The 57,671-nt window shown below is 50.8% G+C and carries 54 protein-coding genes and 4 tRNA genes (2 of these 58 cut by a window edge); 34 read left to right on the top strand and 24 right to left on the bottom strand.

Going from position 1 to position 57,671, the window contains the following annotated elements; all coding sequences use genetic code 11:
- From lptB to yjgA, 8 genes are all read left to right on the top strand, one after another.
- Window positions 1–32: the end of an LPS export ABC transporter ATP-binding protein gene (lptB, locus tag ACJJIN_RS22935; protein ID WP_444896346.1), read on the top strand. Its footprint begins 694 nt before the window's first position; the window shows 32 of its 726 coding nt (coding positions 695–726); its start codon lies off the left edge, out of view; its stop codon occupies window positions 30–32.
- A gap of 194 nt (window positions 33–226) precedes the next feature.
- Window positions 227–1,693, top strand: coding sequence for an RNA polymerase factor sigma-54 (locus ACJJIN_RS22930; RefSeq protein ID WP_444896345.1), 1,467 nt, complete (start codon window positions 227–229; stop codon window positions 1,691–1,693).
- 196 nt (window positions 1,694–1,889) lie between these two features.
- Window positions 1,890–2,180, top strand: coding sequence for a ribosome hibernation-promoting factor, HPF/YfiA family (gene hpf, locus ACJJIN_RS22925; protein WP_108734230.1), 291 nt, complete (start codon window positions 1,890–1,892; stop codon window positions 2,178–2,180).
- Between the two features lie 3 nt (window positions 2,181–2,183).
- A complete protein-coding gene (gene ptsN / locus ACJJIN_RS22920; protein ID WP_444896344.1) occupies window positions 2,184–2,645 on the top strand; it encodes a PTS IIA-like nitrogen regulatory protein PtsN in 462 nt (153 codons plus the stop codon).
- Window positions 2,646–2,750: 105 nt separating this feature from the next.
- Window positions 2,751–3,611 carry an RNase adapter RapZ gene (gene rapZ, locus ACJJIN_RS22915; protein ID WP_444896343.1) on the top strand — a complete coding sequence of 287 codons (861 nt, stop codon included), beginning with the start codon at window positions 2,751–2,753 and terminating at the stop codon, window positions 3,609–3,611.
- Window positions 3,612–3,630: 19 nt separating this feature from the next.
- A complete protein-coding gene (locus ACJJIN_RS22910; protein ID WP_444896342.1) occupies window positions 3,631–3,900 on the top strand; it encodes an HPr family phosphocarrier protein in 270 nt (89 codons plus the stop codon).
- Window positions 3,901–3,999: 99 nt separating this feature from the next.
- Complete coding sequence (gene mgtE, locus ACJJIN_RS22905) at window positions 4,000–5,367, top strand: magnesium transporter (RefSeq protein ID WP_413663049.1); 1,368 nt, start codon at window positions 4,000–4,002, stop codon at window positions 5,365–5,367.
- Window positions 5,368–5,413: 46 nt separating this feature from the next.
- Window positions 5,414–5,929 (top strand): ribosome biogenesis factor YjgA, encoded by a 516-nt coding sequence (yjgA, locus tag ACJJIN_RS22900; protein WP_444896341.1) that lies wholly within the window; start codon window positions 5,414–5,416, stop codon window positions 5,927–5,929.
- Between the two features lie 59 nt (window positions 5,930–5,988).
- Here yjgA and msrB read toward each other — a convergent pair whose 3' ends face one another.
- The 7 genes from msrB to ACJJIN_RS22865 all read right to left on the bottom strand — a co-directional run bounded on the left by msrB (window position 5,989) and on the right by ACJJIN_RS22865 (window position 15,520).
- Window positions 5,989–6,531, bottom strand: coding sequence for a peptide-methionine (R)-S-oxide reductase MsrB (msrB, locus tag ACJJIN_RS22895; RefSeq protein WP_444896340.1), 543 nt, complete (start codon window positions 6,529–6,531; stop codon window positions 5,989–5,991).
- 74 nt (window positions 6,532–6,605) lie between these two features.
- Entirely contained in the window at window positions 6,606–10,763 is a 4,158-nt protein-coding gene (locus ACJJIN_RS22890) for a YhdP family protein (RefSeq protein WP_444896339.1), read from the bottom strand.
- Window positions 10,764–10,844: 81 nt separating this feature from the next.
- Window positions 10,845–12,332: a ribonuclease G gene (gene rng / locus ACJJIN_RS22885; protein WP_413663053.1), complete on the bottom strand. Its 1,488-nt coding sequence runs from the start codon at window positions 12,330–12,332 to the stop codon at window positions 10,845–10,847.
- Window positions 12,329–12,940, bottom strand: a complete 612-nt coding sequence (locus ACJJIN_RS22880) for a Maf family protein (protein ID WP_444896338.1) — start codon at window positions 12,938–12,940, stop codon at window positions 12,329–12,331. The genes rng and ACJJIN_RS22880 overlap by 4 nt, the downstream gene beginning before the upstream one ends.
- A gap of 97 nt (window positions 12,941–13,037) precedes the next feature.
- Window positions 13,038–13,517, bottom strand: a complete 480-nt coding sequence (gene mreD / locus ACJJIN_RS22875; RefSeq protein WP_444896337.1) for a rod shape-determining protein MreD — start codon at window positions 13,515–13,517, stop codon at window positions 13,038–13,040.
- A complete protein-coding gene (mreC, locus tag ACJJIN_RS22870; RefSeq protein ID WP_413663056.1) occupies window positions 13,504–14,346 on the bottom strand; it encodes a rod shape-determining protein MreC in 843 nt (280 codons plus the stop codon). The genes mreD and mreC overlap by 14 nt, the downstream gene beginning before the upstream one ends.
- Window positions 14,347–14,485: 139 nt before the next feature.
- Window positions 14,486–15,520: a rod shape-determining protein gene (locus ACJJIN_RS22865; RefSeq protein ID WP_020412569.1), complete on the bottom strand. Its 1,035-nt coding sequence runs from the start codon at window positions 15,518–15,520 to the stop codon at window positions 14,486–14,488.
- A 357-nt stretch (window positions 15,521–15,877) separates the two neighbouring features.
- Here ACJJIN_RS22865 and gatC point away from each other — a divergent pair, with 357 nt between their 5' ends.
- The 5 genes from gatC (at window position 15,878) to cysZ (ending at window position 20,382) form a co-directional block, all read left to right on the top strand.
- Window positions 15,878–16,165, top strand: a complete 288-nt coding sequence (gene gatC, locus ACJJIN_RS22860; protein WP_444896336.1) for an Asp-tRNA(Asn)/Glu-tRNA(Gln) amidotransferase subunit GatC — start codon at window positions 15,878–15,880, stop codon at window positions 16,163–16,165.
- Window positions 16,166–16,236: 71 nt separating this feature from the next.
- A complete protein-coding gene (gene gatA, locus ACJJIN_RS22855; protein ID WP_444896335.1) occupies window positions 16,237–17,682 on the top strand; it encodes an Asp-tRNA(Asn)/Glu-tRNA(Gln) amidotransferase subunit GatA in 1,446 nt (481 codons plus the stop codon).
- 11 nt (window positions 17,683–17,693) lie between these two features.
- A complete protein-coding gene (gene gatB / locus ACJJIN_RS22850) occupies window positions 17,694–19,145 on the top strand; it encodes an Asp-tRNA(Asn)/Glu-tRNA(Gln) amidotransferase subunit GatB (RefSeq protein WP_413663059.1) in 1,452 nt (483 codons plus the stop codon).
- Between the two features lie 66 nt (window positions 19,146–19,211).
- Window positions 19,212–19,508, top strand: coding sequence for a PA4642 family protein (locus ACJJIN_RS22845; RefSeq protein ID WP_444896334.1), 297 nt, complete (start codon window positions 19,212–19,214; stop codon window positions 19,506–19,508).
- Window positions 19,509–19,551: 43 nt separating this feature from the next.
- Window positions 19,552–20,382, top strand: a complete 831-nt coding sequence (gene cysZ / locus ACJJIN_RS22840) for a sulfate transporter CysZ (protein ID WP_413663061.1) — start codon at window positions 19,552–19,554, stop codon at window positions 20,380–20,382.
- A 53-nt stretch (window positions 20,383–20,435) separates the two neighbouring features.
- Here cysZ and ACJJIN_RS22835 read toward each other — a convergent pair whose 3' ends face one another.
- The 3 genes from ACJJIN_RS22835 to ACJJIN_RS22825 all read right to left on the bottom strand — a co-directional run bounded on the left by ACJJIN_RS22835 (window position 20,436) and on the right by ACJJIN_RS22825 (window position 24,023).
- Window positions 20,436–21,584, bottom strand: a complete 1,149-nt coding sequence (locus ACJJIN_RS22835; RefSeq protein WP_444896333.1) for a hypothetical protein — start codon at window positions 21,582–21,584, stop codon at window positions 20,436–20,438.
- Between the two features lie 253 nt (window positions 21,585–21,837).
- Window positions 21,838–23,346 (bottom strand): ATP-dependent RNA helicase RhlB, encoded by a 1,509-nt coding sequence (rhlB, locus tag ACJJIN_RS22830; protein ID WP_444896332.1) that lies wholly within the window; start codon window positions 23,344–23,346, stop codon window positions 21,838–21,840.
- 47 nt (window positions 23,347–23,393) lie between these two features.
- Window positions 23,394–24,023 carry an HvfX family Cu-binding RiPP maturation protein gene (locus ACJJIN_RS22825; RefSeq protein WP_444896331.1) on the bottom strand — a complete coding sequence of 210 codons (630 nt, stop codon included), beginning with the start codon at window positions 24,021–24,023 and terminating at the stop codon, window positions 23,394–23,396.
- A 132-nt stretch (window positions 24,024–24,155) separates the two neighbouring features.
- On the opposite strand from ACJJIN_RS22825, the gene ACJJIN_RS22820 reads away from it, so the two are divergent.
- The 3 genes from ACJJIN_RS22820 to ACJJIN_RS22810 all read left to right on the top strand — a co-directional run bounded on the left by ACJJIN_RS22820 (window position 24,156) and on the right by ACJJIN_RS22810 (window position 28,060).
- Window positions 24,156–24,869: an alpha/beta hydrolase gene (locus ACJJIN_RS22820; RefSeq protein ID WP_444896330.1), complete on the top strand. Its 714-nt coding sequence runs from the start codon at window positions 24,156–24,158 to the stop codon at window positions 24,867–24,869.
- Window positions 24,870–25,041: 172 nt separating this feature from the next.
- The gene (locus ACJJIN_RS22815) at window positions 25,042–26,472 is read left to right on the top strand and encodes an MATE family efflux transporter (RefSeq protein ID WP_413663066.1); all 1,431 of its coding nucleotides are present in this window, start codon (window positions 25,042–25,044) and stop codon (window positions 26,470–26,472) included.
- A 121-nt stretch (window positions 26,473–26,593) separates the two neighbouring features.
- The gene (locus tag ACJJIN_RS22810; protein ID WP_444896329.1) at window positions 26,594–28,060 is read left to right on the top strand and encodes a succinylglutamate desuccinylase/aspartoacylase family protein; all 1,467 of its coding nucleotides are present in this window, start codon (window positions 26,594–26,596) and stop codon (window positions 28,058–28,060) included.
- Between the two features lie 11 nt (window positions 28,061–28,071).
- Here ACJJIN_RS22810 and ACJJIN_RS22805 read toward each other — a convergent pair whose 3' ends face one another.
- Genes ACJJIN_RS22805 through hemA form a run of 4 tightly spaced genes read right to left on the bottom strand, consistent with a single transcriptional unit; the run spans window position 28,072 to window position 32,247 of the window.
- On the bottom strand, window positions 28,072–28,971 hold the full coding sequence (locus ACJJIN_RS22805; RefSeq protein WP_444892994.1) for a cation diffusion facilitator family transporter: 900 nt from the start codon (window positions 28,969–28,971) through the stop codon (window positions 28,072–28,074).
- A 42-nt stretch (window positions 28,972–29,013) separates the two neighbouring features.
- Window positions 29,014–29,841: a peptide chain release factor N(5)-glutamine methyltransferase gene (gene prmC / locus ACJJIN_RS22800; protein ID WP_444896328.1), complete on the bottom strand. Its 828-nt coding sequence runs from the start codon at window positions 29,839–29,841 to the stop codon at window positions 29,014–29,016.
- A gap of 49 nt (window positions 29,842–29,890) precedes the next feature.
- A complete protein-coding gene (gene prfA, locus ACJJIN_RS22795; protein ID WP_444896327.1) occupies window positions 29,891–30,973 on the bottom strand; it encodes a peptide chain release factor 1 in 1,083 nt (360 codons plus the stop codon).
- A complete protein-coding gene (gene hemA / locus ACJJIN_RS22790) occupies window positions 30,970–32,247 on the bottom strand; it encodes a glutamyl-tRNA reductase (protein ID WP_444896326.1) in 1,278 nt (425 codons plus the stop codon). The genes prfA and hemA overlap by 4 nt, the downstream gene beginning before the upstream one ends.
- Before the next feature lie 237 nt (window positions 32,248–32,484).
- Between hemA and ACJJIN_RS22785 the strand changes: the two genes are divergently transcribed.
- From ACJJIN_RS22785 to ACJJIN_RS22735, 11 genes are all read left to right on the top strand, one after another.
- The gene (locus ACJJIN_RS22785; protein ID WP_444896325.1) at window positions 32,485–34,302 is read left to right on the top strand and encodes a tetratricopeptide repeat protein; all 1,818 of its coding nucleotides are present in this window, start codon (window positions 32,485–32,487) and stop codon (window positions 34,300–34,302) included.
- Window positions 34,286–34,933: a lipoprotein insertase outer membrane protein LolB gene (gene lolB, locus ACJJIN_RS22780; protein ID WP_444896324.1), complete on the top strand. Its 648-nt coding sequence runs from the start codon at window positions 34,286–34,288 to the stop codon at window positions 34,931–34,933. Before ACJJIN_RS22785 ends, lolB begins: the two co-directional genes overlap by 17 nt.
- A 68-nt stretch (window positions 34,934–35,001) precedes the next feature.
- Window positions 35,002–35,925: a 4-(cytidine 5'-diphospho)-2-C-methyl-D-erythritol kinase gene (gene ispE / locus ACJJIN_RS22775; protein ID WP_444896323.1), complete on the top strand. Its 924-nt coding sequence runs from the start codon at window positions 35,002–35,004 to the stop codon at window positions 35,923–35,925.
- 11 nt (window positions 35,926–35,936) lie between these two features.
- Window positions 35,937–36,011: transfer RNA gene (locus ACJJIN_RS22770), tRNA-Gln, on the top strand.
- A gap of 355 nt (window positions 36,012–36,366) precedes the next feature.
- Complete coding sequence (locus ACJJIN_RS22765; RefSeq protein WP_108735320.1) at window positions 36,367–37,296, top strand: ribose-phosphate pyrophosphokinase; 930 nt, start codon at window positions 36,367–36,369, stop codon at window positions 37,294–37,296.
- Window positions 37,297–37,485: 189 nt separating this feature from the next.
- Window positions 37,486–38,106, top strand: coding sequence for a 50S ribosomal protein L25/general stress protein Ctc (locus ACJJIN_RS22760; RefSeq protein WP_413663073.1), 621 nt, complete (start codon window positions 37,486–37,488; stop codon window positions 38,104–38,106).
- Between the two features lie 5 nt (window positions 38,107–38,111).
- Window positions 38,112–38,708: an aminoacyl-tRNA hydrolase gene (pth, locus tag ACJJIN_RS22755; protein WP_444896322.1), complete on the top strand. Its 597-nt coding sequence runs from the start codon at window positions 38,112–38,114 to the stop codon at window positions 38,706–38,708.
- Between the two features lie 205 nt (window positions 38,709–38,913).
- On the top strand, window positions 38,914–40,005 hold the full coding sequence (gene ychF / locus ACJJIN_RS22750) for a redox-regulated ATPase YchF (RefSeq protein ID WP_413663075.1): 1,092 nt from the start codon (window positions 38,914–38,916) through the stop codon (window positions 40,003–40,005).
- Between the two features lie 58 nt (window positions 40,006–40,063).
- Window positions 40,064–41,017, top strand: coding sequence for a DMT family transporter (locus ACJJIN_RS22745; protein WP_444896321.1), 954 nt, complete (start codon window positions 40,064–40,066; stop codon window positions 41,015–41,017).
- Between the two features lie 92 nt (window positions 41,018–41,109).
- Window positions 41,110–41,186 (top strand) — tRNA-Met (locus tag ACJJIN_RS22740).
- 39 nt (window positions 41,187–41,225) lie between these two features.
- Window positions 41,226–41,300 (top strand) — tRNA-Gln (locus tag ACJJIN_RS22735).
- 118 nt (window positions 41,301–41,418) lie between these two features.
- On the opposite strand, the gene ACJJIN_RS22730 is transcribed toward ACJJIN_RS22735, so the two are convergent.
- Both ACJJIN_RS22730 and ACJJIN_RS22725 read right to left on the bottom strand, forming a co-directional pair.
- The gene (locus ACJJIN_RS22730) at window positions 41,419–42,501 is read right to left on the bottom strand and encodes a sulfite exporter TauE/SafE family protein (protein WP_444896320.1); all 1,083 of its coding nucleotides are present in this window, start codon (window positions 42,499–42,501) and stop codon (window positions 41,419–41,421) included.
- 139 nt (window positions 42,502–42,640) lie between these two features.
- On the bottom strand, window positions 42,641–43,348 hold the full coding sequence (locus tag ACJJIN_RS22725; protein WP_444896319.1) for a SapC family protein: 708 nt from the start codon (window positions 43,346–43,348) through the stop codon (window positions 42,641–42,643).
- Between the two features lie 428 nt (window positions 43,349–43,776).
- Here ACJJIN_RS22725 and ACJJIN_RS22720 point away from each other — a divergent pair, with 428 nt between their 5' ends.
- Together ACJJIN_RS22720 and ACJJIN_RS22715 are read left to right on the top strand one after the other, a co-directional pair.
- The gene (locus tag ACJJIN_RS22720; RefSeq protein ID WP_444896318.1) at window positions 43,777–43,932 is read left to right on the top strand and encodes a DUF5993 family protein; all 156 of its coding nucleotides are present in this window, start codon (window positions 43,777–43,779) and stop codon (window positions 43,930–43,932) included.
- Between the two features lie 10 nt (window positions 43,933–43,942).
- Window positions 43,943–44,503: a disulfide bond formation protein B gene (locus tag ACJJIN_RS22715; protein ID WP_444896317.1), complete on the top strand. Its 561-nt coding sequence runs from the start codon at window positions 43,943–43,945 to the stop codon at window positions 44,501–44,503.
- Window positions 44,504–44,584: 81 nt separating this feature from the next.
- Here ACJJIN_RS22715 and ACJJIN_RS22710 read toward each other — a convergent pair.
- Together ACJJIN_RS22710 and ACJJIN_RS22705 are read right to left on the bottom strand one after the other, a co-directional pair.
- A tRNA-Cys gene (locus ACJJIN_RS22710) sits at window positions 44,585–44,659 on the bottom strand.
- Between the two features lie 197 nt (window positions 44,660–44,856).
- Window positions 44,857–46,038: an MFS transporter gene (locus ACJJIN_RS22705; RefSeq protein ID WP_444896316.1), complete on the bottom strand. Its 1,182-nt coding sequence runs from the start codon at window positions 46,036–46,038 to the stop codon at window positions 44,857–44,859.
- A gap of 407 nt (window positions 46,039–46,445) precedes the next feature.
- Between ACJJIN_RS22705 and ACJJIN_RS22700 the strand changes: the two genes are divergently transcribed.
- The 3 genes from ACJJIN_RS22700 (at window position 46,446) to ACJJIN_RS22690 (ending at window position 49,324) form a co-directional block, all read left to right on the top strand.
- Complete coding sequence (locus tag ACJJIN_RS22700) at window positions 46,446–47,459, top strand: Vgb family protein (RefSeq protein WP_444896315.1); 1,014 nt, start codon at window positions 46,446–46,448, stop codon at window positions 47,457–47,459.
- 364 nt (window positions 47,460–47,823) lie between these two features.
- On the top strand, window positions 47,824–48,423 hold the full coding sequence (locus ACJJIN_RS22695; protein ID WP_444896314.1) for a class I SAM-dependent DNA methyltransferase: 600 nt from the start codon (window positions 47,824–47,826) through the stop codon (window positions 48,421–48,423).
- A gap of 37 nt (window positions 48,424–48,460) precedes the next feature.
- Window positions 48,461–49,324 carry a DUF4396 domain-containing protein gene (locus tag ACJJIN_RS22690; RefSeq protein WP_444896313.1) on the top strand — a complete coding sequence of 288 codons (864 nt, stop codon included), beginning with the start codon at window positions 48,461–48,463 and terminating at the stop codon, window positions 49,322–49,324.
- Between the two features lie 78 nt (window positions 49,325–49,402).
- On the opposite strand, the gene ACJJIN_RS22685 is transcribed toward ACJJIN_RS22690, so the two are convergent.
- From ACJJIN_RS22685 to ACJJIN_RS22675, 3 genes are all read right to left on the bottom strand, one after another.
- Complete coding sequence (locus tag ACJJIN_RS22685; protein ID WP_444896312.1) at window positions 49,403–49,804, bottom strand: hypothetical protein; 402 nt, start codon at window positions 49,802–49,804, stop codon at window positions 49,403–49,405.
- Window positions 49,805–49,839: 35 nt separating this feature from the next.
- Complete coding sequence (locus ACJJIN_RS22680; RefSeq protein ID WP_444896311.1) at window positions 49,840–50,754, bottom strand: zinc metalloprotease; 915 nt, start codon at window positions 50,752–50,754, stop codon at window positions 49,840–49,842.
- A gap of 554 nt (window positions 50,755–51,308) precedes the next feature.
- Window positions 51,309–51,860, bottom strand: coding sequence for a putative adhesin (locus ACJJIN_RS22675; RefSeq protein WP_444896310.1), 552 nt, complete (start codon window positions 51,858–51,860; stop codon window positions 51,309–51,311).
- A 1,096-nt stretch (window positions 51,861–52,956) separates the two neighbouring features.
- On the opposite strand from ACJJIN_RS22675, the gene ACJJIN_RS22670 reads away from it, so the two are divergent.
- Together ACJJIN_RS22670 and ACJJIN_RS22665 are read left to right on the top strand one after the other, a co-directional pair.
- Window positions 52,957–53,490, top strand: a complete 534-nt coding sequence (locus tag ACJJIN_RS22670) for a nitrogen fixation protein NifB (protein ID WP_444896309.1) — start codon at window positions 52,957–52,959, stop codon at window positions 53,488–53,490.
- A 76-nt stretch (window positions 53,491–53,566) separates the two neighbouring features.
- Window positions 53,567–53,929 (top strand): hypothetical protein, encoded by a 363-nt coding sequence (locus ACJJIN_RS22665; protein WP_444896308.1) that lies wholly within the window; start codon window positions 53,567–53,569, stop codon window positions 53,927–53,929.
- Window positions 53,930–54,120: 191 nt separating this feature from the next.
- Here ACJJIN_RS22665 and ACJJIN_RS22660 read toward each other — a convergent pair whose 3' ends face one another.
- The 3 genes from ACJJIN_RS22660 to ACJJIN_RS22650 form a co-directional block, all read right to left on the bottom strand.
- Entirely contained in the window at window positions 54,121–54,510 is a 390-nt protein-coding gene (locus ACJJIN_RS22660) for a hypothetical protein (protein WP_444896307.1), read from the bottom strand.
- Between the two features lie 1,214 nt (window positions 54,511–55,724).
- The gene (locus tag ACJJIN_RS22655; RefSeq protein WP_444896306.1) at window positions 55,725–56,000 is read right to left on the bottom strand and encodes a hypothetical protein; all 276 of its coding nucleotides are present in this window, start codon (window positions 55,998–56,000) and stop codon (window positions 55,725–55,727) included.
- 3 nt (window positions 56,001–56,003) lie between these two features.
- A protein-coding gene (locus ACJJIN_RS22650; RefSeq protein WP_444896305.1) for an RHS repeat-associated core domain-containing protein crosses the window boundary here: on the bottom strand, window positions 56,004–57,671 show its end. 3,174 nt of this gene lie beyond the right edge of the window; 1,668 of the gene's 4,842 nt are visible here — the last part of the coding sequence; the start codon falls outside the window, past its right edge — the gene reads right to left on this strand; its stop codon occupies window positions 56,004–56,006.

Raw genomic sequence — 57,671 nt, 5'->3', positions numbered from 1 at the left:
AAGTCTATTTGGGACATGAATTCACGATTTAATGGCAAATGATGACAGGCGTAACTAAATAGGCAAAATCTCGAAAAACATATCATATCCCACATAGGAATTGACCTTCTGGCAGGCAATAGTCGGCACGCTTATTGCTTGTAATAGTTTGAGGGTCAAGGTAGTCTGCGCCATCTCGGGTTAATTTTGACGAACCCTTTGTCGCACTGGCCTGCAACTTTAAATTATGAAGCAGTCTCTCCAGCTCAAGCTCGGCGCACAGCTAACCATGACCCCCCAGTTGCAGCAGGCAATACGCCTCCTGCAGCTCTCCACACTAGATTTACAGCAAGAAGTCCAGGCAGCCCTCGACAGCAACCCAATGCTGGAAGCTGAGGGTGAAGATCTGGCTCAACAAGTAACTGCCGATACTGAGAGCAACGCACAACAAGAGCTGCCAGCCGCTGCAGGGGAGGATTTAACCCACACAGCCGCTGAGGAAAAAGAACTTGGTGATTCTGAATGGAACCAGGATATTCCAACAGAGCTGCCGGTTGATACTCACTGGGACGACATTTACAGCAGCTACAGTGGTCCCGCCGAGGGCGACGACCCCAATTTTGAGCGCAACTCTTCCACCGACACACTTCAAGACCACTTGCGCTGGCAATTAAACCTGACAGCACTTTCCAGTCACGATAAATGGATCGGCGAGCACCTTATTGACGCCATCGACCCAAACGGTCTCCTCAATACCACCGCTGATGACATGGCCACCTCCCTTCAGCTCGAAGAAGATGAGGTAGTTGCAGTCCTTAAAGCTGTACAACAATTCGAACCAGCTGGCTGTGGGGCCAGAAACCTCCAAGAGTGCCTTCTACTCCAGCTCAAGCAGCTACCAGCGGAAACTCCGTGGCTAAACGAAGCGCAGACCATCATTGAGCGCCACTTGGAATTACTTGGAAAAAGGGATTTCAGGCAACTCACCCGACGCACACGTCTCAACGAAGCCCAGCTCGGCGAAGTAATCCGCCTTATCCAGACACTAACCCCCAATCCAGGTGAGGAGTTCAGCGGGGAACAGCCCGCTTATGTCATTCCCGATATTATTGTGTCCCGCAAAGATCACCGCTGGCTGGTCGAACTCAATCCAGAGATCACTCCCAAGATCCGGATTAATGGCCACTACGCCTCCTTGGTAAAACGGGCGGACAACTCCCGGGAAAACAATTTCATGCGGGATCACTTGCAGGAGGCCCGTTGGTTCTTGAAGAGCCTACAGAGCCGCCACGACACCCTGCTAAAGGTCGCTACGTCCATTGTGGATAAGCAGCAAGGCTTTTTTGAGGAAGGCCCAGAGGCAATGCGACCAATGGTTCTGGCAGATATTGCTGAAACCATTGGCATGCATGAATCCACCATATCCCGAGTGACCACCCAAAAATATATGCTGACTCCACGGGGAGTTTTCGAACTCAAATATTTCTTCTCAAGCCACGTCAGTACAGATTCCGGTGAGGATGCGTCATCCACCGCCATTAGAGCCCTGATTCGCAAGCTGATTGACACGGAAGTACCTCGAAAGCCGCTATCAGATAACAAAATCACTCAGGAGCTGGACAAGCAAGGCATCAAGGTTGCGCGCCGAACGGTAGCGAAATACCGTGAATCTATGGGCATCCCCTCCTCAAGTGAGAGAAAGAGGCTCATTTAAGTCACAACCCAAACACAGCCAATTAATCTGACCCCTAACCCACCTCCAGTCATACGCTACTGGCGCCTTCCGCCCCCAACCTGCAACCAAAATCCAAAATTTGAGTGTATCCTTCCATTCTGGCCCACTTCCTAGTAGGGTTGCGACCCGATAGGGGGTGAGCGCCGGCTTGTGATGCACCTTTAAGGAGAAATCCATGCAGATCAATATTAGTGGCCACCACGTCGACGTTACCTCACCTATGCGCAGCTACTGCGAAAGCAAAATGGAGAAGCTGTCCAGACATTACGACAACATCACCAACGCGCAAGTAATTTTATCCGTCGAAAAACTGATCCAAAAAGCTGAGGCGACGGTACATATAAACGGTCACGACCTCTGTGCTGGATCCGAAGACAGAGATATGTACGCGGCAATTGATGCGCTCACCGATAAGCTGGACCGCCAACTGAAAAAACACAAAGAGAAGTTGCAGAACCATCGCTGAACTATGACACTGGAAGCATTACTCTCTCCCCGCCTTAGCCTTTGCCATCTGGCGGGGAGCAGCAAAAAAAAGCTACTGCTCAATATTGCCCAGGCCATTGCCGAACAATATCCCCAACACGACTCCGATACAGTTTTTAACCAACTGATCGCCCGTGAGCGCCTTGGTTCCACCGGTATCGGCGATGGTGTTGCCATTCCCCATTGCAGGCTGCCCGGCTGTGATAGCCCCATTGGGGTTCTCTGTACCACCCAGCCCGCCATTGATTTTGACTCTGTCGACCGCCAGCCTGTCGATTTGCTATTTACTCTTCTGGTCCCCGAAGATGCTGAGCAGGAACATCTGGATACGCTAGCCGAAATCGCCGCTCTGTTTTCCAACAGCCAGGTTAGAGATAAGCTAAGGCAAGCACAAAGTAGTGATGAGCTATATGCCCTCGCTATTGATAGTACTGCAGCCGCCTAGAGGAGGTTTTGTTAGTAACTGAGTCTCAGAGCTGACATTCGCCTCATTGTTCAGGTAGTGCAACAAGCGAAATAATAAAGACTTGATCAAAGAAAAGGGCTCTCCATGCGCTTGGTGATAATTAGTGGACGCTCCGGCTCCGGAAAAAGTTCTGCACTGCAATTACTGGAAGATGTCGGCTTCAATTGTATCGACAACCTTCCCACCAGCCTGCTCCCGGAGCTGGTTAAGAGGGTCAAGTCACAACCGCCAAAAGAAAACACACCTCTGGCCCTGGGTGTCGATGCCCGCAACCTCTGGCAAGACATTAGACAGGCTCCCAGTGTTATTGAGTCCTTGCGCGAGGCAGGGGTTCAATGTGATGTTATCTATCTCGATGCCCGCGAGCCGGTTTTAGTACAGCGATTCAGTGAGACCAGACGGAAGCACCCTCTCAGCAATGATTGCACCCATTTGCTAGAAGCTCTCAATCAGGAAAAAGAGCTTCTCACCCCTATCTCAACCATCGCAGATATGGTTATTGATACCAGCACCCTGAGTTTGCACCAACTGCGTGAACTGATTAAAAATCGTGTTGTTGGAGAACAATCAAACAGCATGGCGATTCTCTTCCAGTCCTTCGGGTTCAAGTATGGGGTGCCTGTGGATTCAGACTTGATTTTTGACTTGCGCTGTCTACCCAATCCCTACTGGGAACCAGCTCTAAGAGAAAAAACCGGTAAGGATATCGAGGTCGCCGAATTCTTGCGCTCTCACCCAGAGACCGCAAAGATGGAGGCTGACATCACCAACTTTTTGGAAAACTGGCTGCCCTCCTACCAGAAAAGTAATCGCAGCTACACCTGTGTCTCTATCGGCTGCACTGGGGGCCGACATCGATCAGTTTATATGGTTGAACAGCTGGTAAAGAAATTTTCCAAAGAGTTTGATAACGTCCAGATACGCCACAGGGAGCAACAAAAATAGATTTTTGTCGAGCAGCGCAATGCAGAAACACCAACTGACCATCATCAATAAACTCGGCTTGCACGCCCGCGCTGCAAGCAAGTTCGCGCAGACTTCCTCCAGGTTCTGCTCCAATATTAAAGTGCATTGCCAGGGTAAAGCCGTAGATGGAAAAAGTGTGATGGCCCTAATGTTGCTAGCTGCGGGCAAAGGCACGGAGCTGGAACTGGAAATAGAGGGGACAGATGAAAATGCCGCCCTGGAAGCTATCAGCACACTGATCTCCAATCGATTCGGCGAAGCTGAATAGAGGCCAGTATACTATTGCCACGAAAAGCTCACTCTAAACATTAAATCGCTAAGCTTTTACATCGCCTCCCAAATCCACCACTAGCAGTAAGGACTTGTTGTGCCCAGCTCTCCCCAAGCCGAAATCAAATTCCGCGCACAGAATCAGCTGGGTGAGCTGTATGCCGCGCTGGATAGCGGTACGGGACAAGAAGTCCGGCGCATGCTCAAGACCCTGACCCCCCAGAGTGTTGCGCAATTGCTGGAGAGCTCTCCACCCCGTATCCGCCAGGTACTTTGGAATTTGGTGGACAGGGAAATAGAGGGTGAGGTCCTGCAGGAACTCACCGACGATGTGCGCAGCCAGATCCTCGCCACTATGGATACCGAGGAGATGGTGGAGGTGATGGAAGGCCTGGATGCCGACGACATCGCCGATATACTTCAGCAGCTGCCGGAGCGAGTTGTTGCCGAAGTGCTCTCATCGATGACGGAAACCGACCGCCTCCGGGTTGAAAGTGTTCTCGCCTATGATGAGAACACTGCTGGCGGTTTAATGGATACGGACACAATCTCTGTCCGCCCCAATCTGACTCTAGATGTGGTACTTCGCTACCTTAGGCGCCATGAGCAACTACCGGAATCTACCGACAGCCTTTTTGTGATTAACCGGAGGGGCCAATATATCGGTCTCTTGCCACTATCCAAACTTCTCACCACAGACCCATCGGTGACAGTTCGCGAAGTGGTCAATACCGATGTGGAACCGATACCCGCAGATATGCCCGACACTGAAGTCGCGCGCTTGTTTGAGAAATATGATTGGATTACCGCACCGGTAGTCGATGAAGATAACCGCCTGCTGGGGCGAATCACCATTGACGATGTAGTAGATGTTATCCGAGAGGATGCAGATCACTCCCTGATGAGCCTTGCCGGCCTCGATGAGGAGGAAGACACCTTTGCCCCAGTAGGGCGCACTGCTCGGCGCCGGGCCGTTTGGCTGGGTATTAATCTGCTCACAGCTCTGCTTGCCTCCTGGGTGATCAGTTTGTTCCAAAATACCCTGGACAAGGTGGTAGCCCTAGCAGTCCTAATGCCCATCGTCGCCAGCATGGGGGGCGTGGCCGGTAGCCAAACGCTGACAGTGGTCATTCGCGGTATGGCCTTAGGCCAGATAGGACGCAGTAATTTAAGCTGGCTACTTTCCCGTGAGCTGGGTTCGGCGGCACTCAATGCTCTTTTGTGGGCGCTTGTGATGGGCTTGATAACCGCCATGTGGTTTGGCGATATATGGATTGCGGTCATTATCCTTGCCGCCATGATAATCAACCTATTAACCGCCGCACTCGCCGGAGCGATATTACCAGTAGCATTGCGTGCCATGAATATAGACCCGGCACTGGCCGGCGGGGTAGCGCTTACTACAGTCACCGATGTAGTAGGCTTTATGTCTTTTCTGGGCTTGGCCACTTGGTACTTTAGCTAAATCACCTCTGGACCAAGCCCCCTTATTTACCGAAAGCGAATCAAAGATGTACGAATACGACGATTACGATGACGACCTGCCGAAAAGTAAAACTCAGGTCAAAAAAGAAATGCACGAGCTGCAGGACCTCGGCAAGCAACTAACCGAGCTCTCCAAGGCCCAACTGGCTGAAGTCCCCATAGATGAGGACTTGCAGGAAGCTATTGCTACGCTACATCGGATCAAATCCAATGAAGCTCGCCGGCGCCAGATGCAGTACATCGGCAAGTTGATGCGCAGTGCCGACCAAGAAGCGATAGAAACAGTGCTGAGCCGCTTTAAAGAGCGAGACCAACAACACCTGCGTTTCGATAAAATGGCTGAAGACTGGCGCAAACGACTACTGGAGGAAGGCAATAGTGCCCAGGGGGAGTTCTTTGACCAGCATCCCGGTGTCGATCACCAACAGCTGCGCCAACTGATTAGGGACTCCCATCGAGAAATCAAAAACAATAAGCCACCAACCAATCAACGAAAATTATTCCGCTATCTTCGCGACTTCTTTATCCAGGAAGCGGAATAAGGGCTCCGGGCGCTCCAGAGTTAACTGGCTGGCAGCGCCCGCAATCTAGTCATCAGAAGTTATTGCGCTTTCTTATCCCCAGGAGCCGGCACAAAGTCCAGGGCGAGAGAATTTAGGCAGTAGCGCAAACCAGTGGGCTCCGGGCCATCTTTGAAAACATGCCCCAAGTGTTCCCCGCACTTTGATAACACCTCAGTCCGCTTCAAGCCCCAGCTGTAATCGTCCTTTAAAACAATATTTTGTGGGTAGGCAACATCCCAAAAGCTGGGCCATCCAGTACCCGATTCAAACTTCTGCTCAGAGCTGAAAACCGGTAAACGGCAACCCGCAGTGACATAAACCCCTTTCTCTTTGTTATTCAGAAGCTTGCCACTAAAAGCGGGCTCGGTACCTTTTTTCCAGAGAACCTTATAGCGATCCTCTGGCAGGATCTGCTTCCAGACAGACTTAGGGATCTGATCGAGATCAGTCCCCTCTGCAATATGCTTTTCAGCTTGAGCGACCGTCATATTCTGGTCGCGCTGGTGGTCATCTGCCTCAGAACACGCCGAAAGGGTGACGGCTGTAAAAAGAAGGAGGGGCAATAATGAATGCAACGCCATCTAGAGTGCTCCTTTTACAGGGGATCATCACTAAGATTAGATGGCTATTGCACGCTGCCTCTGGATATTAAAACTCAAGCTGCAGGTGGGGACTTCTCTTCGGAACCGACCCCAACCTGCGTCTTGTTCCCCTCGTGGTCCAGAACCGCGCCCTCTCGTTTGGCGCCATCTCCATCAAACAATTTCTCAAATCGCATTTGCGGGTCTGACCAGCCACCACTAATTCGGTAACTGACACTGGCGACCTTTTTCACCTGCTTTTTAAATGCCTTACTGATCAGGTAGACACCCGCAGCTGCAGGCAAGCCACCGGCTAGGGCTGCAACCAAAGCCAGGTTATTCCCAACTGGCAAAGTAGCCACCAACGTTAAATCCAGATCTTCGCGGACTAAATTAACCCGCCCCGCCATCTGCAGTTCACTGGTGGGTCCCTCTACCTGGATGGGTACAGCGATTAAAAGCTGACCATCGCCTTCAAAGACTACTTCACCACGCACCCTATCAAAAGCCATACCACTCTTGTAAAGGTCGGTGAAATCAAGACGCAAACGTCGCGCCCAGGTATCAAAATTAAACAGTGACAATAGACGCAACACAGTAGAGCCTGTCGCACCGGTTGATCGCAGGAATCGGCCATCGCGAATATCAACCTTAAGCTCTCCGGAGAGAAGGCTTCCTTTCACCTGAGTCGGGGCCCCCTCCCACTTCAAAGCAGTTTCAAAGATCGCCGATTTACTCTCAATCAACGGCTCATGGCCCATCTTGCGCTGGATATCTGCAAGATCATCCGCCACCAATCGGCCGATAAATTGTGATGACTGCTGCCCCTCGGCATCCCTCATCCACACCAATTCTGCACCTAGCTCACCACTGTGTTTGCCCTGCCCCTCGATGCGGAACCCTCTCACCGTGCCGTGGATATCACTCACCACCAAACGATCTGCAGCTGTCCTCAACTTAAATGACCAAGGCCCCAAGGCCTCTTCACCTATTTGAAGGTTATCAGCACTAAAATCGATTTGAGGCAAACTAGTAAAATCAAACTGCGCCAAAGGATCCGCTACTACCTCCTCCGCAAAGGGGTCTAAGGGAAAAGCTTCATCACTGACTTCAGCCGGTTTCTCTGGCTGAGGCAGACGCAAATGAGCCAGTTTGAGGCGTAACGGTGTACTGCCATCCAGTAAGCCGGTTAGATTTCCTGCAATCATTTCACTGTCAAATTTGAGCTTCCAATCCGTCCCCACTCCCTCACCGGTAACATGGATATGCTCAATTTCTGCAGAGCCCAACCGAAGCTGATCTGTACTGAGATCCAGGCGTATCGGAAGTGGCTCACTGGCACTACCCGCAGCCTCTCCTGGATTTTCTGCATTACTTGCAACAGAACTGGCAGCGCTTGGCTTCGCTGGTTCAGACAACTGGTAAATATCCAGCAGAGACTGCCAGCGAGGCAAGTCAACAGTGGAAATATCTCCAGTGACCGTCAACTCCCGTTTGGAGGGCAAATTTGCCTCAGCATTCAAGGCGATTGCAGCCCGATCTAACTCTCCATCAATCAGCCAGAATTGCCCCTGTAAATGTTCTCCATAGTCCAAGTGGAACAAGCTGCCCTGCTCTCCAATCGGCACTCGCAATACAAAATTGGTTTCTGTTTCCGCCGTCTTGCCAAGTGGGTCAGGTAGGTTTACAGCCACACCGGCCAGGTTGGAAGTGAGCTCAAATACTGCGGCGTAAGGGGTTTCCGCTGATTTTGCAGGAATGGTCACCAGGGCTTGATAATCCATTTCTCCTTCCAGCCACTGCAGTTCTGGCCGCGAACTCCAAGCGTGTACCGACTCAACCAATGCATTGCCGTCGATAACCACCTGGGTATCCCGTGCATCCCCCTCGCCAATATGTTGGATACGAGCAGTCAGCGGGCGGCCCCACAATTTGCCATTCAGCTGGGTCCCTTCAAGGCCTGTCGCACTATCGTATTTCACCAAACCATTCAACGCAGTCGCATCGAGGCGGAGCCCTTTCAGTTGAAGGTCACCGTGCTTCAGGTTGACTTCAACCTGTTGCTCGGGAACTACGGATGACTGTCCCAAGGGTAGAGTTAAGGATACAACGCCATCCAAATTCCCCGTCAGGCTCCAATCATCAAAGGCACTTCCAAGGTGATCTCTGAGTGGTGATTCACGCAATAGTCGCAACCCATCGGCAGCGGGTCCAACCACCTCAGTTTGTACATCAAGGCGTGAGCCTCCACCCTTCTGAGGGGTTACCGCAACCAGAATATTTCCAGCATCCATATTCCAGAGCTTGGCTTTATCGGCATTGACCCGCACAATTTCATCATCGAGCAACAAACGGCCATCCACATCCCTGACCTTAGGCCACTCACTGGCGTAGTCTAGGCTCGCATTTGAAAAGTCGAGCGCCAACTGAATCGTTCTGCGCTTCTGGTGAGTCGCGAATGCTCTAAGGAATTCTTCTTTACCCTCTTTGCTATAACTGCTGCCGCGATAGATAAAGGCCGCACTCTCAACGCGCCCTTGATTGTTCTTACCCAGGCCAGTTTTCAACCAGCTGCGCAAATCATCGCTAACCACAAATGGCACCAGCTCTTCCTGGGTAATAACCCCCGCATCTTTTATCGATAGGGAAAGCACCAGATCCACAGGTCGTGTTTGGGCGTGGAAGGGTAGTGACAGCATAAACTGACCACCGACCTGACCAAGTTCACCGCCAAGCATCAGCGGGCCCGACAATACGTTGACTTCGTTCAACGCCTTATCGACATCCCAGGCTATGGTGCCGCTGGCTTGCTCAAAGCCAAAAGCATTCTTATACAGACTGGGAAAGTGCGCCCCGAGGGAGGTACCGTCGAGTTCAACCCGGCCACTGGCGCCCTGAACTTGAAGATATCCACTCAACTGGGTAATTGCCGGGGCTCCTCGAAACGCCTCGACCGCAATATCTTCCAAGTTTGCGCTGATCTCTAACTGCCGGTCCGCACCAGCTCGCAGACGCAGGCTGCGCAACTGACCTTGGGGTTTTAGTGCACGCAACCAGTCATCTGCAGCTCCCTCTAGTAACGACAAGCGATTTAAGATGCTGCTCCAACCAGCGAGATCAACCAGATCAGCCATCAGGGCTATACCCTCTTGGTCACTGTTAACCTGCAGGTTCAGCGACGGCATTTTCAAGCCCTGCCAATCGATTTCAATATCCTGCAGCGCTAATCGCCAGTGCTCTCCCGGCAACCAGCGGCCCGACAAGTTGCCAGAAAAAGCGCGCAGCGGAGCCAGTGTATGCTCTTCTATATCTTCTCCTGCCCTTTGCATATCGGTCAGGCTTTCTACTTGGGCCAAGTCCACCTGGCCCACTATGCGATACCCACTTACGGCATCACTGTGCAACCACAAGCGGCCGTCTGCCCACTTCTTCCCCTGCCAGTGAAACCGGTCGGGTAACGGGGTGAGTTCGTGAAGCAAGCTGACAATGTCTTCATCCAGTAGCAACTCATTAAGCTGCATATAGCCGCGCAGTGAGAAGTGCTCTTTATCTTTGGGATTGCCCCGCCCCTCTAACACAACCCGTAGGGTCTCTTCATCAACCTGGCTACTCTCCCCTTCACGGGAAATAAAAGCCCGTGCAGTCAGTCGGTGAAAATCTCCGCTATTTTCCAGCTGGATTTCAGGCAAATTGATTTCTGCCAGCTGCTCATCGGGAAGGCGCACAGTGATCGCTGCATCACTGATTTGGATTTTGGGGCTCAACTGGAATAGGCGGGCCGGATCTGCCGCTTCGGAATTGGGTGCAGTGCTGCCTTCAAGCTTAAGCGGGGCATCGGGAAACCCCTGTAGATACCAGAGGCCATTTTCATCTCGATTGAGCCCGGCCGAAAACTGATTCATTTGCAGGTCTTTCCAGACCAATTCCCGGTTCCAGAGACTGGAAAGTAGATCCAGCTGGAATAGGCCGTGCCCCATTCTCAGCTCACCGTGCTCCCCCAGACGCAGCCCATCCAGCTGCAATGCAACTTCAAGGGCCTCCCAACGCAGGGAAATACGATCCATCTGTACAGGAACGCCTAGCTGCTCACTAAGCCAATGACTAATCTGGGGACGATAGTTCTCTACCTGCGGGGACAGCAGTCGGCCTGTTTGCACGATGATTGCCAGAGCAATCACCAAACTTACCGACAGTAACCAGAACTTTCTTGCAATCCAGCGTATTACAACCATCGCTATACCCTCACCACCAAACAGGCATGGACCGAGCGCTGACAATAAGCTCTCTTAGCTTGCTGGCGAGTGAATAATGGATTACACAAGAACAATGTCATATTGCTCCTGGTTGTAAATGGGCTCTACCTGGAACTGAATCGGCCGACCAATAAATTCTTCAAGATCGGCGACATTAGCCGACTCTTCATCCAGTAAAAGATCTATTACCACCTGACTGGCCAGTACCATAATTTTTTCACTATCGTAAGAGCGCGCCTCTCGAATAATCTCGCGGAAAATCTCGAAGCAAACTGTCTCCGCACTCTTTAAGGTGCCCCTCCCACTGCAAACAGAGCAAGGCTCACATAAAATCTGCCCCAGTGACTCACGGGTGCGTTTGCGAGTCATCTCCACCAACCCCAGTTCGGAGACCCCGGTGATACTGGACTTGGCATGATCGCGCTCCAGGGTCTTTTCCAGGGTGCGCAAGACTTGTCGCTGGTGCTCGGGGTCTTTCATATCGATAAAATCAATAATGATAATCCCACCCAGATTCCTCAAACGCAGCTGGCGGGCAATCGCTGTAGCGGCCTCCAGGTTGGTCTTGAAGATAGTCTCTTCAAGGTTTCGATGCCCAACAAAAGCACCCGTATTGACATCAATTGTACTCATCGCCTCTGTCTGCTCTACGATCAAGTAGCCGCCAGACTTCAAGGTGACTTTGTTGTGTAGTGCCCTTCTTATTTCCTCTTCAACACCGTATAAGTCAAACAGTGGGCGCTCACCGGGATAGTGTTCCAGGCGACCGGCAATTTCCGGCGCATATTTACCGGCAAATTCTGCCGCACGGCCGTGGGCCTCTCGGGAGTCTATACGAATCTTTTCGGTATAAGGGCGCGCAAGGTCACGCAATGCGCGCATAAATAGTGGAAGGTCCTCATAGATAACCGAAGGCACTGGACGCTCCTTAATGCGCTCATCCAGCTCCCCCCATAATTTGTACAGAAAGGGGATATCTCTCAGCAGCTCTTCCTCACTCACTCCCTCGGCAACGGTACGCAAAATAAAGCCCCCATCGGCCGACAAACCATCTTCCGCGAGGCGTAGAGAAGCTGCTTCAACCAACTGGCGCAATCGCTCGCGTTCGTTCTCGTCTTCAATTCGATTAGAGATACCGATATGGCGCGTCTGCGGCATATACACCAGGTAACGTGCAGAAACCGACAGATGGGTAGTCAGCCGGGCACCTTTACTGCTGATAGGGTCCTTCACTACTTGCACGATCAGTGACTGCCCCTCTCTGACTAGCGCCCGGATATCCGCCACCTCGGCATCCCGCGCCTCCATACCTTCTTCGTCGAGAGGCGCGATATCCGAGGCATGGATAAAGCCCGCGCGCTCAAGGCCTATATCGACAAAAGCGGCCTGCATTCCGGGCAGTACGCGAATCACCTTTCCCTTATAGATATTTCCTACAATCCCTCTCCGGGCACTCCGCTCCAGGTAGACCTCCTGGAGCACACCATTTTCTACCAGCGCAACCCGGGTTTCAGTCGGCGCAACATTAATTAACAGCTCTTCGCTCAAGATTGGCCCTCCTGCCAATAGGGAATGCCCGCATGATCCAGCATGGGGACTACAGCTTCCAATGGGAGCCCTACAACATTGCTGTAACTGCCACTAAAAGCTTCTACCAAGGCGGCACCAAACCCCTGAATACCGTAACCGCCAGCTTTATCGACAGGCTCTCCAGTACTCCAGTAATCCGCTATTTGAACTTTGGACAAGTGGCGGAACCTGACTCGAGTTTCCACTACTCGGCTAAACTGTCGATCCGGTGAACGCAAGCACACTGCCGTGAAAACAGAGTGCTCTCCTCCCGATAACGCCAGCATCATGGACTCAAAGTCAGCAAAATCTTGGGGTTTTTCCAGCAGCCTCTCACCTGCCATAACCACCGTATCCGCTCCCAAAGACCAGAGTCCCTGCGGACTGTCAGCGGCTTGAAACCCGGCGACAGCCTTGTCGTGGGCCAAGCGTTCTATGTACTCAAGAGGGCTTTCAGCAGGTTGGCGTTGTTCTACAACAGCGGGGGACAATTGGGAGAAAGGCACCCCAATCTGGGCCAACAGTTCGGCGCGGCGCGGCGAACCAGAGGCCAAAAGAAGTCGATTTTCTGAAGCGCTTGTTGTCACTCTATTACATATTCCCTGTGGGTCAGCGGCTGATTATAGCGGCACTGTTCGAAAAATGATCGATTTTTTACACTGATTTACAGTGCCGACGAGACGGTCAACGAACGTGTAAACGCCCGGAAAGCCCCCTGAGCCACGGGGTCACCCAGGGCCAGAGCAGGGCTGTAGTCAGGGCGGGCCACAGGAAGGTCAGCCCGGGTACCGATTTACCTTCAAGGCCGTGCACCCAGTTGCCCACCACTTGATGAATGCCCACCAGAACAAATACCCACAACAATTGCTGGGCCGGATTAAATGCCCGAGTGCGCTGGTAAGTCAGTAAGCTGAAATAGGCGAGTACCGATAGGGCCAGGGCATGGGTTCCCAAGCTCGCCCCCGTAGCCAAATCCTGGACAATACCGATCATCCAGGCGAAACCCACCCCGAAGGTCTGGGGCATTCGGGTAATCCAGAATATCACCAGCAAAGCCGGAAATGCCGGCCGAAACCAAAGCCACTGCTGTGGCAGGGGCATAACCGAGAGAAGCAGTGACAGCAGAATAGTGACCGCGATAAACCAGCGGTTATTCGCTTGCAACAGAATGTCCTCCACTGCCAATGACCGCCAATACAAAGCGGCTGCGATTCATCCGCCCCCTCGGCAACACTTCAGCCTCCGCAAAAGGTTTACCCGGGTCTCTCTGCACCGAGATAACCTCCCCGACCGGATAACCTGCGGGAAAGCGGCTACCCAAGCCGGAGCTGAGCAGCAAATCGCCCTCCCGAATATCACTGGTATTAGCAAGATGACGTAACTTCAGGCGATACAGGTCACCTGTACCCTCGGCGACGGTGCGCATACTGTTGCGCAGAACCTGGACGGGAATGGCATGACTGGAATCAGTTATCAGCAGGATACGACTGTAGGAGTCGCCAGCTTCAATCACCTGCCCCAGCAATCCACTGGCATCCATTACCGGGGTACCGATATCAATACCGTCATCGCGGCCTTTGTCAATCAGCAGCACATGCTCCAAAGGGTCCGGGGTAACGCCAATCACCTGAGCCACCAGTACTCGGTCATCGACCATTTCTGCTGAGTTCATCAGTTCTTTGAGCTGAGTGTTTTCCGCTTTTACGGCCGCCAATAGCTGGCTGCGCTGCTCCAGCAGTAAAACCTGGCGCTTGAGGCGGCTATTCTCCTCTTGCAGTTCTTCGCGTGAGCGAAACTGCTCATCGGCCCAATCGCCCACACGCTCGGGGGCTCCTGTAACCCAGTACAGTGGAGCAATAACTCCTGATAAGCGTTCTCTAACAGGCTGAAACCAATTGGTGTAATGATCGGAAACGATCAGCGAGATCGCGAGTATGATGAGAAAGCCCAGGCGGTATTCGGCAGAGGGACCGCGGGTAAATAGCGGTTTCACAGGCAATCCCCTCTTAACAGGTCAATCAAAGATGGTGAGAACAGCACAAGCCACAAAAGATGACTCGCATTTTTTTATTACAAGGAGCTTGCGGATATAGCCACAAGCTCCCTAGCAGTTTTCATAATACCGATGTCTACTAGTTAGACATCAGGTAGAGACGGCTGCGATCCAACATATCCAGCGCTTTACCGCCCCCCCGCGCCACACAGGTCAGCGGGTCATCGGCAACAATTACCGGTAAGCCCGACTCTTCCATCAACAGGCGGTCCAGATCGCGTAACAGAGCACCACCACCAGTCAGCACCATACCGCGCTCAGCGATATCAGAAGCCAACTCGGGAGGGGATTGTTCCAGCGCACTTTTGACAGCCTGCACAATACCTGTCAGAGGCTCTTGCAGGGCTTCGAGAATTTCGTCGGAGTTCAAGGTAAAGCTGCGAGGCACGCCCTCGGCCAGATTGCGTCCGCGCACATCGATTTCGCGAACTTCACTGCCTGCATAAGCACAGCCAATTTCCTCTTTGATCCGTTCAGCAGTTGCATCACCAATCACACTGCCGTAGTTGCGACGCACGTAGTTGACGATAGCTTCATCAAAACGGTCACCGCCGATACGCACCGAATCGGAATAAACCACACCATTCAGGGAGATAATGGCGATCTCAGTGGTGCCCCCACCGATATCCACCACCATGGAGCCGCTCGCTTCCTCGACATTCAAGCCTGCGCCTATGGCAGCGGCCATGGGCTCTTCGATCAGTGACACTTCGCGAGCACCTGCACCCAGGGCCGACTCGCGAATCGCGCGGCGCTCCACTTCTGTGGACTGGCAGGGAACACACACCAGCACTCTCGGACTCGGGCGCATCCAGCTATTTTCATGCACTTTCTTGATAAAGTGCTGCAACATTTTCTCGGTCACTTGGAAGTCGGCGATAACACCGTCCTTCAGCGGGCGAATAGCGGTAATATTGCCAGGAGTCCGGCCGAGCATGCGTTTGGCTTCTACTCCGACAGCCTCAACGATTTTCTGGCCATTGTAGTGACGGATTGCGACGACAGAGGGTTCGTCGAGTACTACGCCGCGATCGCGAACGTAAATCAGCGTGTTGGCAGTTCCCAGGTCGATGGAGAGATCACTGGAAAACATACCCCGCAAACGTTTAAACATGGAATTCGATTACCTTGTACTAATTATCAGCCCCCAGGTCGGGCACTGCGGGCGCGGCTTCTTTTATGGATACAAATCCTAATTAGTCCGCAAAAATAATTCTGAGTTCCGAGCCGCATTTCGAATCGGATTCTACGCAAAATACCGGAGTCTCTCATCACTCGGCAGGATTCGGCAAACTCTAACAACCGCTAGGCATCAGGGCAAGGCTGAAGGGAGGTCATTTGAGGCCCACTATCCATTACTGCCGGAGCCGGTGAGAATATAACCCCAATGTGCTAAATTTGCCGGTTCTGCCCGCCGCAAATAATCCGGGCAGTTTTCGACTCGCAACTCAAGCTGGAGGAGTCCATCACCATGGCAGTGGATACGCAAACTGTAGAAAAACTGGCGGAACTGGCCCGTATCGCCATATCCAAAGAAACCATCGAAGAAGTCAGCAACCGCCTCGGCGATGTATTGCAACTGGTCGACCAGCTGCAATCCACCAATACCGATGGCATCGCCCCGATGGCGCACCCATTGGACGAAGTCCAGGAGCTGCGTACCGACGCAGTGACAGAGACTGACAAGCGCAAAGACTTCCTAGAACTGGCTCCCCAAACCGAAGAAGGCCTCTACCTGGTTCCCAAAGTAATTGATTAGCCGGCCCAACACTGACGAAGTTCACCTAAATACCCAGCCCTCAGCCCGTCTAGAGCCTTTAAGGGAATAACATGCATCAGCTTACTATCGCCGAGATCATCCGTGGATTGCGGAGCAAAGAGTTCTCAAGTACAGAGCTAACCCGCCATTTACTCGGCCGCATCCAGCAACTGGACAGCAACTACAACAGTTTTATTACCGTCACCGAAGAGAGCGCCCTGGCGCAAGCCGCGGCTGCCGACCAACGCCTGGCCAACGGGGAGGCACCGGCACTGTGCGGTGTGCCCATCGCCCACAAAGATATTATTTGCACTAACGGAGTGCGCACCAGCTGTGCCTCAAAAATGCTGGATAATTTTATCCCTCCCTACGATGCCACGGTGGTAGATAACCTCAACGCTGCCGGAACCGTCTCCCTGGGCAAGACCAATATGGATGAATTCGCCATGGGCTCATCCAACGAAAGCAGCTTTTACGGCCCAGTAAAAAACCCTTGGAATACCCGCTGTGTGCCCGGCGGTTCCTCCGGTGGCTCAGCTGCGGCAGTTGCTGCACAACTGATACCCGGCGCCACAGCTACCGATACCGGCGGCTCTATTCGCCAGCCGGCAGCGTTGACAAACACCACCGGACTGAAGCCCACCTACGGGCGCATTTCCCGCTACGGTATCGTTGCCTACGCCTCCAGCCTGGATCAGGCCGGCCCCATAGCCCGCAATGCGGAGGACGCTGCTTATTTGCTCTCCGCCATGGCCAGCCACGACCCGAAAGATTCCACCAGTCTGAAGCAGCAGCCCGCTGACTTTACCGCCGAACTGAATAACCCGATCGCCGGGCTGCGGATCGGAGTACCCCGGGAGTACTTTGGAGAAGGCCTTAACCCTGAAACCGCAAGCCGGGTTCAGGAGGCTTTGAGAGCGTTTGAAAAGCTGGGGGCTCAACTGGTCGATATCAGCCTGCCACATACCGAGTTAGCGATACCTGCTTACTATGTGATCGCCCCCGCTGAAGCCTCTGCCAACCTATCTCGATTCGATGGGGTGCGCTATGGCTACCGCTGTGAAGAGCCCAAAGACCTGCGCGATCTCTATATGCGCTCCCGTGGTGAAGGCTTCGGCGAAGAAGTGCAGCGTCGCATCCTGGTAGGCACCTACGCCCTGTCCGCCGGTTATTACGATGCTTATTACAACAAAGCCCAACAGGCCAGACGCCTGATCAAGCAGGACTTTGTCGAAGCATTCGAAAAAGTGGATGTGATTATGGGCCCCACGACCCCCTCCCCCGCTTTCGAGCTTGGCGCAAAGAGCGCTGACCCGGTAGCTATGTACCTGGAGGATATCTACACCATCGCCACCAACCTCGCCGGACTACCTGGCATGTCTGTACCCTGTGGCCTGGTGGACAATATGCCAGTGGGCCTGCAAATAACCGGTAATTACCTGGAAGAGGCGCGCATGCTCAATATCGCCCACCAATACCAACAGGTAACCGACTGGCACAAAGCCAGCGCCGTATAAGGAGATAAATTGTGGAATGGGAAATCGTTATCGGGTTGGAAATTCACGTCCAGCTCTCCACCCAGTCAAAACTCTTTTCCGGCGCTAGCATCCGCTTTGGCGCCGAGCCGAATACCCAGGCTTGCGCTGTGGACCTGGCTATGCCGGGCACCTTGCCGGTACCGAATGAGGAAGCATTTCGCTTTGCGGTAATGTTCGGCCTGGCGATGAACGCAGAGATCGGCAAGCGCTCCGTTTTTGAACGCAAGAATTACTTCTATCCCGACTTGCCCAAGGGCTATCAAACCACTCAATTGGAACAACCTATTGTCGGCCCAGGTGAAGTGGAAATTCACCTGGAAGATGGCAGCAGTAAGAAAGTGCGTTTACACCACGCTCACCTGGAGGAAGATGCCGGTAAATCCCTGCATGAAGATTTCCACGGGATGTCCGGTATCGACCTGAACCGCGCAGGTACGCCGCTGATCGAGATTGTCTCTGAACCGGATATGCGCAGTGCCGCCGAGGCAGTGGCCTACCTGAAAAAAATTCACAGTATCGTAACCTACCTGGGCATTTCCGATGGTGATATGTCCCAGGGCTCACTGCGCTGTGATGCCAATGTATCCGTGCGCTTGAAAGGCGAAGAAAAACTCGGCACCCGCACAGAATTAAAAAACATCAATTCTTTCCGCTTTGTCGAGCGCGCCATTAAAGTTGAAGCTGAACGTCAGATCGATATCCTGGAAGACGGCGGCACCATTACCCAGGAAACCCGCCTCTATGACGCGGACAAAAATGAAACCCGCTCTATGCGCAGTAAAGAAGTGGCCAATGATTACCGCTACTTCCCCTGCCCTGACCTTCTGCCAGTTGTACTCACTGATGAATATGTCGAGCAACTGCGCAGCATTCTGCCAGAACTGCCTGATGCAAAAGCAGCCCGCTTCCAAGCGGAATACCAGCTATCTGCTTATGATGCAGACCAGCTGACACAGGAGCGTGCCAGTGCAGACTATTTTGAAACTGTGAGTAAATCCTGTGGCGAATCCAAGCTTGCCGCCAACTGGATTAACGGTGAACTGGCAGCGCTGCTCAACCGTCGTGAACTAACTATTTCACAATCGCCGGTTTCTGCCGACCAACTAGCTGGACTAATCTCGCGCATCAAAGACAACACCATTTCCAGCAAAATCGCCAAACAGGTATTCGAGGCTATTGCCGACGGAGAGGGCAGTGCCGACGAAGTCATCGAAAAGCGTGGGCTGAAACAAGTTTCCGATACCGGCGCTATCGAAAAAATGGTGGATGAGGTGATCGCTGCAAGCGATGCCCAGGTAGAAAACTACCGCAAGGCCGATGAATCAAAGCGCCCCAAAATGATGGGGTATTTCGTCGGGCAAATCATGAAAGCGTCCAAAGGGCAGGCAAACCCACAGATGATTAATAAAATCCTCAAACAAAAATTGGACGCACTGCTTTAACCCTCAACATTTCAAGACCTGGGTCGGGCTTCGCCCGCCCCCTATTTATGTAGCAAGGATATAGTTTTGAGCCTGAAAAAAGACAAACAGAAAGTACTCGGAGAAGTTTTTGACGAGGAGCGTATTGCTGGATTCTTGATTGGCGAAGCTCCCGCAGGCGTAAACCGGGATTTTCATCTTCTCGAGCGCGCCTACCGAAGTATGAAAGCAGAGAGCTTTGCCACATTTATAAAGTTATTTCTCGCTGAAGGCCTAGATCTGAACAGCCCCGGGCCCGATGGAAAAACCCTGCTGGCACGTATTGCTGAACACCGCCAGGGCGCAGAATATAGCGAGATTTTAAAAGCCGCTGGCGCCAACTGAGAACTCTGGAAATTTAGGCATCGTACCAGCGAAAGGTGAGAGTATGACTTCAAATCCCGTTCACGGTATCGACGCATTGGTGCGCGGTATCCACTTGATTACCCGGCGTGAGTTACGCCCATTTATCCTGGTGCCATTACTAATAAATCTGGTGCTGTTTATTATTATCAGTAGCATAATGATTTCACAGCTCGGAGGGCTTACCGATTATATAAGTAGCCTGCTTTCCCACACGCCGGTAAATACGGAGAATATGTCCTGGTGGGAAGCCATTATGGCCAAGGGTGCAGCATGGACCGCCAGTGTTTTTCGCTGGCTGGCCTGGATTATTGCACTAATAGTGCTTTTCCTATTTTTCCTTGCTTACGGCTATTTATTTAGCGTCATCACCAACATTATTGCCGCCCCCTTTAACGGTTTGCTCGCTGAGAAAGTAGAGGAACTGCTAACCGGTAAAGCTCCTCCTGCCGAGCCGATAATGCAAATGGTATGGCGTACCCTGGGCCGGGAATTGCGTAAGCTGGGTTACTTTATATTTTGGGGTTTGATCGTATTTATAATTGCCACCATCACCAGCTGGACCATTATTATCCCCGCAGTACTCACCGCAGTTTGGGGCGCTTGGTGTATGGCTATTCAATACGTTGATTACCCACTGGATAACCACCAGCGGCCATTCGATGAATTAAAAACGGTACTGCGCCGCCGTAAACTCACTAGCCTTACCTTTGGTGGGACCGTGATGCTTGCCAAAATGGTGCCGATTTTAAATATCTTTATTATGCCTGCGGCAGTTGCTGGCGGTACGGCTCTGTGGATTGAAAGATTGCGTATTGAAGGGGATCTGGGAACTGAAACTCCTATTCTTCAGTAATCTAACTTCAAATACCCCCCAAAAAAGCCCTCAGGAATAGAGGGCTTTTTATATTAGCGGCCTGTAGCTTTTTTCTTTTTCAGCCAGCGATACCAAGGTTGCCTACCCTTAGAAACACAAGCTGTAGCCGACAAGCATTTTTCCAAGTACTCCAGCTCACTGTTAAGCACCTCGCCCGAGAGACTCTTGCTCCGTATTTGTCGAATCCTGTCAGCCAGTAATGCATCGCGTAAACCCTCTGGTTTTTGAATTCCAGACGCCAAGATTTGCGGGCTCCAACTGAATAAATCCTGCGCTGTAATCCGGTCATTTCCCCACTCAGGATATCCTGAAAAATCACTATCAAATGCCAAGCCAGATTGATTCTTCAAAAAGTGATCATTCAATTGGCGATTTGAATCGCTAAAGTGCATAAAGAAACTTTGGGCATCCTTTTCAGAAGGTACCAACCGAGTATTTTCTTCCAGCATCATTGGTTTCAGCTTCAGCAGCTCCGACTCAGCCACTCCCAATTCCAATAACTTGTGAGTCAATAGGAATTCCCTTCTTCCCACCCCCTCATTGACCCGCCTTCCTGAAATGTCTATGTTACCTCCCAGCAATGCGAGAAAGTCACTGACAATATCTCCCCCCTGAAGGGCCTCACGGGTAAAAGAGCGAACGCTTAAAGCAGCCTTGCCGAATACAGACTCCCACAGAATTAACTTGGAGAAATAATCATAGTAAGTCTCGATATCCTTAGTGAAAGCTGGGAAAGCACCTTCACTATGTCCAAACAATTTACTGGAAGAGCTGCGATAAGCAACAGCTCCTCTGGCTCCTTGCTTTTTAAAGGATATCGCCTGCAAGTCCTGTCTGCGTAAATACACAATCACATTAACTTTATCGAAATACTTGGCACAGGTACGCTGAACCAATTCGACACTTTCACGTTGATGCAAAAAACAGAGGTGCTCTGCCGATATTATCGCTTTCTCACCGCTACTTGATGCGAGCAATTCATCCAGTCTTGTATTCAACTGAAATCTGAGCTGACCAGTACAGCTAGAGACTTCCACACATCCCGAAGAGTTACCCTTTTTTCCCAAGGACAAAAACTCATACCCGGCTTCACTCAGAGCTTGTTCCTGCTCTTTCATCGCTAACTGAAGAGAACTTGAGCCGGTTTTATGGAAACCTATATGTAGATAGAGGGTACGCATTATTCGAGTATCTACTAACTTTTTATTGTAAGCCCAACACTACAGAGTTAGCCTCCAACTGCTGAGCTTTGATTCTAATCAACTATATCTTTTTTAATTTAGGGGGAAATAAAATCACTAACGTAATTATTTTATATATTCCAAATCCCACAATAAGTTAAGGCATTGAAAAGTAAGAGTTAACAATGACTTTCTCTGGTAAATTGGGGAGGGCTGCAAGGGACACAAACTCCCTCGCAGCATAAGAAAAAAATCAGTGCCGACGTGGACGACGGTGGCCTCCAGAGCCACCGCGACGCCCATCGCGATCGCCGTGACTGCGCTGAACTTTCACCTTGGGCGGTTCAACCAAAAGCTCTTCTGGCGGCACTTCGCACTTGAGCTTACCACCGAGCAACTGCTCAATAGGTTCCAGGCGCATGGCATCATCTTCACAGGCGAAACTGATAGAAGTGCCCGTTTTACCCGCCCGGCCAGTTCGGCCAATGCGGTGAACATAATCCTCCGGCTCTTCAGGCAAAGTGAAATTCACCACGTGGCTGATACCGTCGATATGAATACCACGCCCGGCGACATCGGTAGCTACCAGCACCTTGGTTTTACCAGACTTAAAGTCATCAAGGGTGCGAACCCGCTTGTTTTGCGCCACTTCACCAGACAACAGGCCCGCAGAAATGCCGTGAGCGAGAAGCTGCTCGTGCAAGCGGCGGCATTGGTCGCGGCGGTTGGCAAAAACAATCAGGCTATCCACTTCTTCTCGCTGCACAATGTTGTAAAGCAAGGTGTACTTTTCTTCGCTGGCGGACAGGTAGACATGCTGCTCCACGGTATCTGTGGCAACTCTCTCCGGCTCAATCTCCACAACTACCGGATCATCCGTCCACTGCTCCACCAGATCATCAACTTCGGGAGTAAATGTGGCGGAGAAGAACATAGTTTGGCGATGAGTTTTACGCGGCGTCTGACGAACAATGCGGCGCACTTGGGGGATAAAGCCCATGTCCAACATGCGATCCGCCTCATCGATCACCAGGACTTCCACCTGATCCAGGAAGCAATCCCGATTGCTGACAAAGTCCAGCAGGCGACCCGGCGTCGCCACCAGGATATCCACCAGCCGCTCATTCAGGTTTCTCTGCTGCTTGTCATAATCCATACCGCCCACCAGGGTATGAATTTCCAGCTCGGTGTGTTTACACAGTGCCTTGGCATCATCGGCAATCTGCATTACTAGCTCACGGGTCGGAGCGATAATCAGGGAGCGGGCTTCGCCGGCATAGCGCTCACCTTCAAACGGGTGCTTGAGCAGATCGTCAATCACTGTGATCAGGAAGGCCGCTGTCTTACCGGTACCGGTTTGTGCCTTACCCACCAGGTCGTGGCCATTGAGGGTGTGGGGAAGGGAGCGACCCTGAATTGGCGAGCAATACTGGAAACCCAGGTCGTGAATAGCGTGCATCAGCTCGTTGGGCAGTCCCAGGTCGTGGAAGCGGACCTTGCCCTCCTGTTCTGGAACCTGGAATTCATCCAGGGACCAGGGCGCTGCGGGTGCCGCTGGCTTTCTGCTACGCTGGCGCCCTTTTTGAGCGTTTCTGCTACCGCCCCGGTGCGACTTCCCCTCCGCCTGTGCGGATTTTGTACGCCCCTTGGCAGCCTTATCAGACGGCTTTTGCCCTTCTTTTCGGCGTCCGGAGCTGTCTTCTCCCCGGCGGGAGCCCTTATCCTCTTTGGAGGAGGAACGGCGGAACAACTTTCCTATCAAGTGAAATACTCGCTCAAATGTTCAAATAATCGGCGAGTATACCATCTCTAGGTGGCACTCGGCCCGCTATAGTGACGGCACAGCCAGTAATCGACACTGAAAAACCGCCCCGCCCCACTACAAAATAGCGCCAGCAACATAATGAAGTAGGTAGCTGCAAACTCAATACCATTTTTCAAGATGGTCACTCCTCCAGTTTCCACAAGCCACTCATAATTGCCGTGCTCCTTGAGTAAACCGACAATCTTCTCTTTACGCACCGAGGCTTCATCAATAAGGTCTTTGCGCCACTCCCAGGGCACACTCAAGGTTTTATCCGGCAACGCAGACCAACCGTTCTCCCAGTGGGCCGTATAGGCTGCCACTGCCATCACAAACATCAGGGGAATCGCCACCAGCCGAGTTGCTACGCCCAGCAAGATGGCGATGCCACCTAAGAATTCCACCAATGCAGCTATCCACGCCATCAACATCGGCGCTGGAAGCCCCAACCCCCAATCGGGATTGCCAAACCAGGCAGCGACATCTTCGATATTATTCATCTTATTCATACCGGCCAGGATAAAAATTGGCGCCAAATAAATCCGTAGTAATAATGGCCCCAGCCAGTCTATTTTGCGTACATAATGTACAAAGCAGTTGTACCAACCGCTCAGGCTATTCATAGCTCCACTCATTTAGCTCACTCTCTTATCAGTGTCTTTGTTCACTTTAGTCGAGTGATATCGCCAACTCTTACACAGCCCTATCTCAGCGCCCCAGAAAGTACATCTATGCTTGCAGAACCCAAGTGACTTGAGAGCAACCTGGTGGGGAAAACTTACGTACTGGTCCACGGGCTATTTCATGGAGGCTGGTGCTGGAGCAGAGTCGCCCACCTCTTGCAGCGTAATGGACATCGAGTGTTCACCCCCACCCACACTGGCCTGGGGGAACGCAAACACCTACTCTCCCCCTCCGTTGGCCTGGATACCTTTATCCAGGACCTAGTCAATACAATCCTCTGGGAGGAGTTGCAGCAAGTCACCCTTGTGGGCCACAGCTTTGGGGGAATGGCTGCAACCGGTGCCGCCGACGCTCTACCCGAGCGGGTGCACCGCTTGATCTACCTGGATGGCGCTGTTCCAGAGCCCGGGCGCCCATTCAGCAGCCAACTCCCCAGCGGTATTGAAGAGCAGCGGCTCAAGCAGGCACAGGATATCGACGGTACTCTCTGTATTATGCCTCCATCTCCAGAAGCCTTGGGGATAACCCAGCCAGATGATATCAACTGGCTAAAACGCCGTATGACCCCGCACCCTATCAAAACGCTACTGGACCCTATCCACTTAAAACGCTCTCCTGAACAGGGCCCGCCGTGTACTTTCATTCACTGTACCCAACCCGAATACCCACCAGCCGTCTACAGTAGCCGCAAAGCAAAGCGGATAAGCGGGTGGCTTTATCGGGAGGTAGCAATAAACCACGACTGCATCATTAATAAGGCAGAAATTGTGGCCAAACTACTTGAGGAAAGTCCGTAATCAGCACTGGGCGCAGGCGCCGTTTGTACCGTAGAATGTCGAACCTTTTTGCAGTACTACCCCGCCTTCTCCCGGCAGACTGAAAGCCTCTCAGAACTTTGGCCCGCCGCCCGTTTTCAGCTGTATTTGCGAAGGCCAGGGCCTGTTAACAACCCCCCGCAGGATTAATTTTTTGTCAAAATTAGCCCAGACCCCAGAACCCTCTATCGAGACCAGTAACAAGAGCTCAGGTTTTTCTTTGTTCAAGCTTTACCGAAATGCCACTAAAACCGAACTGTCGCACCTAACCACCTTGGGAGGCCCTCTGGTGGTCAGTAACCTGGCTGTGGTGAGCATGGGAGTTGTCGATACTCTGGTAGCAGGACGCGCTGGAGAAGTAAGTCTCGCTGGGCTCGCCCTGGGGGCCAGTATTTGGGCTGTTTGCGCAGTGACACTAATCGGCCTGCTCGCTGCTATCTCCCCGGTTGTTGCACACTTGCGCGGTGGCCGCGATGAAGCTGGCTGCGCCAGGCAACTGCACCAGGCGCTGTGGATCGCACTGATCGGTGGCATCCTGGTGTTTTCCGCCCTGCTTGCGGTTCCTATCTGGAGCCACTGGATAGACACGGAAGAGCCTGTCCGCAAGGTGATGGAGGGCTATGTACTGGCCCTGACTGTCGGCACCCTGCCTTTTGCACTCGGCACGGCGTTGCGCGGTTACTGTGAGGGTATGGGACAAGTGCGCCCGGTAATGCGCATCTATATCACTGCCGCAATTTTAAATATTCCCCTGGATATTCTTTTGGTGTTTGGTGCCGGCCCCATACCGGCAATGGGAGGGGCAGGATGTGGGTGGGCGACCGCAGCGGTCAGCTGCCTGATCGCACTGGCACTCTTCTGGCACGCGAACACTGATCCGGTCTACCACAAGCTAAAACTTAGGCTGTTACCGCCTCGCCCCCACTGGCCAACCCTCCGCCACTTGCTCGCAGTTGGCCTGCCAATTTGTGTAGGTGCAGCCAGTGAAGTTACTTTTTTTGCCAGCCTTACTATTTTGCTTGCCCCTTATGGCGCAGCCATTGTTGCCGCCCATCAGATCAGCATGAATGTGGGCTCGATTTTTTACTTGGTCGCACTAGCACTGGCCCAGGCCCTGAGTATCCGCACCGCCCAACTACTCGGTCAGGGACGGCCAAAGCGCGCGCGCTTCTGTGGCAAAGTGGGCATCAGTAGCGGGCTAATCTACGCACTGGGCACCGGTGTACTTTTGATTACCCTGCGCACCCTGTTTGTTCAGGCCTACACCAGCAATGAAGAAATTATCGCGGTGGCCACCAACCTGCTATTGCTGTGTGCCGCATTCCAGCTGGTGGATGTCACCCAGGCAATGACCTGGGGCGCACTGCGCGGATATAAGGACACCAGTGCGCCCATGTTTATACAGCTATTTTCCTACTGGCTGGTGGGGCTTTCTACCGCCTACTGGCTGGGAGAGAGCTTCTGGGGGGTATACGGTTATTGGACCGGTGTCTGTATCGGCTTGGGAACGGCTTCAATCCTGCTGGGAATTCGCTTTTGGCGAACCAGCCGCAAAGCCATCGAGCGAACCTACGGATACGCGTAATTCGGCGCGTATCACATTCCTCGGGAACGTATTGACTATACTGGCGCTCCAAAGTCCCAATCTGTGCCGGACACAAGGCTCTCCGGCACACCCAGATATACGAAGTTGACCGGAGTGCCGAATGATCCCGCGCCAATCCTCCCGAAGGACCCGACACCTATTAAGCCTGGCTTTACTGCTTTCATCCACCCAGGCCCTGAGCGCCGACGACAGCACAGGCGAAGAGACAGAAGCGGTCCCCCAGGCTGCCAATATGCAGCTGGACCAACCGGTGATCACAGAGCTGGGGCCACCCACCAACGTTGCCCCTACTGAAGATCAATCCCAGTCAACAGATGCTGGTTCTGAAGAAGTTTCCCTGCCCCAAGCGGAAAATCTGGAGCTGGACCAACCTATCCAGGAACTGGATAAACCGACATCTCCCACCGAGACTGCTCCCACTGCCGATAAAGAAACTGAAACAGTTAAACCTCAACCCGAATTACCGGAGCCCGGCACCATCTCCCTGGTTCCGGGAGAGACTGCCAAGCCGCTGCGATTGTTAGGCTCAGAGGTTCCCCCTGCGACCTCCACGCGCCTGGCCTGGTCTCCCAGCCAACACTTCGAAGGCGTCTATAGCCCCACCGCTGTATTGGTGGTTAACGGCGCCAAGCCAGGGCCGGTTCTCTGCCTTACTGCTGCAGTGCACGGTGATGAGTTGAACGGTGTGGAAACTGTGCGGCGAGTTATGTACGACCTGGACGCAGACCATTTGAGCGGTGCGGTAATCGGCGTACCCATCGTCAACCTGCAAGGCTTCCATCGAGGCTCCCGCTACCTGACTGATCGACGCGACCTGAACCGGCACTTCCCCGGCGATCCCAATGGCTCTTCGGCTTCGCGAATTGCCAATTCATTTTTCCACGAAGTGATCAGCCACTGTAACGCCGTGGTGGACTTACATACGGGTTCTTTTTATCGCACCAACTTGCCACAGTTGCGCGGCGACTTAACCAATCCCAAGGTAGTGAAAATGACCCAGGGTTTTGGCTCCACTGTGGTACTGCACAGCGCCGGAGCCAAGGGTACCCTGCGCCGCGCCGCTGTGGAGGCTGGTATCCCCACCGTCACTCTGGAAGCCGGAGCACCCATGGTGCTGGATGAGCTATCGGTAAGTCACAGTGTGAAAGGTATACGCACTCTGCTCAACCAGCTGGGTATGGTGAGTAAATTCCGCCTCTGGGGCGACCCCGAACCGGTTTACTACACCTCCACCTGGCAGCGGGCATCGACCGGTGGGGTTATCTTTAGTGAGGTCCAGCTCGGCGAGTTTGTACGTAAAGGCGACTTACTGGGAACGGTAACCAACCCGATTACTAATGTACGCACAGAAATTCGCTCTGAGCACAACGGCCGCATTCTTGGCATGGCATTAAACCAGGTCGTGCAACCGGGGTTTGCCGCCTACCATATCGGCATCCAGGCTCCCCAGGAACAAATCAGCCAGCCCCAGGAAGTAGTAGCGGAAGAGTCAGTCGCTGACAAATCAGAGAGCAAAGTACCGGCCACTCCAGAAAACCGCCAACCGCCGACAGAAGGTGAGGAGTAAATCCCCACCTATTAATCACTGACTTTATCGATCACCGTCACTTCGGGCATTGCCAAAGGTTCCGGTTGAAGGGTGATATGATCGATATCGAAGCGCTTGACCAGGGTTTCCCGCAAGCGCTCCAGTACGCTGGGCCAAGCCTGCAAGTCATCCACCACAATATGGGCCGACAGTGAAATAGTGCTGGAATCCAAGCGCCAAATATGGAGATCGTGCACAGAGCGCACCCCGGTTACCGCCGCCAGTGTCTCGCCCACAACCGGAAGGCTCAATTCCCTGGGTACCCGCTCCATCAATACATCGATTGCATCCCTGAGCAGTCGCACGCAGGAAACCAGGATTAGCAGGCAAATAAGCAGTGAAAGCAGGGGGTCGATGGGTACCCAACCGGTAAAATAAATCACAGCTCCGGAAGCCAGTGCTGCGACAGAGCCCAGCATATCGCCCATCACATGCAAAAGCGCACCGCGAATATTGAGCGTGCGCTCGCCTTTTAATAAAACCCAGGCCGCCAGAATATTAATCAGTAACCCCATGGCCGCAATCAACATCACCGTACTGCCGTGCACCGGCTGGGGATTGCGCAACCTATCAATGGCCATAAAAGAAATACCGACCACGATCAGTAGCATAATCAGGCCGTTGGTTACCGCAGCTAAGACCTCCGCTCGCCCCCAGCCAAACGACAATTCCCGATCAGCGGGCTTTTTCGCCAGTACTGCGGCAATAGCCCCCAGTGCCAGGGCAAAAGTATCGGTCAGCATATGGGCGGCATCACCGAGCAATGCCAGTGAACCAGATAGCCAACCACCTATGGCTTCAACTATGGAAAAACTGAGAGTGAGAACCAGTGCAATAATTAATGGGCGCAAAGCCCCATTGCCGGTTCGGTGGTGGACATGATCATGCATAGGCTCCCTCCTCAAATCCCTGTGGCAGCTCCGCAGGTATCACTATTTTTGCCCTAAGGTAATTCGCTCCCAACCGGAATAATCCCTGCGACTTGAAACTTTATTCAATCCCGCCGCAGAAAAAATATCCCGCACGCTCTCAGCTTGCTGCCAACCGTGCTCCACCATTAGCCAGCCATCGTTTTCCAAGTAATCACTAGCGGTTGTGGCGATATGCTCAATATCTGCCAAACCCTGTCGCTCTGCCACCAACGCAGTGCGGGGCTCAAAGCGCACATCGCCCTGCACCAAGTGCGGGTCAGATGCATCGATATAGGGAGGGTTGCTAACGATCAGGGAAAACGGCTGTGGCTCCAAACTGGAAAACCAATCGCTCTGGATAACTTGCACATTTTGCAACTTGAGGGAGCGCCGGTTTTCCTCTGCCAGTGCTACCGCAGCGGGTGATTTCTCCGCTGCAATAATTTCCCATCCCGGTCGCTCCGACGCCAGAGCCAGTGCAATAGCACCAGTGCCAGTGCCCAGGTCCAATGCTCGCAACCTGCCCTGGGGGAAAAACTCCAGCGCGGTCTCCACCAATAATTCAGTGTCCGGGCGGGGGATCAGGGTGGAGGAATCCACCTTTAGCGGCAGGGACCAAAATTCGCGCTCACCGATAAGGTGTGCCACCGGCTCTCCCGCTTGCCGGCGCTGGAGCAACTGCTCATAGCGCACTTGCTCAGCTTCATTCAATTCGTATTCCGGCCAGGTATAGAGCCAGGTGCGCTCGCGCCCCAACACACTGCCGAGCAGAAGCTCTGCATCCAGGCGCGCGCTGTCGCTATCGGTTAATTGGGCGCAGCGTGCGATATTTTCCTTGACGCTGGTCATGGAGAAAAACCTATAAAACGCCGCTCGAGGCGGCGTAAAAAATCTGGATTTATTGGGCCAGGGCCGCCAACTGGTCGGCCTGGTACTCCGTGCGCAATGGCCCGATCACCTCCCCCAGAGACCCCTGCATAATCTCATCGAGTTTATAGAGAGTGAGGCCGATACGGTGATCGGTAACCCGGCCCTGGGGATAGTTGTAGGTACGGATTCGCTCAGAGCGATCACCACTGCCCACCAGGCTGCGGCGGGCATCGGAAATTTCCTGGGCCGCCGCCGTTTCCTGCGCAGTATTGAGCTTCGCTTGCAACAGTGCCATCGCCTTGGCTTTGTTCTTGTGCTGGGAGCGCTCGTCCTGACACTCCACCACAATCCCCGTGGGAATATGGGTTAAGCGCACAGCGGAATCGGTTTTGTTAACGTGCTGACCACCGGCACCGGATGCACGGTAGGTATCCACACGTAAATCCGCTTTATTAATTTCAATCGCATCGCGCTCATCCGGCTCCGGCATCACCGCGACCGTACAAGCCGAAGTGTGGATACGACCCTGGGATTCTGTTTCAGGAACCCTTTGTACCCGGTGCGCACCGGACTCAAATTTTAATTTTGCGTAGACATCTTCACCGGCGACGCGGGTGATAATTTCCTTGTAACCACCGTGCTCACCAAGGTTTTCACTGACAATTTCTATGCGCCATCCCTGTTTCTCCGCATAGCGAGAGTACATGCGGAACAGGTCGCCGGAGAAAATAGCCGCTTCATCACCACCGGTTCCTGCGCGAATTTCCAGGAAAACATTTTTTCTGTCATTGGGGTCGCGCGGCAACAGCAAAGTCTGTAGCTCTCGCTCTAGCGGCTCCACTTGACCTTCAGCCTCGCGCAGCTCTTCCTGAGCCATCTCGCGCATTTCCGGGTCATCTTCCCCCAGCATCTCCCGAGCCGCGACTATATCTTCCTGCAACTGTTTGTAAGCGCCGTAGCATTTCACCACTTCTTCCAGCTCAGAATACTCGCGGGAAAGATCGCGGAATTGATCCTGATCAGCAATTACGTCGGCATCGCCCAACAGCGCAGATACTTCCTCGTGGCGCTCAAGCAAGGTTTCCAGTTTATTCAGTAACGATTCTTTCATTGATGCTTTTTCTCTAAATCGATATCGGTGAGATCATCCAACCCAACGACCTCGCGAGCGATACGCAAACGCTCAACATCACCCTCCGCCGTGGCTTTTTTCAGACTGACGGTGGGTGCATGAATTAATTTATTAGTGAGAGAGCGAGCGAGCTGCTCCATCAGTCGACGAGGGTCCTCGCCTTTTTCCAGCTGCAAAAGTACCCGTTCAAGTTCGGAAGTGCTCACTTCCTGGGCTCGCTGCCGATAACTGCGAATACTATCCACAGCCTCCAAAGAGCGGCTCTCTTTGGTAAATTCAGCCGCAGCAGCATTTACGATTTCCTGAGCGGCCTCCGCCGCTTTCTCACGGGAGCGCTTGCCCTCATCAATAACCCCGCGTAGATCGTCCACCGTATACAGATAAACATCATCCAGCTCGCCAACTTCCGATTCGATATCACGGGGTACCGCAATATCCACCATAAACATGGGGCTGTGCCGACGCTTGCGCAGCGCCGATTCGACTGCTCCCTTGCCCAGGATCGGCAGCTGGCTCGCGGTGGAACTGATAACGATATCCGCGCGCGCCAGATGCTCGGGGATATCCGCAAGCAGGATTGCCTCGGCCCCAAAGCTCTCTGCGAGCAACTGGGCCCGGCTCAATGTGCGGTTGGCAACAATGACCTGCTTGATTCCCTGATCGAGCAAATGGCGGGCAACCAGCTCCACGGTCTCTCCCGCACCGATCAACAGGGCAGTCTGCTTTTTCAGGTCGGTGAAGATACGCGAAGCCAGAGAAACAGCGGCGTAGGCAACAGAAACCGGGTTTTCACCGATTGCAGTTTCGGTGCGAACCTTCTTGGCGACGGTAAACACCCGCTGGAAAACCCGGTGCAGTTCACTGCCCACACTGCCGGATTCCCGCGCCACCGCATAGGCGGACTTAATCTGGCCGAGGATCTGCGGCTCACCCAACACCAGGGAATCGAGACCACAGGCAACGCGCATCATATGGCGTACCGCTTCTTCATCGCTGTACACATAGGCACAGCCCTTGAGCTGCTCCAGGGGCACTTGGTGGTATTCAGATAGCCATTGCAACAGGGCTTCTGACTCCACATTTCCGTATATTTCGGTGCGATTGCAGGTAGACAGGATGGCCAGCTCGCGGCACCCCAGTGCTTTTCGCGCATCTCCCAGTGCGCCGGGCATCACCTCGGGGGCAAAGGCCACCCGCTCGCGCACTTCGACCGACGCGCTATCGTGGTTGATACCCAGGGTAAGAATTGGCATAGACTTCCGTTAGCATTAAATCTTAAAAGGCGGAAACCGCACTGGGAGCGCATTTTCATAGGCAGCCGTCTCCCTTGCAAGCGCAAGAGGCAGTAAAATTGCCCGCCGATTTGGCAAGAGCCACTGCCCACCACCGTTCCAAACCCGATTCACGACTAGAATTATATGGCGATAATCGTTTAAAACACGCCAGTAATACCCCGCTTTCAGCGACAACGTAACGTATGGACACGATCTATGCTCCCACCTCGCGCACATCAGCTTCCAACCCGAATTTCCAGCCACCAGCTCAAGCTTGCCGCATTCCTTGCCGTATCCGTAATACTTGCTTCTTGTACCCAGCACCAGACGCCGGCAGCCCCCTCTACAGAAATCGCGAGCACAGCACTGGAGCCGAGCAACCTTAAGGGGAAGGAAACCACTGAGTCAGAAGGGCCGGAAGCTAAAACTTTCCCTATTGATACCTTTTACACCCTTCTGGTGGCCGAAGTCGCCGGTATCCGCGAACAGTACGATGTCGCACTGGCCAATTACTACCACCAGGCGGAGGTCACCAAAGATCCCGGGGTTGCCGCCCGCGCTACACGCATTGCCCGCTTTTTAAATGCCCGCCAGGCCGCCTTGGATTCAGCCAGGCTATGGGTAGAGCTTGAGCCACAAAACGCCGATGCACAGCTGGCCCTCACAGCCGAGCTGACTTTGTCCGGCGACTTACACACAGCCCTGATTCACGCCAGTAAAACCCTGGAACTCGGCGGCAACCCACCCATGCAATCTCTCGCAGCAACCGCTATTGGGCACGAGCAACTCACGGAACAAGCCAAGCGGGAGTTTGCCCGGCTGGCAAAAGTCTACCCCCTCGATGACGAGGTCGTGCTCGCCTATGCCATGGTACTGCGCACCGAAAGAGAATTCGCCCGCGCCCTGTCCCTGGTGCGCCGCGTCCAAGAGCACCATCCAGACCAACTGGATGCACCACTGCTGGAAAGTCACCTGTTGGTTGATCAGGGCAAGCGCAAGGAAGCCATTTCCCTACTCGAACGACTCGTAGGCATCCATCCCTCCGAGAGTCGCTTGCGCCTTCAATACGCCCGCCTGTTGATTCGGGAGGACCTAGCCCTGGCACGCAAGCAGTTTGCCGAACTGGTTAAGCAGCGCCCTGAAGATGGCAACCTGATTTTGTCGTTGGCCCTAATTCAGTACGAGACCGAGCAAACTGACGAGGCCAAAGTCCTCTTTACCCAACTACTTGAATTACAGCAGCACGAATCCGCTGCTTATTTTTACCTGGGCAGCATTGCAGAAAAATCCGGAGATTTTTCCCATGCAATTAAATATTTCCGCGAAGTGGGCCCCGGCAGTGATTACGTAGAAGCCATTACTCGCGGTACAGAATTGCTGTCGAGCCTCGGACAGTACAGCACTAACCGGGAGTGGTTTTCTGAACTGAGAAAAAAACACCCCACTCAGGAAGAACATTTTTACCTGATGGAGGTCGAATTACTTCGCAAAAGTGGTGAAGCCAGTATGGCTTTACAGCGAGTAGACGAGGCATTACAAACCAACAGCACCAGCGGTCGCTTGATGTACACTCGCGCGCTGTTGCATGACCAACTCGGCAACGCACAACAATTCGAAAAGGACTTGAGGAACCTGCTGGAAAGAAATCCCGATAACGCCACAGTTCTCAACGCGCTCGGTTATAAACTGATTGAAGATAAATCCCGGCACACAGAAGCCTACCAATTGATTAGCCGCGCTTTGGAACTCGAGCCTGAGGACCCGGCAATAATCGACAGCATGGGGTGGATAGAGTACCGTCTCGGCAATCACGAAGCTGCGGAAAAGTATCTGCGGCAGGCGATGGAAAAGTTGCCCGACCACGAAATTGCCGCACACCTCGGTGAAGTACTCTGGGTTCAGGGAAACAGAGAAGCCGCCATGAATATGTGGAGAAAAGGCCTTCTGCTGAATCCCCACAGCAAAATTATTCCGGCTGCCATGAAGCGCCTACAAATCAAAGAGTCACTGGAACAACATGCATCAGATAGCTGACAAGACAACCGCGCGAAGATTCTATCTGTTACTGCTGGCATGTCTGGCAATAATGGTTTCCGCTTGTGCCGGTCAAAAAACCAAACAGGAACCGGAGCCAGGCTCCCCCACTGAAAATCAAAATCCAACGCCGCAAACAGTAGCTGAATTTACCCAGTGGAATCTCAAGGGCAAGCTGGGTGTTCGCTCCCCCAAAGAAAACGGCAGCGCTAACCTGGCCTGGCTTCAGGGCGGCGCAGAGAATTTTCGCCTGCATCTCAGCGGTCCGCTCGGAGCGGGTACTACCGTCATCACCGGCTCAGCCGGTGGCGTCAGTTTGGTACGCGGTAGCGAGCCGCCAATTTATGCGCGCAACCCGGCACAGCTAACCCAAGAAGCACTGGGGTGGCCCCTGCCCGCCCGGGAGATGTTCTACTGGGTGCGCGGTCTTCCCGCGCCCGGCGCCAAAAGTGGTGAGCAGCGCAACGCCCAGGGCCAGCTGCAAAGCCTGCAACAATCCGGCTGGGCCTTGAGTTTTAGTGAATATCGCAGCGAAGGCTCCTTTATGCTGCCAACCCGGATCAAAGCACAAACCAACAGTCCCACTGGCCCGGTATCCGTCACCCTGGTGATTAAAGACTGGGGTTTGTAAAGAGTTTTACATAACTCTGCCAATGCCCAAATCGCAGCATGCAGGTATTATGGCGATCCTGTAATTGATTGACCCCTTTTTGCCTCATGCTGCTAACCCTGCCCGCTCCAGCAAAACTCAACCTGATTCTGCGCATTCTCGGCCGTCGCCCGGATGGCTACCACGAGTTACAAACCCTGTTCCAACTTCTCGATTTCGGCGACTTACTGGAATTCAGTGAGCGCAGCGATGGCATTGTCAGTATCGATGCAGGCCAGCTGGATGTGGCTGAAGAGGACAACCTGGTTTATCGCGCAGCTCAATTGCTGCGCAAACAAGCTGAGCAGGACCGACAAAATTCTCTCGGCGCCTCTATTCGGTTGATAAAGAAGTTGCCTCACGGTGGCGGCATCGGTGGAGGCAGTAGCGATGCCGCCACCACTTTGCTCGGGCTCAACCACTTATGGCAGTGCAATTTATCGATCGATAAACTGGCGGAGCTGGGACGGCAATTAGGCGCCGATGTTCCAGTTTTTGTGCGCGGGCGCACCGCTTGGGCGGAAGGGGTTGGTGAAAAATTAACCCCAATAACCACCGAGCAACGCCACTACCTGGTTGTCTCAACTGGTTGCGAAGTGAGCACTGCAAAAATTTTTCGCGATTCACGTTTGACAAGAGATTCAGTCGCAATTACATTAGCGGCCCTTCGCGAGGAGCAGGCCAACGAGATGCGACTCGGCAGCGAAAAACTGGAAACATTTTCCGGCAATGACTGCCAGCCATTAGTTGAAAAGCTCTACCCTGAAATACGCGATGCCAGAGAATGGCTCGAGCAACTTGCTCCAGCACAACTCACCGGCACCGGGGGCTGCATTTTTGCGGCATTCCCTACGGCAGAGGCAGCCATTGAGGCACACGCCAAACTGCCTGAAGCGTGGCAGGGTTTTACAGCAGCGGGTGTATTGGTTTCACCGACACATCAAGCGCTAGCGAAAATCTCCTCAGATTTTTGAGGAAACATTACTGGGGCGTAGCCAAGCGGTAAGGCAGCGGGTTTTGATCCCGTCATGCGAAGGTTCGAATCCTTCCGCCCCAGCCACTTTCTTTATATGCAATGGCACAGTCAAAAACCGGTTCCGACATGATTCAGTCTACGCTGATCCAGCCGGCCCAGGCCATTCGCACAGGGCTTTACAGAGCCACTCCCCAATTTTTAAAGAATCCTGAAGGCAGGCTTGAATGCAAGCGCCCGATGGTTGTGCGAGCACGCACCCAGAGCAACCCGTTGAGCAAGGAAAAAAACTGTGGCCAAAACCCTGTTTTTATCCGCGCAACAGTGCGCCGCTCAACACAAAAGTGTTGCAGCAAAAACCCTGACTGCTAGCAAATATGCAGGCATCTACACTTCAATTCACTTCAAGACAGAATTAAAGGAACTCGCAGTGGCTGACTTAATGGTCTTTACCGGCAACGCAAACCCGGAACTGGCACAGAAGGTTGTCGACCATATGGCGATCCCCCTGGGTGAAGCCACGGTCAAGCGCTTCTCCGACGGCGAGATTGCAGTAGAAATTACCGATAACGTACGCGGCCGCGACGTTTTCGTGGTGCAATCCACCTGCCAACCTACCAACCGCAACCTGATGGAACTGATCCTGCTGGTAGACGCCCTGCGCCGCGCCTCCGCCGGCCGCGTTACCGCTGTAGTCCCCTACTTTGGCTACGCCCGCCAGGATCGCCGCGTAAGATCCCAGCGCGTGCCGATTTCCGCAAAAGTGGTTGCCGATATGATGGTGAGCGTAGGTATCGACCGCGTATTAACCGTCGACCTGCACGCGGAACAGATCCAGGGCTTCTTCGACGTTCCTGTGGATAACGTTTACGGCTCCTCTGTCCTGCTCGACGATATCGAGCGCCAAAAGTACCAGAACCTGGTGGTGGTATCCCCGGATATCGGCGGTGTTGTGCGCGCCCGCGCCGTGGCCAAGAGCCTCGACTGCGACCTGGCCATTATCGACAAGCGCCGTCCAGCCGCCAATGTTGCCGAAGTCATGAATATTATCGGTGAAGTCAGCGGCCGCACTTGCCTGCTGGTAGACGACATGGTCGACACCGCCGGCACCCTGTGTAACGCCGCCAACGCCCTGAAAGAGCACGGCGCCGAGAAAGTTGTCGCCTACTGTACCCACCCGGTACTGTCCGGCAACGCCATCACTAACCTGAACAACTCCGTTCTGGATGAGCTGGTGGTTACCGACTCCATCCCCCTGGGTGACAAAATGGAGAAGGCACCAAAAATTCGCCAGCTGACCCTGTCTGCAATGCTGGCCGAGTCCATGCGCCGTATCAGCAATGAGGAATCCCTGTCCGCAATGTTCCGCTAGGAACTTGCCGATCAAGGTATCCCTGCGCCCCGCATGCCGGGGCACTTTGCCTTTAGCGCTGATTCCCGTAGAATACGCGCCCGCCCGGCACTGCCGGGCGATTACTTTTGGGCCCAGTGCCCATTTAACATCCATGCCAGAGCGGTCCGGTCGCAGGTCACTCTGGACAGACAACCCGAGGTTTATCCCATGTCTGATATTAAATTGAACGCCATTGCCCGCAGCGATGAAGGGAAAGGTGCGAGCCGCCGCCTGCGTCGCCTGGAAGGCCGTGTACCCGGCATCATCTACGGCGGTGAAGCAGAGCCTGCTTCTATCTCCGTGCTGCACAAAGACCTGACCAAAGCTCTGGAAAACGAAGCTTTCTTCTCCTCCATGCTGACTGTTGACGTAGACGGCAAAGAAGAGAAAGTTATCCTGCGCGACCTGCAGCGTCACCCGGCTAAAGCCCTGCTGCTGCACATCGACTTCCAGCGCGTATCTGCCAACACCAAAGTACACGTTAAAGTACCTCTGCACTTCCTGAACGAAGAGAGCAGCAAAGGTGTTAAGGCTGGCGGTATCGTTTCCCACACCCTGACCGAGCTGGAAGTTAACGCTCCTGCCGGCAAGCTGCCTGAGTTCATCGAAGTGGACCTGGCCGACCTGGAAATGGACGGCGTACTGCATATCTCCGACCTGAAACTGCCGGAAGGTGTTGAGTCTGTGGCACTGAGCCACGGTGCAGACCACGATCTGGTTGTAGCTTCTATCCACAAGCCTCGCGGCGCTGTGGAAGCTGAAGCCGAAGCTGGCGAAGGCGAAGAGTAATCGCCTTGGCTGCGGCACCGGATACTCCGATCCAGTTGATTGTCGGCCTGGGAAACCCCGGACCGGAATACGATCGGACGCGACACAACGCCGGTGCCGACTTTGTTGTCGAGCTGGCCCGCCAACAAGGCACCCAGCTCAGCCTCGACAGCAAATATCACGGCCTCACTGGCCGTGTGCGGGTCGGCAGCCAGGATATCCGGCTGCTGATTCCCACCACCTATATGAATCGCAGTGGCCAATCTGTCGGCCCACTGGCGAACTTCTTCAAGATTCCCCCGGAAGCCATTCTGGTCGCTCACGATGAGCTGGACCTGGCCCCCGGTATCGCGCGCCTGAAAGCCGGCGGCGGTCACGGTGGACACAACGGCCTGCGGGATGTCATTGCCGCACTGGGCAACAACCGAAACTTTATGCGCCTGCGACTCGGCATTGGCCACCCCGGCAGCTCGAGCGAAGTGGCCCGGTTTGTACTCCAGCGAGCCCCCAGGGCGGAACAGGAAACACTGGCTGATGCGATCGATCGCTCGATCGACGTTCTGCCCACCGCCGCTTCCGGCGACTGGGGCGCAGCCATGAAAACGCTGCACACCAACAAATAGATCCCACCCGCCGGCTTGCCTTTTGCCGCGGAAATCTCGATAGTGTGCTGCGCTAAATTGCCGGTATTTTCCCGGCTGGCCCGGACCCTGTGGTGGCCGAGACATCCCGCCCATCCAAAATCCCGCCAGCGCAATCACTACCGGACCTCAAACGCAATTAGCAGAGCGCGCTGTATGCGCCTCGGGCAAACGGAAAAATATCACCATGGGTTTTACTTGCGGTATTGTCGGCCTACCTAATGTGGGCAAATCCACCCTATTCAACGCATTGACCAAAGCGGGTATCGATGCGGAAAACTTCCCCTTCTGCACCATCGAACCCAATGCTGGTGTCGTGCCGGTACCAGATCCCCGTATCGACAAGCTGGCTGAGATCGTCAAGCCGGAAAAGGTAATTCCCACCACCATGGAATTTACCGATATCGCAGGCCTGGTTGCGGGCGCTTCCAAAGGGGAAGGGCTGGGTAACAAGTTCCTCGCCAATATCCGCGAGACCGACGCTATCGCACACGTTGTGCGCTGCTTCGAAGACGATAACGTTATCCACGTCGCCAACCAGGTACACCCGGTGGCGGATATCGAGGTGATCAACACCGAGCTAGCCCTGGCCGATCTGGACACTGTGGAAAAGGCCCTACAGCGCTTTACCCGCGCCGCCAAGGGGCAGGACAAGCACGCGATCAAGATGAAAGCGTTGCTGGAAAAAATCCAGCCACACCTGGATGAAGCCAAGCCGCTGCGCTCTTTCGAGCTTTCAGAAGACGAACTGGCGGACCTGCGCGAACTGAGCCTGCTCACTATCAAGCCCACCATGTATATCGCTAACGTGGACGAAGATGGCTTCGAGAACAATCCGCACCTGGATGCTGTAGCTGCCATCGCCGCTGAAGAAAACGCGGTACTGGTACCTATCTGCAACAAGCTCGAAGCGGAAATTGCCGAGCTGGACGACGAAGAGAAGCAGGAGTTCCTGGAAGAACTGGGCATGGAAGAGCCGGGGTTGAACCGTGTGATCCGCGCCGGCTACCAACTGCTGGGCCTGCACACCTACTTCACCGCTGGCGTGAAAGAAGTTCGTGCCTGGACCATTCCACTGGGCGCAACCGCTCCCAACGCCGCCGGTAAAATCCACACCGATTTTGAAAAGGGTTTTATTCGCGCAGAAGTGATCAGCTACAGCGATTACATTGATAACAATGGTGAGGCCGGCGCTAAAGACGCGGGTAAGTGGCGCCTGGAAGGCAAGGACTACATTGTCGCCGACGGCGACGTAATCCACTTCCGTTTTAACGTCTAACCACCTCTCCTTTTTTGCCTCCCCGCCCCGGGGAGGCACGCCCACCCGTGTAAATTCCATGGCTCAATCAAACTGGAAAGTCGGCCTGCCCCTGGCACTGATTACCGTATTTATGTGGGCAACCCTGCCCATTGCCCTCAAAGGGCTTCTCGAATACATCAGTCCCGGTACCGCCACCTGGTATCGCTTTGCCGGTGCAGCACTGTTAGCGGGCGTCTACTACGGACAGGCGCGTAAACTACAGCTCAAGCCACTATTCAGTCGCGGCTTGCTGCTTTTCACCTTCCTCGCCGTTGCCGGCCTCCTGGTGAACTACCTCGCCTACGCCAGTGGACTCAATTACATCACCCCTGGTGCCGCCCAGGTTGTGATCCAGCTGGCTCCCCTGCTTCTACTGATATCCAGCGTGCTTTGGCTGGGAGAGAGCTTCTCGCCGCGTCAGTGGAGCGGCGTGGCACTGGTAGTATTCGGGCTGCTGCTATTTTTTAACCAGCGCCTGGAAGAGCTGACCAGTGGCGCCGGCGGCGAATACCTGCTGGGGCTCGGCTATATCCTGATCGCCGCTGTCACCTGGGCGATTTACGGCTTTTTCCAAAAAAAAATATTGAGCCGCGCAACACCCCAGGATCTACTGGTAGTAATTTATATCGCAGGGACCCTGTTCTTCTTGCCCATGGCGGAGCCAATGAAGGTTTCTCACCTGGGCTGGCTCGAGTGGGTGCTATTGGCATTTCTCACCGCCAATACGCTGATCGCCTACGGGGCTTTTAGCAAGGCACTAGCGCACTGGGAGGCATCCAGTGTCAGCGCAACCCTGTCATTAGTGCCAGTTATCACCCTATTGTTCAGTACGCTCATCAGCTCTATCTGGCCCGACTATATTGCAGTTGAGCCGCTCAACTGGATCAGCTGGACCGGCGCCGGCGCCGTAGTATTCGGTTCCGCCCTCGCCGCAATCAGTTCCAGGCGCGGTTCTGAGCAGTCCCGGGCATCAGATGAAAAAAATCGCTAACTATCTGAAAAGAATACAAAAAAAGTGTTGACACCCCCGGCCCATCGTTTAATAATGCGCGCCCTCGGGACAGCCGAGACAACAAAAGAAATGGCAAGGTAGCTCAGCCGGTTAGAGCGCAGCACTCATAATGCTGAGGTCGGGAGTTCGAGTCTCCCCCTTGCTACCATTTCAAATCACAGAGACTATTCTTTGTGAAACTTGAAACTGGGGCGTAGCCAAGCGGTAAGGCAGCGGGTTTTGATCCCGTCATGCGAAGGTTCGAATCCTTCCGCCCCAGCCATCTTCCCAAATTATCTAGCAGGCCCAAATCTGGGCAGCAATCAAAAACGCAACCGTTTTTTATCTGATTCTGCGAATAGCTCGCCAGAACTCGTCCGCGAACGCTATCCAAAAATCAACTACTCCGGCAGCACCACACCATTAGCTTCCATAACTGTCACTTCGGCGCTATCGGGCTCCAGGTCAGCAGTTCCTGAAGTTGCTACAGGCGTTCGCACTTGTTCCCTGCGTAAACCCAGGGCTCGTAGCCACTCGAACCCCGCCAGGCAGCACAGCAATGCCAGCAGCACTAGCAGACCGCCATATCCCTTCATAGCCTCACTCTCGGACATACAAGTCCACACAAGCTGCACAACGCACAGGAAGGCCACAATCAACAGGGTCGGTTTGCGTCCCAGCAAGCTAACAACAAATACGCCCAGAGGCGCCCCCAGGGCCACTACCGGTGCCGCCGCCAGCCAATTCCCAAACACCCCAGGCTGCCAATCTCCCGCCAGCGACTTCACTATTACTCCGAGTACCGAGCAAAATGCCATGATCACCACGGATGTAGGGATCGCCACCTTGAGATCCACCCTGCTCAACAGCACAAGAGCCGCATACACCAGCATGTCCACACCCACACCGGTAACTGCCACCACGCAAAAGCCGGCAAAAGCACCCAATAGCAAGCCGACACGAAAATCAGTCGGACACTGGGGGTCCCCCGCGTGCTCACAATCAGTAATTTCGCTGAGGCGATACAAATGAAAAATGCCAAAACTGCCCCAGAGGACAGCAAAGGAAAGCTTCACCCAGAGTTCGGGTATCAGAGGGGCGAACAGCAGGATACCGGCGGGAGTCGCCAATAGGGAGCCCAGCAGTGCCCCCCTCAACATCGACCAGGCCAACTGCTGGCGCCGGCAGAGAATAAACAAGCTGGCACTGACCATACCTATCGACTGAACCGCAAAACTAAAGTCGCGACCCAGACTTGCCGGCATATCAAAAAACAGCACCAGCACGGGAAACCCAACTGTCCCGCCTCCCATCGGCGTAGAACCTGCGGCATAGCTACCCAGCGCCATCGCCATCGCCATGGACCAATGCTCGAGCGCCAGGGCCAAGTTCTCGCCCTGTAAAATCAGGAACAACCAAACACCGTAAAAGAGAACCAACCAAGCGAACCAATAGCGAAGAGAGAGTCGCGCCACGTTTTTCATCTTATTATTTGTGAGCTAAAGCGTCAGAGGGAGACAATAGTGGTACGAGTGTGAGATGGGATCAAGACGAGATTTGGCGAATTCGCCTATCACGGCTAGAAGGGTCGCCCGGCAGACTCAGCTGCCGGGCAATGCGCAATTAGTTCAAGCGCTTCTTGCGAATCAGGTTTTGAACCTGCATAGAGGACATCATAGAGGCGTAGATTGCCGGCAGGGCGCCGCGCTTACGCAACTCCAGGAAGTCTTCATCAGACAGCTTGTTAAGCTTCTCTTCATCGATAACAAAGAAACCTGTCAGATCGTAAGGCTTGTCATCTTCGCTAACACGGAGAGTCAGTTTCTTCTGGGTCAGCAAGTCCTTGGAAACCAGGAACTCGATAAAAGAGTCAGTCACTGCAACACGCTGTGCAGTTTCAACCACCGCCTGGGCGCGATTCTTCAGGAAGTCAGTTTGCTCGCCTTCCCCATCAAACAGCGCTTCACCTTCAGAGTCGCTCAGCATCTTGGAGTCTTCGTCGATGCACAGAACAGCCTGATCAGCATTGTCTGGATTCTTCACCAAAACAAACGGGTAAGTGCGCACTTGCACTGGAATGTAGCTGCCATTCCAGCCATCAGCGCCAGAGAACAGGTTTTCACCGGGGCGCAGACCGGTAAGCGCCACAACTTTAAACTGCTCAGTATTCTGGTCTTTAACGAACAGGATCGGGTAGCTCTGGGCTGCCTGTACGATTTCCTGAACCACCAGCGGCAAGATGTGATTACCGCTTACATGGTCAAAAGTAATATCCTGGGTGAGTTTCAGGTTGGCATGTGCCTTTTTATCCAAAGCTTTGATCTGTGCCATAAGTACAACTCCTAGCTACTTTTATAGTTACTAAATTTTCAGAGATACCCTAACGTACCACTCTTCTACGCATCTACGATGACAAGTGCTTCCCGACAGTCGCCGGAAACCAAAGCCAGCATTAAACAGGGAAGAAGCCCAACTGGCAAACAAAGTCCACCAACAACAACCTAAAGACAAATTTATTTGGTTAAATTCACACAATTCAAGACTGCCGAACCAATTAAATTCACTGCTCCCCCCTTAAAATGACCCGGCAACCTTCAAAATCAACGAATCGAGTATTAGTTAGCCTACCCTGACAGGTAGCGCATTACCTGTATCAGCCCTCCCTCACCTCTACAGCTATCGTAACAAGTGGTGCTTTTTTATACGATTGAAGAAGTGGTTGGAGTGAGTTTGATGTCAAAACCGAGGGGCGCCTCACTATGATGAGCCTACTATTCATTTTTTACCTCCTAGCAATGTCTCTAGCCGTGAAGAATTACCACACCCTAGCAACCGCAACATTCATTTTTGCCTTGATATCAAGCATCGCCTGGCTGGGCTATCACACCGGCGACAATCTCAACTTAGCCTTGTAGAGGAGGGTGAATGGGGCAAATATTTCGAGAGCTTAATGCACTGGGCATACTTGCCGTATGTGCCGTACTCGTCGCCGCAGAGTACTTTCAATTAGTGAATGGAGAAATGCCTTGCCCTCTCTGTTTACTTCAACGAATTGGGCTCACAGGAGTCTTATTTGGCCTGATGCTAAATGTACTCTATGGCAACCGCCCTCTACACTACAGCCTGGCTACACTGTCAGCGCTATTTGGCGCCGCTACCGCACTGCGCCAAGTCAGCCTACATGTTATTCCCGGAACACCAGGTTATGGCGATCCATTAATGGGATATCACTATTACACTTGGGCACTAATTATCTTCTACATGACAGTTATTGGCATCGCGATTATCGGTGCATTTGATAAGCAATATGGAAAACCCATATTTATCAGTTTCCGCGATCAGGGAGCTCTCGGAAAAATGGCCATAGTAACTGCATTTTCAATTACCGCACTTAATATATTTATAACTTTCGCAGAGTGTGGACCTACTGCCTGCCCGGATAATCCAGACAACTATTGGCTCTTTGGCGCTATCGGCGGAATTTAAAAGCAAGCTGAGAAAAGAAAAGGGGTATGGCTATACAAAAGACAGCTTGCCAAGCATATATCCATAGATCAACAGAATAGATGGAGGCCAGGACCGGATTCGAACCGGTGAAAAACGGTGTTGCAGACCGTCGCATTTCCTCTCTGCCACCTGGCCATAAAAAAACCCGGCGCTTCCGCTCCGGGTTCTTTGACTCTCCGGAAGCAAAAAACGCTTCCGAATAAATTTACAGAAGCACGCAGGTTGCCTGGCAGCAACATATAAAAAGAAGTTCTTGCGCGTATTTCATAGTAAATTGTCTTGTTCAAGTTGCCGCCAAGGATAATGGAACAAAAACTCCATTTCAACTCTTTCTAGGTAGCCCCAGAATACTGCCCAACCCTAATCTCATTACCGGGCAACGGCTGCTCTGGAACCAGCTGTGCCAACCCAAGAGAAATTAAGGCCATTAAAGACCCCGCAAAGAATACCATTGGCGGAGAGACAAGCCACAGCAAGCCAAATACTACAGGGATAACTACTGCGGCAATATGATTAATAGTAAAGCTGACTCCAGCCGAAGCCGCGATATCCCGCTCGTCGACTATCTTCTGGAAGTAGGTTTTAATCGCAATTGCCATAGAAAAGAATAAATGGTCAACAATATATAATGCCGCTGCCAGCGCAGCACTTTCTACCAGCGCATAACCCGCAAATACCAGTATCAGGCCAATATATTCCAAAGTGAGGATACGGCGCTCGCCAAACCGAACGATAAACTGTCCGATCTTCGGTGCGATATACAAATTAAGTAAATGGTTTACCGTATAGAGAGCAGCAATCTCCCCCACGCTGTATCCAAATTTCTCCACCATCAAAAAACCAGCGAATACTATAAAGATTTGCCTGCGAGCCCCACTCATCATCGTGAGCGCATAATAGAGCCAATAGCGTTTTCGCAGAATAAGCTTCTTATGCTGGCTGTGGGGCTGAGCAAACTGAGGGAAAAGGACCCAGGCACCTAAAGCAATGACAATGGTCGCGCCACCACCAATTAGATAAACCCAGGAATAATCCAAACCCGCGAAGTTCATTAAACCCCACACCAAACCATAAGCCAGAAGCGCAGCAAAGGAACCTGCGGCAGCCATGCGTCCCATCCAAACTGCTGCTGTTTGTTTGGGAAACCACTGGAGTGCCAGGGAAGTCTGCAAGGTCTCATAAAAATGAAATCCCGTAGACATTAAAAGTGTAGTGAGTAACAACCCGGTCAATGATGGATACAGTCCCGTTAGCATCACTCCAAGGCCAGTTGCTACCAGGGAGATTATCGCCAGCCTCTGCTCCCTGACAAAAAGCAAAACAAAGACTACCAGGAAGGCTAAAAAGCCAGGTATCTCACGCACACTTTGCAACAAACCAATATCTGCACCGGTAAATGCTGCCTTTTCAATGACAAAGTTATTAAGTAGCGTATTCCAAACAGCAAATGAGAGCGGCATTGAAGCTGCCAGAATAAGCAAAAGAATTTCAGGCCGGCGAAGACGTTGTAGCATAAATGACCTCCTATAGCTAAGGCCCGCAATATACGCCCTCAATATCCAACTGTAAAATTATAAAAATAGTACTGAAGAATAAGTTTTTTCGAGAATATTGCAGCTCATAAAATTAAATACTAATTAAGCTGCTAAATAGTGGTAACACAGACCAACCACTTGCTTAACTACTCGAAAAATCGGTGAAAAAGACGTACCAATTGGCAGATTAGCAAGCAATCTAATTATGTATAAATTCCCGCAAATCATATATTTTTAATGAGATGAGGAAGCTCAGCTCACTACATATAATGACTGGAGTCAGACAACTCTAACCTAAATTCACCTATGCTTTAAATGCTATATATCTAGGCGCCTTATATCACAGCATGACTGATTACTAACATAGATAACTCTTGGAGAGAAAAATGCGTATTCATTCCTGGCGAATTTATCATCTTCCCTTAGTCATGCTATTTACCACACTCCCTTTCCTACTGGCGAACGCCGTTGTTCAAGAAGATAACTTACCTGACAAACTTAAATTAAACGAATGGAAGGTGCCTTGGGAGGGGCTCCCCAGAGACCCGCATGTGGACAGTAAAGGGAATGTCTGGTTCTGTGGACAAGCGGGTAACTACATCGGGAAGTTTACACCCACTTCTGAAGAGTTTAAGCAGTATGAAATACCTGAAGGTACTCATCCTCATAACCTGATTGTGGATTCAAACGATATTGTTTGGTATGCAGGTAATCGCAATGCGCATATTGGGCGATTAGACACCAATAATGGACAAATTAAACAATATCCAATGCCTGAAGGTATCAAAGACCTACATACGCTAGTCTTCAATCGAGAGGGAAATATCTGGTTCACAGCCCAGCAAAGTAACCGCATAGGCCTGCTAAATGTACAGAGTGGCAAAGTTCTAAGTGTCACCCCAACAACCGCTAATGCCCGCCCCTATGGTATTAAGATTGATGCCCAGGGAAACCCCTGGATAGCGCTATTCGGCACCAATAAGTTAGCTCGCGTAGACGCAAAAACCATGACCATAAATGAGGTTAACCTGCCACGCCCAAATGCTCGCCCTCGCAGACTGGAAATCGATCCTACCGGCAATATTTGGTACGTAGATTATCCAGAAGGCTATTTGGGGCGTTATACTCCGACGACCAAGGAGTTTAAAGAGTGGAAGCTACCCAGTAAGAATCCACGCCCCTACGGAACAGCACTGGACAACAATAACCAACTTTGGCTCGCTGATACTGGAGAGGTTCCAAATATCATTTTTGCCTTTAACACAGAAAAAGAGAAATTTACAAGCAAGACCCCAGTTCCAAGTGGTGGAAATATAAGATATATGTATTTTAACAATATGGATGGAAGCTTTTGGTTTGGTGTTGATTCTGGATTTATCGACCAGGGAATACCAAAATAGAAGCATATATAGCTCTATTGACATCAATCGATGTATGGCGTCACTGCAATAGTTCTATATATCCTGATACAGGACAAACTGTTCAAATACAGACTTCCATTTAGAATTCTAATTTTTTCAGCTCTATTAACAGCCATTCACGGCGCCCTTATGAGGCAACCATTGATGGATTACCTTATTGGCAACCCACTACAAGTTACACTAGCTTAAAATGGCATGAAGTGGCTCACGTGGATACTCATGGCGACCGTTATAATTATAGGTGTTGAAGTATTCGCCTCAAATAAATCAAACTCTAACGAATCTAAAAAACAAAAAACGTGCAGCAATCATTATATAAAACTCATAAACAGAATTTACAATTATGGAACCGAAACAAACCGGGATAGCATACGATACCATCACACATCTATGGGAACGTAAAGAGTTCAACAGGAACAACGGTATTAGCCAGTATAAGCGGGCACTTGGCTTTGTAAAAAATAGAGGCTCTGCACTAGATGTAGGGTGTGGTTGTACAGGAAGGCATATCGAGCTTCTGCTAACTGAAGGATTTTCTCCCGAGGGAATTGATGTTTCTGAGAAAATGATAGAGATCGCCAGGGATAAGCACCCTACTGTCAACTTCTATCTAGAGGATATATGTAAGTGGAAAGCCACAAGAAAATATGACTTTATAAGTGCGTGGGATAGCATCTGGCATATACCAATTGAAAAACAAGAGGAAACAATAAGGAATCTAGCGTCTTACTTAAACAAGGAAGGCGTTCTAATATTCTCCTTTGGTGGAACAGATAAAGAGGACTATCATACGAATAATGCGATGGGACCGGAATTATACTACTCTACGTTAGGCACAAATAAATTTATACAACTTCTTATTTCATCTGGTTGTATTTGTAGACATCTGGAGTACGATCAACCACCAGAATTACACGCCTACTTGATTGCTCAGAAGATATAATTGTTTTATATCGCCCCCTCAATCATGGGTAGCCTATATGTTAACCGGAGCAATGCTTGTTTGGTTTATTCTTACGAGTCTCAGCCTAGTTTTTATTATTTGGGACTCAATCACTAATGCGCCAACCAGCTGGGTTCAGCGCCTGGCTTGGGTATTAGTAATTCTTTATACCGGTGTTATCGGCTTAATCTTCTACCTACTCACCTGTCGCCGTCCTTTTCCTGGCGGCCACGATCAATTCACTAGGGCCACATGGAAGCAAAGTGTAAATAGCGAAATGCATTGTCTTGCAGGTGATGCAACAGGGATCCTTATCGCAGCATCTATTGTACCCACACTGGGCCTCACCAATGGATGGGACTCCATAATTGAGTACTTGGCTGGCTTTGTTTGTGGTTTGTTTATTTTTCAGGCATTGATGATGCGAAGTATGTATCAGGGAAACTACTTAAAAGCAGTGGGTAAAACTTTCTTTGCTGAAACTGTATCGATGAATATGGTTATGGCTGGAATGATACCCGCTATGGTGATACTGACTTCCATATGGCCACACTCTGAAGACCCAACAAATGCTACCTTTTGGTTTCGTATGAGCTTGGCAACCATTGTTGGGGGTATCATTGCTTACCCTATTAACTATTGGTTGGTAAAAAATCACTTAAAACATGGATGTATGACTCTTCCGGGAAAAGATGGAGCCGCGCCCAATTTTGGTCATTGCTCACATGAATGCGCCTCAAATTCAGCACCGCACATCCATGCTACCTCACAAGCAGAAACGCCTAAAATGGAAATGTATTCTTTATCTTTAGTGGAATCGAGTATATGGATAGCGGGCACTTTTATAGTTCTATTTCTTGCAATTTATGTCACGGATAAAATCACACCAATATACTTTTGATCTCAGAACCTTATGTACTCAAAATAATCGCTTAAGCATAAGATTCAAAAATTTTCTTTCTCCGCCTGTAGTAAGATTTCACCCTGAGGGTGGCTGCCAATTGATTACCGGGCTTATACCTTCAGTATTACATAACCAAACAATCGCTTTCATTCCCACCTTAAGCTTCCCCTTAGTATCAATGAGTTTCCCCCAATCGCTGGAATGAAAATTACGGCCATGGATGCGGAACTGCCCGAGAACCTCCTTCCAATTTGGCATAGTTAGGTTTAGAACCTCATTTGTTCCATGGTCAGTAGCAATCCAAAGCATGACTCCATCTTTCGCTCGCACAAGTTTTGTGATATCTCCCTGCCATGAAGTTAATTGGTTTCGATTACAAGTCACGTACTCTGGAACAGCTAGCCTTTGAGCCAATAGACCCGGGCTAGCAAAAACAAATAAACTCAGCACTAAAAATAAATAATGTTCTTTATTCATAATTAAAGAAGGGGGGACAAGCCCCCCCTTAACTGTTAAAGACCACGATAAGTCGCGCTTTGTTCATCTGCGCGAGTGGCCTGACCTTCAGTGAACTCGTACATACAGCTATCGTCAGTGTAATCCATAAAGTTAGTTACCGGATCTTCCCCTTCAGCATTTCTTCCCCTGGTACAGGTATCCCGACCAACAGGGCAGCCATAAGCAGCCGATCTCTCCGCAGGGGTATCTGAGACGTAGTCCCCCCGGCCAAAACATCCTCCTTGGAATGTGTGATAAAGACCCAACCAGTGGCCAACCTCGTGAGTTAAGGTGTCCCCCTCATTGTAGGGCGCAGCATCACCTCCAGGTACAGAACCAGTTAAAATTACCACGCCGTCATCAAGTGGATCAGAGGAGTAACTACTTGGGAATGTAGCCCACCCAAGTAGGCCATCACTAATTTCAGCTACATAGATATTCAAATCCCCGGCATCGCCAACTCGTAAGGAAGATTTCATTGACTGCTCAGCCGAAGAATTGTAACCAACGTTATACCAAGAATTATTTGCTGTAACAGTGGTTGAAACTAAGTTAAAAGTAAATGGAGTATTTGCGTAAGCATCATTCAACACATCCATTTGCGTATTAATCTCACTATTAGAAAGTGCTCCATTATTAGCTGAGTCAGTAATTACATGAAAGTAAACATCAACTTCTACAGAACCTGCGGGCCGCAATGTGTGTGCCACACTTCTATCGCTTGATATACCACGCAGAGTAGAAAAATGCTGCTCTTTTAATGCAGCTTCCTGAATTGATGGGTGGTCTGTACCGCAGCGCTTTAGCTCAACGCTATTGTTGGCAGCCTCAACCGAAGAAACACTCTGAGCAAAACCTATAGTTGATGAAGCAAGCATGCACAATGATAGAGCAGTTTTTATCGAGATATTGGAAACAGTCTTTCTCATAACCTAAGCCTTAATTTTATTATTTATTTACACTCCCATAAGAGCCCGCCAACTTTCCACGCTTCCATAAACTTTTGTCAATAGCACCAATTCTTAAATTGATGATAATGACACCAAACTCTTTAACAAGGCGTAACGTTCAACAAAAAAAATGTAAATATAAAAAAATAAAAACCCCAAAAAACAAAAAGCAGATACATTTTTCTCTTAAATTAGTTACATATGAAATTCTCTCACGGAAAACACAAGGTGCAACTCACTTAAAAATGCGAACAAAAATTGGGGAACCTGAAATTACTGACAGGTAAAATTCCAATAAAAAATACCGAATTTTATTTCAACAAAGCGGACAGTTATATTTTTTATGATACATCATCGCAAAAACAGCTCGCACCAACTGGGGCTAACAATAAAAAGATATTCCAACCACTAGAGCACCTAATTCAAAAGGCCAATCACAAATAACAAAGGCCACTTACCTTCTGTGGCCATGAAGGTAAGTGGCCTTTATAAATTCTACAGTTTTTAAACTAGAGTCAACACTCTACTCTAAATTAACCCCACTGTTTTTGAGAGCTAAGATCATTTCCGCTGCTCGGCGAGCGGCAGGCAGTAAAGTGAAGCTTGTTATAACCTAGCTTATTTTCAGTAATGACTTTTAGGACATCATCCAAATGAATACGGGCTCCTTCTTCAACCAAAATCAAATCATGATCATGAAGACCACTTTGCCAAGCCTTCTTAATATTATCCACATGACCAGGGCTTTTTTCATTATATGAGAGATTATAATTATAAATACTCGCACCACCACCAGCTATCGAGTGAACTTTTCCTGACCCCATATTTAGGAACTCTAAAGTTCCAAATTTTTCTTTACTATTTTCCTCATTGGCAGGCTTACCTGTTTTTGTCAAACTCCTGACTGCATGATCAGAAGACGCCGAACCATGAAATGAGTAGAAGTATAGAGCCAAATTCTCTGGCAATTCAGCCTTACCAAAAGAGCCGTTATCAAATGAACCATGTGCGTAAAGGATCGCCTCATTACCACTGGCTTGTTCTTTTTTATGAATTATTACTTTTCCAAACTGAACAGTTTTCATCACATTCCTTATCGATCAAAGGTTGGAGAATCTATTTTTTTGACCACACCATCAAGATGCTGTCACAAATTTAAGATTATTCTTTTCAAATAAAACCCACCTGCTTTTAATGGTTGCAGATAAATAAAATTAGATCAACGAAAATAAAATCTATGTAAGCGACTAAAATCCAATCCTCATTACCACCCTCTCATTCGAGCAAAACCGTAATCAAGACAAGTAAAAAAACTATGGACTGCGAAACAAGCGTCATACAAAACCCAAAAAAACCACAAAATCTCAATTGAGGAATTTTTCATCCACATTTCAAGCCAGGAGTAAATGGATTTAAAACCTGATGAACAATCTCACAAAAAATGATTATGTAGCCTTCGAGAAACTGAGACTCAATTTCGCGTGAAAAAAAGTTCTATTACAGATAAAAGACAACATTATTGACTATTGCAACCATCATACAGTCAAGCACACCTAGCAAACTCTTTATTTAATTTTTTTTGGTTAAAATTTGAGATGAAAGGTATACCATCTCTCATCATTGCTCTAGGAAGAGAGACCAATAAGCTACAAAAGCCTAGATTGCTAACATAAGTAACACCATATGAAATACAGAGTTATTTTTTTACAAATATACTAGAGAGAAATCTCTCATAGACGACTAAGACTTGAACAGCTTGACAACCCACCCTCTCAGTTGGATTACTATTTTAATCTGAAAAGAATGAATTGATGAGCTGTGGACGAATGTCTGAGCTGAAAAATAGTGGCATATGGTTCGGATAAAACAAGATAGAAACCCCTCACCAAATTAACCTCCAAATATGAGAGATATAAATCGTAGGCAGACGGGCACTGGAAGCTATCTGGGGCAAAGCAGCGATAGTGAACCTGGTATCAAAATTGTTTGGCAGAGACAAACTAAACTGCTTTATTATTTGGAGGCAGCGGAGACTTTAAATTGGCTTAAAGGGTATGTATTAAATGTAGTAGTTCAGACTCGATCTGACAGTTACCAGTTTTTAAAAAAGTGCTCCGTCAGGTCAATTTCAGTTTACGAGTTTTTCCTTCTGGATAATTTTCTTTAAGTATTGCCATCTGTGTGCGGCGTGCATTTCTTTGTGGCAGAGATACTGAATCTGAAAAAAATTACGAGTATCGACGCGAATGGATTGAAAGCCGTATGTATAAGTTGGCCGAGGTATTTGCGTTAGATATTGCTGCCTATGCGGTAATAAGTAATCACTACCACATAATGCTATACATCGACACAGAATCTGCTGATAAGTTAATTACTCGCTGGCAAAAGTTCTTCAAAGCCTCTAGCTTAGCCCAGCGCTATATTCAAGGCGATACCCTCGATCACGCTGAAGTAAACAGGCTAAAAGAATTCTTGTCCCAATGGCGGGAGCACCTAATGAATATCAGCTGGTTTATGCGCTGCCTGAACGAGTCCATCGCACGCCAGGCCAATGCCGAGGACAACTGCACCGGTCGTTTCTGGAAAGGGCGTTTCAAGTCTCAGGCCTTGCTGGATGAAAGAGCCATTGCCGCCTGCCTCGCTTATGTGGACCTCAACCCTATCCGTGCCGGTATCACTAAAACTCCAGAAGAGTCCGATTACATTTCGATCTAGCAACGCTTTCACACAGTCATCTCAGGCCAGCAGCCCAAAAGCCTACTCCCACTGGTGGACGGGGAGCGCCAGGATCTTGCCTTTTCAGCTGGATCACTATTTAGAGCTGCTAGAATGGAGTGGCCGGCAGCTGCACCCTAAAAAGCGCGGCGCTATTTCCGAAAACATCCCACCTATTTTAAATCGGCTGGGTATTTCGCCAAAACACTGGCTCTACTTAAACTGCAATTTTGAAAGCCGCTTTAAACGTTTGGTGGGCTCGGCGGAAGCGGTACATCAGGCCTGTGCTCAGCAAAATAAACGCTGGGTACACGGGCGGCGCGATTGCCAGCGTTTCTTAGCTAAATTACTGAAATCCGCTTCAACTATCCCTAGATTTCATCGCTCTCGACTCTACACTCCACTTGATCCTCTATGGGCTCCCCAGAAAAACTTTTAACGCCAAATCGCCATTTAATTTGAGAAAGATATACCGACTACCAGGCAGTAGCGCAAGAATTCTAGCCTAGCTTCAGGTTCTCCATTCTTTAGATATCCAGTTTGCTGTTAGCACCTCCCTCCTATCTCTGGGCGTCCAGGATTGTTCATCTCTTTCTACATTCTATGGCCCCCCTAAATCAAGCTCCAAACTTAATCGCTATCTGATTGCCCAAGCTTTTCTTTAAGCCATTCATCCTGGTCCATACCCCCAATTATGACATCGAGTACAAAAGAAAACATATGTCCACGATCAATATTTCTTGATAAAAGATATTTAAGATATGCCTCAGCCCTCAACTCAGCCAGCTGATAATAAATTTCTCTAACACGATTCCTCGTTAATTCATCGACTTCCTGAAAATCAGCAAACTTACTTTCTTCATCTGGAGTAACAACACCAATTACTTTTTCGATCTTTCTTAAATATATTCGAGGTATCCTTACCTCTCTATCATTCATCTTCTCTCCCATTTTATGAGCCTCTTTATATTTTTCTAGCGTTGCATCAAGCTTACTTCTATTTGTAGGCTTGGCATTCATGCCCCTAATCTTGTTTCCAATGGAGTTACAAGAAATTCTTCTTTAGAGATCAAGTATACTCGGCATCACTGTCTAGGGAACAATTGTGCGGAAGCTAGCCAGTCAAGTTATAGGCGCAATTGAGCATTTCATTATCAGGCATAGGATATAGGCGGTACGGTATTGATAGTTAAGCTTACTTTATGATCTACCAACACGGCGCTAAATTTTATACACAAGTATTTCTGTTCATATCAGCCCTCTGGTTAAGCTCTGAACTAGTAAAAGAAATATTTCCTCAATCAATTCAGATGTAAAATAAGGCGAGAAAGAGGATCTTACTTGTCCTATAAACGTACAAGTCTGAGAGAATCCACTATTTGTTATAGGTTTTGATGGCCTTCAGGTCTACAAACGGTACTATTGGATATAAACTATGTAACTTTTTGGGGCTACATTAAGCTAGTGCTGCGGTGCAACCTTAAAAGATGTGTATAAAACATAGACACGGCGTTATGCGACTATATATTTATGCAATACCGGCCGCCAGCCAAAAGAAATTCAATCATCTATATGCAACGAGGGCCCGAATAACCCTAAACAACTTCCTATTGAGATGGATTGATATTCGGAGCTGATAAGCTGGAGTAGCTGAAATCTAAACCCAAAAAAACGGGTTGTATTTTGCCATAATTCTCCCACCACCCTCAATCAGCTTAACATCTCACCAAAATGCTGATTCTATCTAAACAATGAAAGCTACTTTAAAGGCTTGGTGAGGACGAGGAAGGCAGTGTGAGAAGTCTGCTGCATGCTAAACAAAGGTTGAGTACGTGGGGCAAATTCGCTACCCCTGACTAATTCGATGCTATTCCACCGATCCGATAATATCATTGCAAATTACCTGTGCTGACTTCGTTATATCACCCGTTCCTGAACCATACTAATCAGAATCAAGTTTCCTTTCACCTCTAAAATCGCTGGGAAATACTCTGCTAGCATTAATTAACAATCATCTAATTAGAGGGCATCCTAGATGCTATATTACTGGATAAGGTATACCTTTAACCGCCCAAGGCTTACCTCAGTATTCCCCAAAGGATTTACGTTTCCTGTTAGCCCCACCCCAAAAATTAACCGCTAATGCTCAGTCTATTAATATTATTTTTCAAAATCTAACTCTCTGGGCATACAAGATTAAAACTGCATACTTAATATTTATCTATAGCCTTAGATTAAGACTGCTCTTGCAACAAGCACTCAGTTATTTTTCTGCACCAATAAGAAACTACCGGGGGTTTATTTAGCTCATGTTTTTTTTGAAAAACGTGGGCTAAAAGCAAAACTTTATCTATTTCAACTGGCTTGGCACGCAGATAATCCAGCAATATCTCACATGCCAAAACTACATCTTTTCGCCATAAATCTCCCCCCTCTCTTTGATCTAATTTTTCACTAAATTTTTCAACGAGTTTTTCCCCCATTCTCACCAATTCATCTCTTTCACTCAAAATTTACCCCCCCTCTTTTTCAAGTTTTTTTAGATACTTAGCTGCGGTTAAACTCTTAGAGTTATTTGGAGCATCTTCTTTACCACCAGCTTTTAGAACATCAAAAACATGTGTAAGGCAACTATTACTCTCTACACAATAAGCTCCATCAGGTGTTCCCGCTCTGCTCTTCTGATATTCAATTGCAGCCTGGGCATCAGGCAATTTAATAGTTATTAAATTTTCAGGTTCCATTCCCAACATTGCTGAGAAATCTTCATCTACAATTTCTGCTGTGCTTCCAAAGTTACCTGAGCTTTGCTGCTCTGTTACCATGATGGTATCATTGTGATGCACTTCAACAACAAAGTGTACTTGCCTTCCCTCTTTATACATTTTTATTACTGCGGAACCCTCTTTGCAAGAAAGTCCAAAGGGGTCTATCCATCTAACTGGATTCGGCACATACCGATAATTATTTGCCCCCCCCAATAGCCCAATTGGATCCTGCTGAGTAAACTCCCCAACCTCAGGATCATAATACCTAAACCGATTGTAGTGCAGCCCAGTCTCCTCATCGAAGTACTGCCCTTGGAAGCGGATCGGCTGTTCTATCTGATTATTATGGGCTAAAGCAATATTGCCATAGCTTTTATAGGCGACACTCCATACGACTTCACCTTCCTTATCAGTAAGGGTGTCAGGCGTTCCTAGGTGATCCAGGTGGTAATAGTAAACCTGCTCATCTTCTTTTAGCGCAACCGGTTTAAAGGTGCCCGGTTCGAAGTAGTAGGTGCGGGTATTCAGATCCTGCTTGGTTTGCGTATCGTTTTTGTTTTCCCGTAGCAGGACGTCACCATCCCAGAGGAAGTCAACTCTTTCATTGTTTGCAGATTTACCAATGCGGCGACCCAAAGGGTCGTATTGGTAGTGAATCTCTTGTTGAAGCTGCTCAGCTCCTTCCTCTACCTTGAGCTTTTCTACCCATACCAACTGTTGACGAGCATTGTAATGGTATCGGGTCTGTAGCTTCTGTCCTTTACCCCGTAGCTCGGCGATACGATTGCCGTGGATATCGTAACGGTAGTGGGTATCACCACGGAAGGCTAAACGGTTGCCTTTGACTTGGGTGGCACTGGCCCGCTGTTTGGCTTCATCTTCTGATCTAGCGGCGGCCAAAATATTATGGGCAGGGTCGTGCACAAAATATTCGGGGTTGGGCCCATCAACCTGGGTGAGGCGATCCAGGGCGTCGTAGTGGTAGCTGCGAGTACCGCGCAGGCTGTCCTCGATTTTGGCAATCTGCCCAGCTTTATTGTACTGGTAGCTACGCTCCAGGATTGAGTTAGATTCCTGGGTCGGATCTGACACTGGACCACCGGCCTTGCCCAGGCTCAGCTTTTGCAGGCGCCCTTGAGGATCATAATCTCGCTGGCTCTCCAGCCCATTGCCGTGCTGGCGCTGACTCTCCCTGCCCTGCTCATCGTGATTAATGCTAGTAATCAGCTGATCGGTGTTACTGCCTACCGGGCGACGGTGCAGGCTCTTGAATTGGCCGGCGGGGTTAAAGGCGAAGTTGAGCACTTCACCATCAGGCAAGGTGGTGGCAATGCGGTTGCCTGCGGCATCGTAGTTATGGGTGAGTTTATCTTTGCCCTGCCAATCCGCAGTTACACGGCCATTAGCATCGTA

This window comes from Microbulbifer maximicatervae (SeqCode) (assembly GCF_052467505.1).
This window is presented reverse-complemented; position numbering and strand designations above follow the sequence as displayed.

What these genes read in the sequence shown, in the direction of transcription:
- ACJJIN_RS22930 (WP_444896345.1), top strand. Translation starts at nt 227, where the DNA reads ATGAAGCAGTCTCTCCAGCTCAAGCTCGGCGCACAGCTAACCATGACC.
- hpf (WP_108734230.1), top strand. Translation starts at nt 1,890, where the DNA reads ATGCAGATCAATATTAGTGGCCACCACGTCGACGTTACCTCACCTATG.
- ptsN (WP_444896344.1), top strand. Translation starts at nt 2,184, where the DNA reads ATGACACTGGAAGCATTACTCTCTCCCCGCCTTAGCCTTTGCCATCTG.
- rapZ (WP_444896343.1), top strand. Translation starts at nt 2,751, where the DNA reads ATGCGCTTGGTGATAATTAGTGGACGCTCCGGCTCCGGAAAAAGTTCT.
- ACJJIN_RS22910 (WP_444896342.1), top strand. Translation starts at nt 3,631, where the DNA reads ATGCAGAAACACCAACTGACCATCATCAATAAACTCGGCTTGCACGCC.
- yjgA (WP_444896341.1), top strand. Translation starts at nt 5,414, where the DNA reads ATGTACGAATACGACGATTACGATGACGACCTGCCGAAAAGTAAAACT.
- msrB (WP_444896340.1), bottom strand. Translation starts at nt 6,531, where the DNA reads ATGGCGTTGCATTCATTATTGCCCCTCCTTCTTTTTACAGCCGTCACC.
- ACJJIN_RS22890 (WP_444896339.1), bottom strand. Translation starts at nt 10,763, where the DNA reads ATGGTTGTAATACGCTGGATTGCAAGAAAGTTCTGGTTACTGTCGGTA.
- ACJJIN_RS22865 (WP_020412569.1), bottom strand. Translation starts at nt 15,520, where the DNA reads ATGTTTAAACGTTTGCGGGGTATGTTTTCCAGTGATCTCTCCATCGAC.
- gatC (WP_444896336.1), top strand. Translation starts at nt 15,878, where the DNA reads ATGGCAGTGGATACGCAAACTGTAGAAAAACTGGCGGAACTGGCCCGT.
- gatA (WP_444896335.1), top strand. Translation starts at nt 16,237, where the DNA reads ATGCATCAGCTTACTATCGCCGAGATCATCCGTGGATTGCGGAGCAAA.
- cysZ (WP_413663061.1), top strand. Translation starts at nt 19,552, where the DNA reads ATGACTTCAAATCCCGTTCACGGTATCGACGCATTGGTGCGCGGTATC.
- ACJJIN_RS22835 (WP_444896333.1), bottom strand. Translation starts at nt 21,584, where the DNA reads ATGCGTACCCTCTATCTACATATAGGTTTCCATAAAACCGGCTCAAGT.
- ACJJIN_RS22825 (WP_444896331.1), bottom strand. Translation starts at nt 24,023, where the DNA reads ATGAGTGGAGCTATGAATAGCCTGAGCGGTTGGTACAACTGCTTTGTA.
- ACJJIN_RS22810 (WP_444896329.1), top strand. Translation starts at nt 26,594, where the DNA reads ATGATCCCGCGCCAATCCTCCCGAAGGACCCGACACCTATTAAGCCTG.
- ACJJIN_RS22805 (WP_444892994.1), bottom strand. Translation starts at nt 28,971, where the DNA reads ATGCATGATCATGTCCACCACCGAACCGGCAATGGGGCTTTGCGCCCA.
- prmC (WP_444896328.1), bottom strand. Translation starts at nt 29,841, where the DNA reads ATGACCAGCGTCAAGGAAAATATCGCACGCTGCGCCCAATTAACCGAT.
- prfA (WP_444896327.1), bottom strand. Translation starts at nt 30,973, where the DNA reads ATGAAAGAATCGTTACTGAATAAACTGGAAACCTTGCTTGAGCGCCAC.
- hemA (WP_444896326.1), bottom strand. Translation starts at nt 32,247, where the DNA reads ATGCCAATTCTTACCCTGGGTATCAACCACGATAGCGCGTCGGTCGAA.
- ACJJIN_RS22785 (WP_444896325.1), top strand. Translation starts at nt 32,485, where the DNA reads ATGCTCCCACCTCGCGCACATCAGCTTCCAACCCGAATTTCCAGCCAC.
- lolB (WP_444896324.1), top strand. Translation starts at nt 34,286, where the DNA reads ATGCATCAGATAGCTGACAAGACAACCGCGCGAAGATTCTATCTGTTA.
- ACJJIN_RS22765 (WP_108735320.1), top strand. Translation starts at nt 36,367, where the DNA reads ATGGTCTTTACCGGCAACGCAAACCCGGAACTGGCACAGAAGGTTGTC.
- ACJJIN_RS22760 (WP_413663073.1), top strand. Translation starts at nt 37,486, where the DNA reads ATGTCTGATATTAAATTGAACGCCATTGCCCGCAGCGATGAAGGGAAA.
- ychF (WP_413663075.1), top strand. Translation starts at nt 38,914, where the DNA reads ATGGGTTTTACTTGCGGTATTGTCGGCCTACCTAATGTGGGCAAATCC.
- ACJJIN_RS22745 (WP_444896321.1), top strand. Translation starts at nt 40,064, where the DNA reads ATGGCTCAATCAAACTGGAAAGTCGGCCTGCCCCTGGCACTGATTACC.
- ACJJIN_RS22730 (WP_444896320.1), bottom strand. Translation starts at nt 42,501, where the DNA reads ATGAAAAACGTGGCGCGACTCTCTCTTCGCTATTGGTTCGCTTGGTTG.
- ACJJIN_RS22725 (WP_444896319.1), bottom strand. Translation starts at nt 43,348, where the DNA reads ATGGCACAGATCAAAGCTTTGGATAAAAAGGCACATGCCAACCTGAAA.
- ACJJIN_RS22720 (WP_444896318.1), top strand. Translation starts at nt 43,777, where the DNA reads ATGATGAGCCTACTATTCATTTTTTACCTCCTAGCAATGTCTCTAGCC.
- ACJJIN_RS22715 (WP_444896317.1), top strand. Translation starts at nt 43,943, where the DNA reads ATGGGGCAAATATTTCGAGAGCTTAATGCACTGGGCATACTTGCCGTA.
- ACJJIN_RS22705 (WP_444896316.1), bottom strand. Translation starts at nt 46,038, where the DNA reads ATGCTACAACGTCTTCGCCGGCCTGAAATTCTTTTGCTTATTCTGGCA.
- ACJJIN_RS22700 (WP_444896315.1), top strand. Translation starts at nt 46,446, where the DNA reads ATGCGTATTCATTCCTGGCGAATTTATCATCTTCCCTTAGTCATGCTA.
- ACJJIN_RS22695 (WP_444896314.1), top strand. Translation starts at nt 47,824, where the DNA reads ATGGAACCGAAACAAACCGGGATAGCATACGATACCATCACACATCTA.
- ACJJIN_RS22690 (WP_444896313.1), top strand. Translation starts at nt 48,461, where the DNA reads ATGTTAACCGGAGCAATGCTTGTTTGGTTTATTCTTACGAGTCTCAGC.
- ACJJIN_RS22685 (WP_444896312.1), bottom strand. Translation starts at nt 49,804, where the DNA reads ATGAATAAAGAACATTATTTATTTTTAGTGCTGAGTTTATTTGTTTTT.
- ACJJIN_RS22680 (WP_444896311.1), bottom strand. Translation starts at nt 50,754, where the DNA reads ATGAGAAAGACTGTTTCCAATATCTCGATAAAAACTGCTCTATCATTG.
- ACJJIN_RS22675 (WP_444896310.1), bottom strand. Translation starts at nt 51,860, where the DNA reads ATGAAAACTGTTCAGTTTGGAAAAGTAATAATTCATAAAAAAGAACAA.
- ACJJIN_RS22660 (WP_444896307.1), bottom strand. Translation starts at nt 54,510, where the DNA reads ATGAATGCCAAGCCTACAAATAGAAGTAAGCTTGATGCAACGCTAGAA.